Source organism: Pseudomonas sp. Irchel s3f7, assembly GCF_900187615.1.
GTDB lineage: Bacteria > Pseudomonadota > Gammaproteobacteria > Pseudomonadales > Pseudomonadaceae > Aquipseudomonas.
In genome coordinates, this window is the sequence record NZ_FYDO01000013.1 from 112,774 (window position 1) to 170,444 (window position 57,671).

Here is a 57,671-nt window from a genome sequence, read left to right on the forward strand (position 1 = left end):
CAGGTAACGGTCAACGTTGAAGGTGTCTGCCTTGAGGTTGGCGCGCAGTGATTGCTTGGCGAAGTCTTCGACGGCGATGCGGCCGCTGAAGCTGCTGTCATCGAGTTTCAGGTTGATGTTGTCGAATGCCACGCTGGTCGGCGTGCCCGTCAGGCGAGTGACCAGCTCGACTTTACTCAGGCTGCCTTCGGCCATGGCCGGGAGTTTCTGGCCGATGCTGTCGACGAATTTCGCCAGGTCGAATTGGGCAATCGAAAGGCCGCCGTTGATCTGCGGGGTCTTGTCGAGGTCGTTGACCTTCAGTTCACCCAGTGCCCGCAACTGGTTCGCGGAAATTTTGATACCGGTCCACTCGGCGACATTGGCAGCCTTGTCCAGCAGCAGCTGGCCCTGAGCGGCGAAGGTCATGGTTTTGCCTTGCAGCGGGTCGCCTGCGACTTCGCCGGACAGTTTCATGTCTTCGAATTTGTAGCGCTGCAAGGCGCGCTCGAAGCGCAGCTCGCCATTGAGCTCGGTGCGCACGCGCAAGACGGGTTGATTGGTGCCCAGGAATGCAGTGAGTTTGACCGGAATGTTGGTGGAATCATGTACTGCGCCGGTGCTCAGCTGGATGCTTTCGGCGTTGAATTGCTTGCCGGTTTTTTCGTCGTTGTACTCGACGCGGGCGTTGTTGACGGTGAGGCTGTCGATGTCCAGTCGCATCGGCTGCGACGGTTTTTCCGCTTGGACGGTCGTGTCCGGGGCAGACTCACCGGCGTTCGCCGCAGGCGCGGTGGTGGCGTCGGCAGTGGTCGGGACAGGCTTCTTGCCCACGTCTTCCCAGTTGCCGTGGCCGTCCTTGTCGCGGTTCAGGCGCAGGTTCAGGCCTTCGACGCGTACGTCGCTCATTTGCACTTCACGGCGCAGCAGCGGCAGTACGCGCACCGACAGACCGAGCATTTGCAGGTCGGCGAACGGTTCGGCCGGTTTGATCAGGGTCGCGACACTGGCGTCGTGCAATTCCAGGCCCAGCCACGGGAACAGGCTCCAGCCGATATCGCCATTGAGCGTCAGCTCGATGTGGGCCTTGTCGCGGGCAATCTGGCGAATCTCGTCTTTGTAGTCGTTGGGATCGAAGAGGTGGGTCAGGGCAAAGCCCAGTGCCACAATGATCAGCAACAGCCCGAGAAGTACCAGACCCAGGATTTTGCCGAACGCTTTCATGGGCGAGTCCTTGTAGTTAGTCGAATTCGAAATTTAGCCGGGGAGTATAGCGCCCCGGAACGGACGACCGGTCAGCGATCAATCGGTCAATACCTGCAGGGGCACATTCAGTTTGGTCGCCAGCGCCTGAGCCTCCAAATGCCCGGCAGGTGCCAACAGACACAATGTCGCGCCCGATTGCGCAGCCGTATTCCGGGCTTCAGCCACCAGGCGTTCGGCGACCCCGCGGCGACGGGTAATTTTTCGTACGCAAATTTGGGACAAGTACCAAACGTCTTGGTGCCGTTGCAAACGAGCGGCTCCGAGCAGGCGATCATTGAAGCGGCCGGCGATCAGCGAGCCGTCTCGCAAACAGTCTTCGATCAATTGCGCATCCCCGGAAAACGGGGCGAACAGCCATTCGGGAGCGTCGCGGTAAATTTTTTGCAGATCCTGCAGGTCCTGGTCAGTGGCCTGGTTTAGCGGCTCGACAATGATCGGCATGGGGACTCCTGTGCAGTTGGAGGGTGCCATTTTCTGTAGGCGCTGCCGAAGGCTGCGATCTTTGAAGATCAAAAGATCGCAGCCTTCGGCAGCGCCTACAGGGGAGGCGTTCACATAATGATGAGATCAGTCGACGTACGAATCGTGATGTCAGTTTGGTTTTTCTGTCAGCTGCAAATGGTAACCTTCGCCCGTTCGTCCGTCCTTCTGCGAGTTGTAGTCGCACAACAAATGTTTCACTCAAAAAAACGGTCATGCCTGCGTGCATAAAGGCCCGGGGTGAACAGTGGCTGGCGAACCATACTAATAATTGGGGATTCACAATGACCACGAGTATCACGGCGGACGGCTTCAATGCCGAGCAGCCTGCGTTCTTGTCCAAAGAGCGCATTATCGCCAGGCCCGGTTTCAACCGCTGGCTGGTGCCACCGGCCGCGCTGGCCATTCACCTTTGTATCGGCATGGCCTACGGTTTTTCGGTGTTCTGGTTGCCGCTGTCCAAGGCGCTGGGCGTCACCACACCGGTCGCCTGCGCGCCGGACATGAGCTTTATCGCACAAGTGTTTTCGTCTCAGTGTGACTGGCCGATCTCGATGCTCGGCTGGATCTACACCCTGTTCTTCATCTTCCTCGGCTGCTCGGCCGCGATCTGGGGCGGCTGGCTGGAACATGCCGGGCCACGCAAGGCTGGCGTTGTATCGGCCTTGTGCTGGTGCGGTGGCCTGCTGATTTCGGCGCTGGGGGTGTATACCCACCAGATCTGGCTGATGTGGATCGGCTCCGGGGTCATTGGCGGTATCGGCCTGGGCCTGGGTTACATCTCGCCGGTGTCGACCTTGATCAAGTGGTTCCCGGACAAGCGCGGCATGGCAACTGGCATGGCGATCATGGGCTTCGGCGGTGGCGCGATGGTCGGTGCGCCGTTGGCTGCAGCGCTGATGGGCCACTTCGCTTCGCCAACCAGCGTCGGTGTGTGGCAGAGCTTTTTGGTGATGGCCGCGATTTACTTCGTGTTCATGATCGGTGGCGCGTTGTCCTACCGCGTTCCGCCAACCGGCTGGAAGCCTGAAGGCTGGACCGCTCCGGCGAAAAAAGCCTCGAACGCCATGATCACTCACCGTCACGTACACGTGAACGTAGCGTGGAAAACGCCGCAATTTCGTCTGGTGTGGCTGGTGCTGTGCCTGAACGTATCGGCCGGTATCGGCATCCTGGGCATGGCGTCGCCGCTGTTGCAGGAAGTGTTCGCAGGCAAATTGCTGGGCAATGACCTGACCTTCGGTCAACTGGACGCCTCGCAACTGGCTTCGATTGCCGCCATCGCTGCCGGTTTCACTGGTTTGCTGAGCCTGTTCAACATCGGTGGGCGCTTCTTCTGGGCTTCGTTTTCGGACTACCTGGGCCGTAAAAACACTTACTTCGTGTTCTTCGCTCTGGGCTTTGCCTTGTACGGACTGATTCCGAACCTGGGTCACCTGGGCAGCATCGCGCTGTTCGTGGCGGCGTTTTGCATCATTCTGTCGATGTATGGCGGTGGTTTCGCGACGGTTCCAGCGTATCTGGCCGACCTGTTCGGTACGCAAATGGTCGGCGCGATTCACGGTCGTCTGCTGACGGCGTGGGCTGCTGCTGGCGTATTGGGTCCGGTGTTGGTGAACTATCTGCGTGAGTATCAGCTGAGTATCGGCGTCGAGCGCGCGGCAGCGTACGACATCACGCTGTACATCCTCGCCGGCCTGCTGGTGCTGGGTTTCCTGTGCAACCTGCTGGTGCGTCCGGTGGCGGACAAGTACTTCATGACCGACGCTGAACTGGCTGCCGAACAGGCGCTGGGCCACGACAAAGGCGCGGACAGCAGCACGTCGCTGGAGTGGAAAGCGGCGCCGGGCACCAAGCCGTTGGCGATTGCCGCGTGGTTGGTAGTGGGTATTCCGTTGGCGTGGGGTGTTTGGGTGACCTTGCAGAAGACGGCAGTGCTGTTCCACTAACGCCCAGATTCTGTAGGAGCCGGCTTGCTGGCGATCAATGCGGCGCGGTGTGTCAGGCACACCGCCATCGCTGGCAAGCCAGCTCCTACATGTCATGACAGGTATAGCTCCAGGGTTGATGAGTTCACTCCGTCAGCCATATCACCTCCCATGTTTCTGTTTCGCGCCCGCGCCCCTATAATGGCTGCCTTTTTCGCCCAATGATTTTGCGGAGCTGGTGATGGCCGAACGTAAGGCGTCTGTCGAGCGCGACACTCTGGAAACCCAGATCAAAGCCTCGATCAACCTCGATGGCACCGGAAAGGCCCGATTCGATATCGGTGTTCCTTTTCTTGAGCACATGCTGGACCAGATCGCCCGTCACGGGTTGATCGACCTGGATATTGTCAGCAAGGGCGACCTGCATATCGATGATCACCACACCGTGGAAGACGTCGGTATCACCCTCGGCCAGGCGTTTGCCAAAGCCATCGGCGACAAGAAAGGCATCCGTCGCTACGGCCACGCCTACGTGCCGCTCGATGAAGCGCTGTCGCGCGTGGTGATCGACTTCTCCGGTCGCCCAGGCCTGCAAATGCACGTGCCGTACACCCGCGCCACTGTGGGCGGCTTCGACGTTGACCTGTTCCAGGAATTCTTCCAGGGCTTCGTCAACCACGCGCTGGTCAGCTTGCACATCGACAACCTGCGTGGCACCAACACCCACCACCAGATTGAAACCGTGTTCAAGGCTTTCGGTCGCGCCCTGCGCATGGCCGTCGAGCTCGATGACCGCATGGCCGGGCAAATGCCGTCGACCAAAGGCGTTCTGTAATGCAGACAGTCGCGGTTATCGATTACGGCATGGGTAACCTGCACTCGGTGGCCAAGGCCCTCGAGCACGTCGGTGCCGGCAAGGTTCTGATCACCAGCGATGCCAACGTGATTCGCGAAGCCGACCGGGTGGTTTTCCCCGGCGTTGGCGCGATTCGCGATTGCATGGCGGAGATCCGTCGCCTCGGTTTCGATTCGCTGGTACGTGAAGTCAGCCAGGACCGGCCGTTCCTCGGCATCTGCGTCGGCATGCAAGCCTTGCTCGACACCAGCGAAGAGAATGATGGCGTTGACTGCATCGGCCTGTTCCCGGGCCAGGTGAAGTTCTTCGGCAAGGACCTGCATGAAGACGGCGAACACCTGAAAGTCCCGCACATGGGCTGGAACCAGGTGAAGCAGAAGGTCAGCCACCCGCTGTGGCACGACATTCCGGACATGGCGCGTTTCTACTTCGTGCACAGCTACTACATCGCCGCCACTAATGCGCGGCAGGTGGTCGGTGGCGGTCATTACGGTGTCGATTTTGCTGCGGCGCTGGCCGAAGGCTCGCGTTTCGCCGTGCAGTTCCACCCGGAGAAAAGCCATACCCATGGCCTGCAATTGCTGCAGAACTTCGCTGCGTGGGACGGTCGCTGGTAAATGGCAGTCAAGAAGAAGCCCCCGATCCTGACCCTCACTCCCGAACAGGAGAACGAGGCCAATCACAAGATCAAGCGTTTCATGGAGGACCGCTTCGAACTTGACCTCGGTTCGTTCGAGGCGGGGGAGATTCTTGAGCTGTTTACCCGCGAAATTGCTCCGCACTACTACAACAGGGCGATTTTCGATGTGCAGGCGCACCTCAAAGAGAGGTTCGAAAGCATCGAAAGCGACCTGTGGGCGCTCGAGAAAAACTGATTTCCGAGCCAAGCTGATCATTCAAATTTGAAGGTTTGCCAGATGCTGATTATTCCCGCTATCGATCTTAAAGACGGTGCCTGTGTTCGTCTGCGCCAGGGCCGTATGGAAGATTCCACAGTGTTCTCCGATGACCCGGTGAGCATGGCTGCCAAGTGGGTGGAGGGCGGTTGCCGTCGTCTGCATCTGGTCGACCTGAACGGCGCCTTCGAAGGCCAGCCAGTCAACGGCGAAGTTGTCACCGCGATTGCCAAGCGCTACCCGAACCTGCCGATCCAGATCGGCGGTGGTATCCGCTCCCTGGAAACCATCGAGCACTACGTGAAAGCGGGCGTGAGCTACGTCATCATCGGCACCAAAGCCGTGAAAGACCCGGCTTTCGTCGCCGAAGCCTGCCGCGCTTTCCCGGGCAAAATCATCGTGGGTCTGGATGCCAAGGACGGGTTCGTCGCCACTGACGGCTGGGCTGAAATCAGCACCGTTCAGGTGATCGATCTGGCCAAGCAGTTTGAAGCTGACGGCGTGTCTTCGATCGTTTACACCGACATCGCCAAAGACGGCATGATGCAGGGCTGCAACGTACCGTTCACCGCCGCGCTGGCGGCTGCCACGAAGATCCCGGTGATCGCTTCCGGTGGCATCCACAACCTCGGTGACATCAAGTCGCTGCTCGACGCCAAGGCGCCAGGCATCATCGGTGCGATCACAGGCCGCGCGATTTATGAGGGCACTCTGGATGTTGCTGAGGCTCAAGCTTTTTGTGATGGCTACGCGGCCAGCTCCAAGCTGTAAGCTGCAAGTTAAAAGCGCGACCGCGATCCGCTCTTACTTGCAGCTTATAGCTTGAAGCTTGCAACTCTTAATCGGAGATTAAGTATGGCTCTGGCCAAACGCATCATCCCTTGCCTGGACGTGGACAACGGCCGGGTGGTCAAGGGTGTGAAATTCGAAAACATCCGCGACGCCGGTGACCCGGTGGAAATCGCCCGTCGTTACGACGAGCAGGGTGCCGACGAGATTACCTTTCTCGATATCACCGCCAGCGTCGACGGTCGCGACACCACGCTGCATACCGTCGAGCGCATGGCCAGCCAGGTGTTCATCCCGCTGACCGTGGGCGGTGGCGTGCGTACCGTGCAAGACATCCGCAACCTGCTCAATGCCGGTGCGGACAAGGTCTCGATCAACACCGCAGCGGTGTTCAACCCTGAATTCGTCGGCGAAGCGGCGCAGCATTTCGGCTCGCAGTGCATTGTCGTCGCGATCGACGCGAAGAAGGTTTCCGGACCGGGCGAAACCCCGCGCTGGGAAATCTTCACCCACGGCGGTCGCAAGCCGACCGGCTTGGACGCTGTCGAATGGGCGAAGAAGATGGAAGGCCTGGGTGCCGGTGAAATCCTGCTGACCAGCATGGATCAGGACGGCATGAAGAACGGCTTTGACCTGGGGGTTACCCGCGCCATCAGCGATGCGCTGGGCATTCCGGTGATTGCTTCCGGCGGTGTCGGCAACCTGCAACACCTGGCCGATGGCATTATCGAAGGTCACGCCAGCGCGGTGTTGGCGGCGAGTATTTTCCACTTCGGCGAATACACCGTGCAGGAAGCCAAGGCCTACATGGCTCATCGCGCAATTGTGATGCGTTAAACAAACCGATGCAGGCCAGTGGACATCATGGCGTACCCAAGGCACTCTTGGGTACGCCAAGGATCTCGGTAGCCAGACATGCTTAAACGCTTTCTTTTAGTTCTCGCCAGCGCTTCCCTATTGTTGATCAACGGGGTACACGCCAAAGACAGCCCCGATACCGACCTGGTGTTGCTCACGGAAAACTTCCCTCCGTACAACATGGCGAAGAACGGCAAGAACTTCGCTCAGGACGAGAACATCAATGGCATCGCCGTGGACATTGTCCGCGAGATGTTCAAACGCGCCGATATTACCTACAGCCTGACGCTGCGTTTCCCTTGGGAGCGTGTCTACAAACTCGCCCTGGAAAACCCCGGTTACGGTGCATTCGTGATGGCGCGCCTGCCGGATCGCGAGAGGCTGTTCAAGTGGGTCGGGCCGATCGGCCCGGACGACTGGATCATGCTGGCCAAGGCGGACAGTAAAATCACCCTGGGCACCTTGGATGACGCCCGCAAATACAAGATCGGCGCCTACAAGGGCGACGCCATTGCCACGACGCTGGCCAAGCAAGGCTTGAACCCGGTGGTGGTTTTGCGCGATCAGGATAACGCGAAGAAACTGGTCAGCGGCCAGATCGATTTGTGGGCCACCGGAGATCCTGCCGGACGTTATCTGGCGCGGCAAGAAGGCGTGAGCGGCCTCAAGACAGTGCTGCGCTTCAACAGCGCAGAACTGTATCTGGCCCTGAATAAAGAGGTGTCCGACGAGGTCGTCGCCAAGCTTCAGGCCGCGCTGGATCAATTGCGCAAAGAAGGTGTGGTTGACGACATCATGGCACGGTATCTGTAGCGGTTGGCAGATCGGGTGATGCCTGTGCAATGACATTGGCGTCGCTGGTGTTTTCAACAGTGTCTGTGCTCGTCGTCAGTGGAGGGCACTCTTCTTTTTCTGGTGGATATTGCGTCAGGTGAACGCTGGAGTCGTCGGTATAGCCGATTTTTCCAGTCACTTGGGTGCCGTCCTCACGTGTTAACTCGTAGTGACTTTCCAACAGGTAAACCGCCACAGATTTGTGTTTTGCAGCCATGGCGATGATCACCAGAGGGGGCGATTCGCTCCATCCGTTCGAGCCTGATTCGGTGTGAGTGAAGTTCTTGGGCAGGCAGGCCGAGAACTTTGTTGTCCGGACATCGCTTGGTGCGGTGTTCGGCCAGGCCCTTTCGAAATCAACAGAAGTTTGTCTATTGAATGACTGCATTTGCCTTGGGCTTTGAACAGGGTCAATTGTCCATTTGATTGGCCGGGTCTTGTCCGTTGTGTTTCGCTCGTATCCGACCAACACGTAGTGGTCGGTTCTTTTCAGGTCGTAGTACGGGGATTTCAGGAGTTGTTCGCTGGGCTGCACGTAGTCCATGACCGCGAACCAGGGGAGTCGGGCTATTTGCGTAACGTTGGCTGCTTCGTCCACTGGAGGTTTGGCGTGTCCGGAGAGTGCCGGCGCTTGTGGTGGGGAAGTGACTTGCAGTGGGATCTGCATCCGCAATGCGTACGCGGTGACCGGTGTTTCAGGCTTGCTGTAGCTTTGGTTGCCTGTGAATGTGCCTGGGGTGAAGTAGAGATCGCCCGGCTCGGCGGTCGGCGGCTCAATGCTCCAGGCGCTGAAGCTCATCTTTGCACCGCTGCCTTTGTCGTTCCAGATCAGATCGCTGACATTTGCAGCGATAACCAGATCCGCCCTGACGCAGCGGACAGCATTGAGCGAAGGTTTGTTGTAGTCGTTGGCGCAGACCAGCCCCAACGCAACATAGCCGGCAGGCGGAATCGGGCGCCAGATCGAAGCGCGTGTGACTGCGCCCGACCCTGAGTCTTTCCAATAAAGTTCGAAGTCGGTGGGCCGGCTGAGTGCGTTTCCTTTCGTGTCGTCGCCAGGTGAACTTCCCTCGCGCACGACGACCGCGATCATTTCGCCGTTGATGTTGCCGTCGCGGTGAATGGCAATGTCACCCAGCGGGAAGTATCCCGGCAATGCATCCGGGGCGGGTGTGGGGCGCCAAAAGGCAACGGTTTTTGCCCGTGTTCCGTTGGTATCCCAGATCCGCTGAAATTCTGTCGTGAAGTTGATCAGCAGGTTGTCGAGCTTAATGGGTTCCATTTGCCGGGTTGGCAATGTGGCATCGTCTTGGGTAGTCATAGTCAATCCTGATAGTTGAAAGGCGACTCAAGAGGGTCGCGACCTTTGGGAGGTCTCACTATCCGGAATGACGCTGGGCATTTGGTGGTAACTATTTATAGGATGTAACGGGGTGTTTATCTGTAAACGCCGTCTTTGCCATGAGCGGCCGTGGCGCGATTGCCGCGCACGCTGATCATCTGCTTGATATCAATCCACTCGATACCCTGGGCTTTCAGCTTGGGCAGTTCTCGCTCCAGCACTGCCAGCGTTTGCGGATACGGATGCCCGATCATGACCGCCGAGCCCTGTTTGTGCGCAAGACTGATTGCCGTCTGTAGCTGTGTGAAGATCGCCGCTTCCGTTGCTTCATCATCCAGAAAAACATCCCGCGAAACGCTCGCCAACCCGATCTTCTGCGCTTCGGCCGCCGCGACGGTTTGCGCGCTGGTGCGGCTGTCGACAAAGAGTTTGTGCCGGCGCTGCAGGTCGGCCATCAACCAGGTCATGGCCGGTCGCTGGGCGGTCATGCGACTGCCCATGTGGTTGTTGATGCCGCTGGTGTACGGGACCATTTTGAACGCGGCGTTCAGGCGTTTTTCCAGTTCTTCGATGGGCAGCTCAGGGTGCCAGGCGAACGGCCCGGTGGCCGGGTCCATCGGCATGTGCAGGATGACGATCTTGCCGGCGCGATGGGCTTCGCGGGCGAATTCGGTGGCGTGGGGTGTGTCGGGCATGATTGCCGCAGTCACCGGGCCGGGCAGGGCCAGCGCGCGGCGATCTCGGGGCAGGTTCTGCCCCAGGTCATCGATGATCAGGCTTAAGTAGGCCTTGTGAGGCGTTGAGTAAGCGGGCGCTGCGTGAGCAACACCCGCCAGGCAAAACAACAGACCGATCAGTAATCGCAGAAACATCTCAGCGGCCGGACGTGATGCTCAGCCCTTTGAGCAGGCTCAGGGCCTGGGCCAATTGGTAATCGTCGTCCTGCGGCATCGGCTTGGCTTTGCCGCCGGAACCGGTCGGTTTGTCGGCGCCGCCGTTGCCATTGCCCAGGTGACCCTGCAGGTCGGCTTCCTTGAAGTAGTCGCTGTCCTGCTCGCTGGTGATCTTGGCCTTGCGCACTTCGATGTCCGGCACGATGCCCTGGGCCTGGATCGAGCGACCGTTCGGCGTGTAGTACAACGCGGTGGTGATCTTCAGCGCACGGTCGTTGTTCAGTGGCAGCACGGTTTGTACCGAACCTTTGCCAAAACTGGTGGTGCCCATGACGACTGCGCGTTTCTGGTCCTGCAGGGCACCGGCGACAATTTCCGACGCCGAGGCACTGCCGCCGTTGATCAATACGACCATCGGCACGGCTTCGCTTTCGTCCTTGCCGGTGGCGGAGAAGCGCAGTTCGGAGTTGGCGATGCGGCCCTTGGTATAGACGATCAGGCCCTTGGTGATGAAGTGGTCGACCACTTCCACCGCGGCTTGCAGTACACCGCCAGGGTTGTTGCGCAGGTCGAGGATGATGCCCTTGAGCTTCTTGCCATTGTCCTTGCGCAGCTTGGCCAGGGCCTTGGAGACCTCTTCGCCGGTCTTGACCTGGAACTGGGTGATGCGGATGTAGCCGTAGCCCGATTCCAGCAACTGGCTCTTCACGCTCTTCACTTGAATGACCGCGCGGGCCAGCGTTACGTCGAACGGCGTGCCGCCATCGCGTACCAGGGTCAGGGTGATTTTTTCGCCGATCTTGCCGCGCATCTTGTCCACGGCTTCGGTCATGCTCTGGCCGCGTGTTGGCTGGCCGTTGATCTTGACGATGAAGTCGCCAGCCTGAATGCCGGCCTTGGAGGCTGGCGTGTCATCGATGGGCGAGACCACCTTGATGAAGCCGTCTTCGGCACCGACTTCGATTCCCAGGCCGCCGAACTCGCCGCTGGTGCTTTCCTGCAACTCGGCGAAATCTTCAGGGCCCAGGTAAGCGGAGTGCGGATCGAGGTTGCTGAGCATGCCCTTGATGGCGTTTTCCAGCAGGGTCTTGTCGTCCACCGGCTCGACATAAGCGGCCTTGATCCGGTCCATTACCTCGGCAAACGTGCGCAACTCATCCAGCGGCAATGGCGCCTTGGTGGTCGCAGCAGTGCCCGCAGGCGCGACCGCCGGGGCTGGTTGAGCGGCAAACGCCAAAGGCGCGCCGATCACCAGGGCGATCGTCAGGGCCAGCGAGGTAAGGCGGGACAAATGCAGCATGTCGAACAAACTCCTGAATTAGGTAACGCGCTTATCCTTGCGCGCGGCACCATTGCGCCGGATCACTCGGGTGACCCTGCTGACGAATAGCAAAATACAGCGCTGGCGTGTCCTGCCCGCCACTGTTGCCGACAGTGGAGATGGACTCGCCGGCTTTAACCACATCACCCGCAGACTTGAGCAGTGTCTGGTTGTGACCATAAAGACTCAAAAAACCGTTGCCGTGGTCGAGGATCACCAGCAGCCCGGCGCCTCGTAGCCAGTCGGCAAACACTACGCGACCACCATGCACCGCATGTACGGTGCTGCCGGCAGACGCGCTGATCATCACGCCGTCCCACTTGGTCCGGGAGTCGTCGCCACGGCCTTCACCGAAACGTGCCAGCAGTCGACCGTCGACAGGCCATGGAAGTTTGCCGCGGGTTGACGCAAAAGGGCCACCAAAGGTCTCGCCGGAACTGGACACCAGTGCTCCGGGTGACGACTTAACGGGTTTGCGTGGGGCATCATCGCCGGCATCTGCCTGCGCCTGGGCCTCACGTAAACGCTTTTTTTCGGCTTCCTGCTGGGCGATCAGCGCTTTTTGCCGCGCTTCTTCTGCCTCACGAGCCTGGCGGGCCAGGGTTTCTTCAATGGTTTTCAGGACTTTAGACAGATCTGCCTGATCCTGCTCGCGGGCTGCCAGTTTCTGGTCGCGAGCCTTTACATCGGTATTGAGCTTGGCCAGGACTTGCTGGCGTTCCTGGCGGACTTTGTCGAGCTCGTCGCGCTGGGTGTCGAGGCTGCTTTTCTGCACCAGCAACTGCGCCTGCTGCATGGCGATGTCTTTTTCGACATTGGCCAACTGGCGCAGGGTTTCGTTGAAATTCTTCAGCTGCTCCAGGCGGGCCTGGCTCAGATAGTCGTAATAGGTGAGGGTGCGGGCGAATTTTTCCGGGTTCTGCTGGTTGAGCAGCAGCTTGAGGTACTCCTGACGACCATTCTGGTAAGCCGCACGGGCCTGAATGGCGATCAGGTGTTGCTGTTCAGTGCGCGCGCTCTGGAGTTTTTTTTTCTCTGCATCGAGTCGCTGCAGCTCGGTTTCGCTTTTCTTCAGCTCTTTTTGCAGGGCGTCGACCTGCTTCTCAAGCTTGCCCATTTCGGTTTCGGTGCCCTTGAGCTCCTTCTGCACACCGGATTTTTCTTCCTGGAGCTTGCCCAGCAGCTTTTTCAGCTCGGCAATGTCCTGACGCGTGGCGTCCAACTGTTGTTGGGTGTCCGCGCGCTCGTCAGCGAAAGCCGGTTGGAGCAGGCAGGTCAGGGCTAGGGCAGTCAGGATGCGGAGCATAGGGGCGGGCGGCACCAGGGAAAGGGACGGCCTAGTATGCCCGCCATGGACGGCAAAAAAAACGCCCATTTCTGACTGCGTGATAACTGGCCCAAACGTCAGGCTGAATTTCATTTCGAAAACACCACAAACCACTGTGGGAGCTGGCTTGCCAGCGATTGCGTCGGCACATTCAACATAGCAGTTGGTGCCAGATTGCTATCGCTGGCAAGCCAGCTCCTACAGGGTTTAGCGGTGTTTCGGGGAAGCCGATCAGACCAGAATCGAAGTTCCGGTCATTTCCTTCGGCTGCTCCAGACCCAGCAGCTTCAGCATGGTCGGCGCCACGTCCGCCAGTACGCCGCCTTCACGGACTTTCAGGTCGCGTTTGCCGACATAGATGAGCGGCACAGGTTCAGTGGTGTGCGCAGTGTGCGCCTGGCCGGTGGATTCGTCGGACATTTGCTCGACGTTGCCGTGGTCAGCCGTGATCAGCGCTTCGCCGCCGACTTTTTCCAGCGCCTCGACGATACGGCCGACGCAGACGTCCAGGCATTCAACGGCTTTGACAGCGGCTTCGAACACGCCGCTATGCCCGACCATGTCGCCGTTGGCGTAGTTGACCACGATCACGTCGTATCGCTGGTTTTCGATGGCGTCGACGATGCGGTCGGTCACTTCAGGCGCGCTCATTTCCGGCTGCAAGTCGTAGGTGGCGACTTGCGGCGACGGGATCAGGATGCGCTCTTCGCCCGGGAACGGTTCTTCGCGACCGCCGGAGAAGAAGAAGGTCACGTGGGCATACTTCTCGGTTTCGGCAATACGCAACTGAGTCTTCCCGTTTTTCGCGAGGTAATCGCCCAGCACGTTTTCCAGGCTGCCGGCAGCGAAAGCCGACGGTGCAGGGATGCTGGCGGCGTATTGGGTCAGCATGACGAAACCGGCCAGTTTCGGCTGGCGGGCACGCTCGAACTCACTGAAGTTGTCTTCGACGAACACGCGGGTCAGCTCGCGGGCACGGTCGGCGCGGAAGTTCATGAACACCACGGCGTCGCCGTCTTCGACTTTTACCGGCTCGCCGATGGAAGTGGCTTTGACGAATTCGTCGCTCTCGCCACGTTCATAAGCTGCTTGCAGGCCTTCCTGGGCGGTGGCGGCGTTGAATTGGCCGTGACCGTCTACGATCAGGTTGTAGGCCTGGGAAACGCGGTCCCACCGGTTGTCGCGGTCCATGGCGAAGTAGCGGCCAATGATGCTGGCGATCCGGCCTTTGCCCAAGGCCTGGAACGTGGCATCGAGCAGCTCGATGGACGATTGCGCGCTTTTCGGCGGGGTGTCGCGGCCGTCGAGGAAAGCGTGCAGGTAAATTTTTTCGGCGCCGCGCTTGAAGGCCAGTTCGGCCATGGCGACCAGGTGATCCTGGTGGCTATGCACGCCGCCATCGGACAGCAGGCCCATGAAATGCACGGCTTTACCGGCAGCGACGGCTTTGTCCACGGCGGCGCAGATGGTCGGGTTCTCGAAGAACTCGCCGTCGCGGATCGATTTGGTCACGCGAGTGAAGTCCTGATACACCACGCGGCCGGCGCCGAGGTTCATGTGGCCGACTTCGGAGTTGCCCATCTGGCCATCCGGGAGGCCGACGTCCATGCCGCTGCCCGAGATCAGGCCGTTCGGCACGGTGGCCCACAAACGGTCGAGCACAGGCTTCTTCGCGGCAAAGATTGCGTTGGATTCTGGGTTGTCGCTGTGACCGAAGCCGTCGAGAATCATCAGGACCAAAGGTTTAGGCGTGGTAGTCATGGAATCCGCTCTGGCTTAAGTAAAAAAGGGGCGATGGAAAAGGGAGTCGCAGTTTAAAGCTAAGTTCCGGCCACGTCACCGCCGGACGGGGTTTGGCCCACCATAGGGGCTGTGTATACTGGCCGACATTTTAACGCCCTGGAACCTCCTTCGATGGTTGCTCACCTGATTGAATTTGCCACTAACCACTACATTCTCGTCGGTATCTTCGTCGTACTGCTGGCGTTGCTGATTGCCTATCAAATGCAGGGCGGCGGCCGTAGCCTGAGCACCGGCGAACTGACCGGGCTGGTCAACAAGGACGCAGGCGTGGTGATCGACATTCGTCCGACCAAGGATTTCGCCGCCGGTCACATTGTCGGCGCGCTGAACATTCCTCAGGACAAACTGACCGCACGCGTCGGTGAACTGGAAAAGCACAAGGCCAAGACCATCATCCTGGTCGACGCCATGGGCCAGACCGCCGGCACCCACGCTCGCGAGCTGATGAAGTCCGGCTTCACCGCCGCCAAGCTGTCCGGTGGTATCTCCAGCTGGAAAGCCGACAATCTGCCGCTGGTGAAGTGATATGAGCAACGTCGTCGTCTACTCCAGCGATTACTGCCCTTACTGCTCGCGAGCCAAGTACCTGCTCGAGAACAAAGGCGTGGACTTCGAAGAGATCAAGGTCGATGGCAAGCCGCAGGTACGCGCCGCCATGGCCCAGAAAGCCGGACGCACGTCCGTGCCGCAGATCTGGATCGGCAGCACCCACGTCGGCGGTTGTGATGATTTGTTCGCTCTGGAGCGCGCCGGCAAGCTCGACGCGCTACTCAGGGCCTGAATTCCATACCCTATAAAAGCCCAAGATCAGAAAGGATCTGAGATGACTGACCAACAGAACACTGCAGCTAGCGAAGAAGAAACCGCACCGCAATTCTCCTTGCAGCGCATCTACGTACGTGACTTGTCCTTCGAAGCTCCGAAAAGCCCGGCGATCTTCCGCCAGCAGTGGGAGCCGAGTGTCGGTCTGGACCTGAACACCCGTCAAAAGGCACTGGAAGGAGACTTCCACGAAGTCGTGCTGACCCTGTCGGTGACCGTGAAAAACGGTGACGAAGTGGCGTTCATTGCTGAAGTGCAACAGGCCGGTATCTTCCTGATCAAGAATCTGGACGACGCTTCGATGAGCCACACCCTGGGTGCGTTCTGCCCGAACATCCTGTTCCCGTACGCTCGCGAAACCCTGGACAGCCTGGTCACCCGTGGTTCGTTCCCGGCACTGATGCTGGCTCCGGTGAACTTCGACGCGCTGTACGCGCAAGAACTGCAACGCATGCAGGCTGCCGGCGAGACTCCAACCGTTCAATAAACGGCGGATGGAAAAAAAAGCGCCGTAACAGGCGCTTTTTTATTGGGAAAACGAAGCCGTGTGATCCATGGAGACCTTTGTAGGAGCTGGCTTGCCAGCGAAGGGGCCGTAACATTCGACATCTCTGTTGGCAGTTACATCGCTTTCGCTGGCAAGCCAGCTCCTACAAGGACGGTGGTGTTATTTGAAGCCGTTCTGACGCCAGGCTTCGTAAACGGCGACGGCCACGGTATTGGACAGGTTCAGGCTGCGACAGCCTTCACGCATCGGCAAACGCAAGCGTTGCTCGGCGGGCAATGCGTCGAGCACTTCAGGCGGCAAACCACGGCTTTCCGGGCCAAAGATAAACGCATCGCCCGGGGCGAAGCTGGCATCGTGGAACGGCCGCGAGCCCTTGGTGGTGAACGCGAACAGCCGAGGATGACCGAGGCTTTCCAGGCAGCTGGCGAGGTCCGCGTGGCGTTGCAGGGTGGCATATTCGTGATAATCGAGGCCGGCCCGTCGCAGGCGCTTGTCGTCCATCTCGAAGCCTAGCGGTTCGATCAAATGCAGGTGGCAGCCACTGTTGGCGCACAGCCTGATGACGTTGCCGGTATTCGGCGGAATTTCTGGTTGGAAAAGGATGACGTGAAACATGCACGGCTCCGAAGGTAAAGATGAGCGGCATTCTACGCCGCAAGCCGACCTGCGTTCGAAACTATTCCTGAGGGTGATGGCGTCGCTGGCGATTGTCGGGGTGATGGTGGGGCTGATGATCGGTCGCCTGACCACGCCAGATCCCAGCGTGCTGCAGCAGATTGAAGTGACGAGCGATGGCCTGGTGGTGTGGTTCAACAACGAACCCAAGACTCACGGCGAGATCGTCGAGGGCAGCGTCGCGCTGTTGTTCGGCGCTGAAGGCAAGGCACAGAAAGGCCAGCTCAAGTTGGGCGACAAGGACGTGAACTGGCGGGTGCGATTGAGTGATGGCGGGTTGTTGCTGACACTGGTGGCGGCCCGGCCCTTACAGGGCGACTGGGCCGGTAGTGAGGTTGATGACCGCTGGCGACTGGTGATTCATCTGCGGGAGCAATAAAAGAGGGAATCCCCGGCCTGCCTGTACCAAGGTCCCCAAAACGGGAGGCTCGTCGCGAGTGCGGTGTGAGCCTGGTGTAAAGAAGGAACCCCTGACCTGCCTGTATCAGGAGCCCCAAAACTGTTTGGGCTCGTCGCAAATGCGGTGCGAGCCCGATGTAAAGAGGGGAATCCCCGGCCTGCCTGTACCAAGGTCCCCGAAACCGGGTAGTGAACTGAATCACTGAATGGACTATTGCAGGCGGCGTGCCAGTTTTCACAAAGAGAAACAAAAAACCGATTTAGAACGCTGAAAGCCCCGGAATCCGGGGCTTTCGTGTTTTTTCGGAAAGGATTCAATTGCGAAAGCGGGCAGGGTTTCGAAGTGGTTTTTGTGCGCGATTGCGGTTCACGGTGCATTGCGGCGGTGCACAAACAAAAAAAGATCGCAGCCTTCGGCAGCTCCTACGGGTGTTCGTATTAACCCTGTAGGAGCTGCCGAAGGCTGCGATCTTTCGCTGGTAACTAAGCTCGAAAGCCGGATTTAGCCCTCATCCCCCTCATCCTCATCCCCGCCATCCACCTTCATCCCCAGTTCCTTGATTTTGCGGGTCAGGGTGTTGCGGCCCCAGCCCAGCAGAACGGCGGCATCGCGACGGCGACCGGCGGTGTGCTTGAGGGCGGTTTCGATCATGATCCGCTCGAAGGCCGGCACGGCACTGTCGAGCAAGCTCGATTGACCGCGAGCCAGCGCCTGATCGGCCCACTGACGCAGCGCCTGTTCCCAGTTGGTCACGGGCGCCGAGTCCTGCGGCAGGCTCAGCAGCTCTGGCGGCAAATCGCCGATGTGCACTTCGCGACCCGAAGCCATCACCGTGATCCAGCGGCAGGTGTTCTCCAGCTGACGCACGTTGCCCGGCCACGGCAGGTTTTTCAGGTATTCCTCGGTCTCGCTTTTCAGCAGCTTCGGCTCGACAGCCAGCTCCTGGGCGGCACGGCTGAGGAAGTGCTTGGCCAGGGTCGGGATGTCTTCGCGACGGTCCGACAGGCGTGGAATGTGGATGCGGATAACGTTCAGACGGTGGAACAAGTCCTCACGGAATTTACCGGCATGCACCAGGGTTTCCAGATTCTGGTGGGTCGCGGCGATGATGCGCACATCGACCTTCACCGGCACATGACCGCCAACGCGGTAGAACTCGCCGTCGGCCAGTACGCGCAGCAAGCGGGTTTGAGTGTCGGCCGGCATGTCGCCGATTTCATCGAGGAACAGCGTGCCGCCGTCGGCTTGCTCGAAACGCCCGCGACGCAGATTGGCCGCGCCGGTGAACGCGCCTTTCTCGTGGCCGAACAGTTCGGACTCCATCAGGTCTTTGGGGATCGCCGCCATGTTCAGGGCAATGAACGGCGAAGCGGCGCGAGGGCTGTGTCGATGCAGAGCGTGAGCCACCAGTTCTTTACCGGTACCCGATTCGCCGTTGATCAGCACAGTGATGTTGGAATGGCTCAAGCGCCCGATGGCGCGAAACACTTCCTGCATCGCCGGCGCTTCGCCGATGATTTCCGGGGTGCGGGTCAGGGTAGGGACCACTTCCAGACCCTGTTGCTCCTGGGCGTGCTGGTTGGCGCGCTTGACCAGGGAAACCGCTTCGTCGACATCGAACGGCTTTGGCAGGTACTCGAATGCGCCGCCCTGATAGGACGCGACAGCGCTGTCCAGATCCGAGTGGGCCGTCATGATGATCACCGGCAGCCGTGGGTGCGATTCGCGAATCCGCGCCAGAAGGTCCAGGCCGCTGGCGCCGGGCATGCGGATGTCGGAGATGATCACATCCGGCTGCTGGCGCGCCAGGCGGCTCATCACGCCATCGGCGCTGTCGAAGCTTTGCGTGGTCATGCCTTCCTGTTGCAAGGCTTTTTCCAGGACCCAGCGGATAGAACGGTCGTCATCGACGATCCACACGGTTTCACTACGGCTCATGTCGATGTGGCTCCTTGTTCCAGTGGCAGAAAGATCGAGAAGGTGGTGTGGCCTGGATGGCTGTCACATTCGATCAGGCCCTGGTGCTGGCTGATGATGTTCTGGGTGATGGCCAGGCCGAGCCCGGTACCGTCCGGGCGTCCGCTGACCATGGGGAAGAAAATGGTTTCCTGGAGTTCAGCAGGAATGCCTGGGCCGTTGTCGATGATCTCGATCTTGGTCACCAGGCGATGGCGCACGTGGCCGATGGTGAACTGGCGCATGGCGCGGGTGCGCAGGCTGATGCGGCCCAGGCGCAACTCGTTCTGGCTGCTGATGGCCTGCATTGCGTTGCGCACGATGTTCAATACGGCCTGGATCATTTGTTCGCGGTCGATCAGGACGTCGGGAATGCTCGGATCGTAATCACGCACCAATGTGATGCGCCCCTGGCTTTCAGCCTCGACCAGATGACACACGCGCTCCAGCACTTCGTGAATGTTGCACATCGCCAACGAAGGCAGCTTGTTGGAGCCGAGCATGCGGTCGACCAGGTTACGCAGGCGGTCCGCTTCTTCAATGATGACGTTGGTGTAATCCTTCAGGCTTTCTTCCGGCAGTTCACGGGCCAGCAATTGCGCTGCGCCACGAATCCCGCCCAGTGGATTCTTGATTTCGTGAGCGAGGCCGCGCACCAGCATCTTGCTGGTTTCCTGTTTGGAGAGTTGTGCTTCTTCCTTGGTGATGCGCAGTAAGCGATCCCGGGGATGGACTTCGAGCAGCAACAAAGTGTCGCCATTGCTCAGAATCGGCGTGACCGCGTAATCGACGGTCAGGGTCTGGCCGGTGAGGGCCGTGAGCATGGCTTCGCGCTTGGTGAACGGATGCGCCTGCTCGACGGCCTGACGCAAGGAATTGAGCGCCTCGGTGGATTCGGTGAACAGTTCGCTGATGAACTGCCCATGACTTCGCTGGCCGCTGATGGCCAGTAGCATCTCCGCCGCCGGGTTCATGTACTCAAGGCGCAGTTCCGCGTCGAGCAGAATGGTGGCGGTCGTCAAGTTGTCGAGTAGCAGACGATGCAGTGCGTCACTGATGGTCATTCAGGACCTCTTTTGGAGCAGGGCGCGCGCATGAATAAAGCGCTGATACGGACAAAATGCAAAAACCAAACCAAGGCTCCGAAAAGAAGCGCTAAAGGCCTGAAACAGGCGTTTAACGCTCGGTTGCGTGGCGTTCTGCCGGCTTTTGCGGGTACTTTCGAACCAAAATGGGGTGGAGTTGGGCGGTAGTGCAACCATTCGCACCAATATAGTGCGCAAAGCTGAACGATGTCAGAAAAGTCTCAGGAACGAGGAAAAGCTTGGCGCAGGCCTTCAGCGTTTGTGCACTCGCTGAACGGTGAAGGTGATGGAAGGGCTTTGCTGGATGAGCGTCTCGCCGTCGATTACCTGTACCGCCAGGCTGTGTTCTCCGCGATCAATGTTGACCAGTTGCAGGCTCGGGACATTGCTTGGCTGACCGTAAGGTTGGTTGTCCAGCAGCAGACGCAACCGATGGGGAGCTTGCAGGCGTGGGTTGATCAAGACATTCACCGTGAACGTGCCATTGTTGGCGCGCAGGGCTTCGGTGGTGGGCAGTCCGGTGAGCTCCAGTGTCTCGTAGGCCTTGGGGGGTGGTTTGTTCGCTTGGGTTGGCGCCGGGGAGGTTGGCGTGACCTGGGGTTCAACGGTATTGAGCGGTGGCAGTTCGACCGTTTGAGTCTTCACGCCATCCGGGGGTTGATTGCTGTACGCGGTGTTGCCATTGGCATCCGTGTACTTGTAGATCTGCGCGGTGGCGGGCAATGCGATCAGCAGCAGAATGAAGAGAAGTCCACGACCCATGGAATCGACCGGAAACGAAAGCGTTGGGTTGCAGCATAGGTCAGACGGGGTGGTTATCCCAAGCCGAAAACATTTGGGCAAGATTTAACGAGATGCTCCAGACGCCCGAAAAAGCGCCCACAGGAAAATTTGGCAATAAAAAAGGCCTCCCGAAGGAGGCCTCTTTTTTGTCACGCCGCGTGCTGCGGCGCTACCGGATTAGCAGCTGTAGTACAGCTCGTATTCCAGTGGGTGTACGAAGGTGCGTACTTTGATTTCTTCTTCGCTTTTCAGAGCGATGTAAGCGTCGATGAAGTCGTCGGAGAACACGCCGCCTTTGGTCAGGAACGCACGACCTTTGTCCAGCTCTTCCAGGGCTTCTTTCAGGCTGCCGCAAACTTGTGGGATCTCTTTCGCCTCTTCAGGCGGCAGGTCGTACAGGTTTTTGTCAGCAGCGTCGCCAGGGTGGATCTTGTTCTGGATGCCGTCCAGGCCAGCCATCAACAGTGCGGCGAAGCACAAGTACGGGTTGGCAGCCGGATCCGGGAAGCGGGCTTCGATACGGCGGGCTTTCGGGCTCGACACGTAAGGAATGCGGATCGAAGCGGAGCGGTTGCGAGCCGAGTAGGCGAGCATCACTGGCGCTTCGAAGCCTGGAACCAGACGCTTGTAGGAGTTGGTGGCCGGGTTGGTGAAGCCGTTCAGCGCCTTACCGTGCTTGATGATGCCGCCGATGAAGTACAGGGCGGTGTCGGACAGGCCGGCATAACCTTCGCCAGCGAAGGTGTTCTTGCCATCTTTCCAGATGGACATGTGCACGTGCATGCCCGAGCCGTTGTCGCCGTACAGAGGCTTAGGCATGAAGGTCGCGGTGCGGCCGTAAGCGTCAGCAACGTTGTGGACAACGTACTTCAGGGTCTGGGTTTCGTCGGCTTTCTTCACCAGGGTGTTGAACTTGACGCCGATTTCGTTCTGGCCGGCAGTCGCCACTTCGTGGTGGTGAACTTCGACGGTCAGGCCCATTTCTTCCAGTGCGTTGCACATGGAGGTACGGATTTCGTGGTCGTGGTCGAACGGCGGAACCGGGAAGTAGCCGCCTTTGACGCCTGGACGGTGGCCCTTGTTGCCGCCTTCTACGTCCTGGTCGGACATCCACGAACCTTGTTCGGAGTAGATCTTGAACATGGAGCCGGAGATGTCGGACTTGAACTTCACTTGGTCGAAGATGAAGAACTCTGGCTCTGGACCAGCGAATACGGTGTCACCGATACCGGTGGCTTTCAGGTGTTCTTCGGCGCGACGGGCGATCGCACGTGGGTCGCGGTCGTAGCCTTGCATGCTCGAAGGTTCGATGATGTCGCAGACCAGGATCAGGGTCGGCTCTTCGGTGAACGGGTCGAGAACGGCAGTGCTGTCGTCCGGCATCAGGATCATGTCGGAAGCTTCGATGCCTTTCCAGCCAGCGATGGAGGAACCGTCGAACATTTTGCCTTCTTCGAAGAAAGCGTCATCCAGCGCGTCGCGAGCCGGCATGGTCACGTGGTGCTGAGTGCCTTTGGTGTCCGTGAAGCGCAGATCAATCCATTTGACGTCATGATCTTTGATGAGTTGAACCGACTTCGACATAGTGTCCTCCGGGGTGGCTTCGGGCTTAGTAATGGATAGCCCTTGGAATGTGGGTGATGCCGGCGCGAATACTCTGCCAAGGCAACCTGCCTCACAAGGGAGCAAATTGCATGCCAGTGCCCCACCATGGGTTTTTTGCCCCAAAAACACGCTTATAAGCCTTCTATACGCGTTAAAGCAGAAAATGGCGCCCTTTAATGTAGCGTCGAATTCAACGAATGACCTATTTTGGTGCGCGCGAAACCTTCTGCACATTAACTGGTTAAACCTTGAGCAATTTCCGCTATAATCCGCGCCCCCCTTTTTCGGCAGGCCATGCGCGCGCTGTTTCCATGAAATTAATCGTAAAAGTCTTCCCCGAGATCACCATCAAGAGCCGCCCGGTACGGATGCGTTTCATCCGTCAATTGGCCAAGAACATCCGTGCCGTGCTCCGCGATCTGGACCCGGCCGTGGTGGTGAACGGCGTGTGGGACAACCTCGAGCTGGAAACCCGCGTTACCGAGCCCAAGGCCTTGAAGGAGATGACCGAGCGCCTGACCTGCATGCCGGGCATCGCGCATTTCCTGCAGATCGATGAGTATCCGCTGGGCGATTTCGACGACATCGTTGAAAAGTGCAAGCAGCACTACGGTGATGCGCTGGCCGGGAAGATTTTCTCGGTGCGTTGCAAACGGGCCGGCAAGCACCCATTTAGCTCCATAGACATCGAAAAATATGTCGGCAGCCAGTTGCGCCGTCAGTGTGGTGCTGCCGGGATCGACCTGAAAAAGCCGGAAATCGAAGTCCGGATCGAAGTTCGCGACCAACGGTTGTTTGTGATCCACAGTCAGCACACCGGCATCGGCGGTTATCCGCTGGGAGCACTGGAGCAGACGCTCGTGCTGATGTCCGGTGGCTTCGACTCCACCGTGGCGGCCTACCAGATCATGCGCCGCGGCCTGATGGCCCACTTCTGCTTCTTTAACCTGGGCGGACGGGCCCACGAACTGGGCGTCATGGAAGTCGCGCATTTCATCTGGAAGAAGTACGGCAGCTCTCAACGCGTGCTATTTGTCAGTGTGCCGTTCGAGGAAGTGCTGGGCGAAATTCTCGGCAAAGTCGATAACAGTCATATGGGCGTAGTATTGAAGCGTATGATGTTGCGCGCTTCCTCCCAAATTGCCGATCGACTGCAAATCGAGGCGCTGGTGACGGGTGAGGCGATCTCCCAGGTGTCGAGCCAGACGTTGCCGAACCTGAACGTGATCGACTGCGTGACCGAGAAGCTGGTCTTGCGCCCGCTGATCGCCAGCCACAAGCAGGACATCATCGACCTGGCCAACGAAATCGGCACCGCCGATTTCGCCCGGCACATGCCGGAGTACTGCGGCGTCATTTCGGTCAATCCGAAGACCGCAGCCAAACGCCATCGCGTCGAGCATGAAGAGAAAGAGTTCGACATGGCAGTGCTCGAGCGTGCGCTTGAGAATGCCAAACTGGTGCCGATCGATCGCGTGATCGATGAATTGGGCCAGGATCTGCAAATTGAAGAAGTCAGCGAGGCGCTGGCCGGTCAGATCGTCATCGATATCCGTCACCCGGATGCCGCTGAAGACGACCCGCTGGATCTGGCTGGCATCGAGGTACAAACGATGCCGTTTTATGCACTGAACGCTCGTTTCAAGGAACTGGACCCTACTCGCCAGTACCTGCTTTATTGCGACAAAGGCGTGATGAGTCGCCTGCATGCCCACCATTTGCTCAGTGAGGGGCATGCCAATGTGCGCGTTTATCGACCGAGCTAAGAGCCCGGGGCTGTATGCCTGTGGCCTGCGTCACCGGCCCCCCGACTCTGCCGTCAAGCTGTAACGGCAAGGCCTGACTCTACTGTAAATCGCTGCCAAGACTTGTCAGCACACCGAATCCTCTGATCGAGATACACAAGTGATCGAAAATCTACGCAACATCGCCATCATTGCTCACGTTGACCATGGTAAGACCACCCTGGTAGACAAACTCTTGCGTCAATCCGGCACCCTGGAGCGCAACGAGCTCAACGACGAGCGCGTGATGGACTCCAACGACCAGGAAAAAGAGCGCGGTATTACCATTCTGGCGAAAAACACCGCCATCAACTGGAACGGCTACCACATCAACATCGTGGACACCCCGGGCCACGCCGACTTCGGCGGCGAAGTTGAACGCGTAATGTCGATGGTTGACTCCGTTCTGCTGCTGGTTGACGCTCAAGACGGCCCTATGCCGCAAACCCGTTTCGTGACCAAGAAGGCTTTCGAAGCCGGCCTGCGTCCAATCGTGGTAATCAACAAGGTTGACCGTCCAGGCGCGCGTCCGGACTGGGTTCTGGACCAGATCTTCGACCTGTTCGACAACCTGGGTGCCACCGAAGAACAGCTGGACTTCAAAGTCGTCTACGCCTCGGCCCTGAACGGTATTGCTGGTCTTGAACACACCAACATGGCTGAAGACATGACCCCGCTGTACCAGTCGATCATCGACGACGTACCTGCGCCGAAAGTCGACCGCGATGGCCCGTTCCAGATGCAAATCTCGGCACTGGACTACAACAGCTTCCTGGGTGTTATCGGCGTTGGCCGTATCGCTCGTGGTCGCGTCAAGCCGAACACCCAGGTTGTGGCGATCGACGCTGACGGTAAGCGCCGTAACGGTCGTATCCTGAAGCTGATGGGTCACCACGGTCTGCACCGCATCGACGTTGAAGAAGCAGCTGCCGGCGACATCGTCTGCATCAGCGGCTTCGACCAGCTGTTCATCTCCGACACTCTGTGCGACCCACTGAACGTCGAAGCGATGAAGCCGCTGACCGTTGACGAGCCAACCGTTTCGATGACCTTCCAGGTTAACGACTCGCCGTTCTGCGGCCGTGAAGGCAAGTTCGTGACCAGCCGTAACATCAAGGAACGTCTGGACAAAGAGCTGCTGTACAACGTTGCACTGCGCGTTGAAGAAGGCGACTCGGCTGACAAGTTCAAGGTTTCCGGCCGTGGTGAGCTGCACCTCTCGGTACTGATCGAAACCATGCGTCGCGAAGGCTTCGAAATGGGCGTTGGTCGTCCGGAAGTGATCATCCGCATGGTTGATGGCGTCAAGCACGAACCGTACGAAAACGTGACCATCGACCTGCCGGAAGAATCCCAGGGCGCGATCATGGAGCAAATGGGTCTGCGTAAAGGCGACCTGACCAACATGGTTCCGGATGGCAAGGGCCGTGTGCGCCTTGAGTACAACATCCCGGCCCGTGGCCTGATCGGTTTCCGTAACGAGTTCCTGACCCTGACCTCCGGCGGCGGCATCCTGACCTCGATCTTCGACCGTTACGACGCGATGAAGTCCGGCGACATGTCCGGCCGTCAGAACGGCGTGCTGGTATCGGTAGCTACCGGTAAGGCTCTGACCTACTCGCTGGAAACCCTGCAGGCACGTGGCAAACTGTTCGTTGAACACGGCCAGGACATCTACGAAGGTCAAATCGTTGGCTTGAACAGCCGCGACAACGACCTGGGTGTGAACCCAACCAAAGGCAAGAAGCTCGACAACATGCGTGCTTCGGGTAAAGACGAAACCATCGCTCTGGTTCCGCCTGTCAAGTTCACTCTGGAGCAAGCTCTGGAATTCGTACAGGAAGATGAGCTGTGTGAAGTGACTCCTAAGTCCATCCGTCTTCGCAAGAAGATCCTGGGCGAAAGCGAGCGTACCCGCGCTGCCAAGAAGTCCGGTAACTAAGTCATTTTGTTAGCTGGCAAAAAAACGCCCCCGGTCGAAAGGCCGGGGGCGTTTTTGTTTGTCTGGGATTTATGCGGTTGTTTGTTCCGGCCTCATCGCTGGCAAGCCAGCTCCTACACGGTTGCGTGTCGTACGCATTGTAGGAGCTGGCTTGCCAGCGATAGCGGTGGATCAACCGCCGCAAATTTCAAGAGCTATCAGAACCGCTCGATACTCCGCGAAGTTCGCTCGCGCTCCACTTCCTTCGGCTTGTACGCGCAATACCCCGGCCGCGGGCCGATTTTCGGGTGGTTGCGGCAGGTATCCGGGCGCTTTTCATAAATAGTGCACAGACGGCTCTTACGATCCAGATAGTAGCAATCGTTATTGCTCATGCGCTGGAGGGTGAAGATCCCCGACTTCTGGTTAAAACGCTCGACCAGGCCTTCTTTCTGCAGACGCTTGGCGATGTTCTTCGGCGGATCACCCAGCTCGAACTCGTCGACGATGCCGATACGGATCAGATCCTTGATCTTGACCTCGACGGGTAGGGTGCAGCAGCTGGACACGCACGAGCCGCACATCGGGGCGGAGTACTTGGCCCAGGTATCGAGTCGGTCGATCTCCGCGGCGGCGATCAGGTTGGGCTTCATCATCGGTTGTTACCAGCGTGTGCATCAGGGCGCGCGATCATACCGGGACTGGTGGATTTTTGAACAACCTTTCGCCAGATTTTTTCATGTGCGGCTCAACAAGATCAAAATTCGGCACGGCCCCTGCATTCATTCAGGTACACGATCCAGCTCACACTCATGGGAAAAACTGCCGAACCAGAGTCTCTACCGCCTGTCAGACCGTCTAGGCTCAGACAATTCCAAGCTCGCTCGAGGTCCTATCGATGACTCAAGAACCACTTGTTCGCGAAGCAGAGGTGGCCGCATTCCGCGACGCCGTCTTGACCAAACTCACCTACGCGGTGGGCAAAGACCCGGATCACGCCTTCGACCATGACTGGTTCGAAGCCATTGCCCTGGCGGCGCGTGATCACATGGTCGAGCACTGGATGGACCACACGCGACAGATCTACCGCAAAGGTCAGAAGCGCGTTTATTACCTCTCCCTGGAATTTCTCATCGGCCGGCTGCTCTACGACAGCTTGAGCAACCTCGGCCTGCTCGACGTGGCGCGCGAGGCCATGACCGAGCTCGGCGTCGACCTTGAACGCATCCGCCTGCTGGAGCCTGACGCGGCCCTGGGCAACGGTGGTCTCGGGCGATTGGCGGCGTGTTTCATGGAGAGCATGTCGACCCTCGGCATTGCGGGTCACGGTTACGGCATTCGTTACGAACACGGCTTGTTCCGGCAGGCCATCGTCGACGGCTGGCAGCAAGAACAAACCGAGCATTGGCTGGATTTCGGCAACCCATGGGAGTTCGAGCGCCCGGAGGTGGTTTACCCGATCGGCTTTGGCGGCAGTGTCGAGACCGTGACCGATGACAGCGGCAAGTCCAGGCAAGTCTGGCATCCGGCAGAAACCGTGCGGGCCATTGCCTACGACACGCCGGTGGTCGGTTGGCGCGGGGCGAGTGTCAATACGCTGCGGCTGTGGCGAGCCCGGGCCATGGAAGATTTGCACCTGGAGCGCTTCAACGCCGGCGACCACCTGGGCGCCGTGGCCGAAGTGGCCCGGGCCGAGAGTATCTCCCGGGTGCTTTACCCGGCGGACAGCACCGAAGCGGGGCAGGAATTGCGTCTGCGTCAGGAATATTTTTTCGTCGCCGCGTCGTTGCAGGATCTGCTGCGCCGTCACCGCAACATGCACACCTCGGTGCTGACCCTGGGCGACCACGCGGCGATCCAGCTCAACGACACCCACCCTTCGATTGCCGTGGCCGAACTGATGCGGCAACTGGTCGACGTGTACGACGTCGCGTGGGACGCGGCGTGGCAGGTCACTGTCGATACGCTGTCCTACACCAACCACACGTTGCTGCCGGAGGCGCTGGAAACCTGGCCGGTCGGGCTGATGGAACGCATGCTGCCGCGGCACATGCAGATCATCTACCTGATCAACGCCCATCACATCGACTCCCTGCGGGCCAAAGGCATCCACGATTTCGACGTGTTGCGCGCGGTGTCGCTGATCGAGGAAGACAACGGACGCAGAGTGCGCATGGGGAACCTGGCGTTTCTCGGTTCCCACAGCATCAACGGCGTGTCCGGGCTGCACACGCAACTGATGCGCCAGACGGTGTTCTCCGAACTGCACAAGCTCTATCCGCAGCGGATCAACAATAAAACCAACGGCATTACCTTCCGCCGCTGGCTGTATCAGGCCAATCCCGAGCTGACCTCGATGCTGGTGGATTCCCTTGGGGCGCAGCTGCTGGATAACCCCGAAGAGCGTTTGCTCGCCCTCGAACCGTTCGCCGAGAAAGCCGGGTTCCGCAAGGCCTTTGCCGAGCAGCGGCTGCACAGCAAGAAAGCCCTGGCGTACCTGATTCATGAGCGGCTGGGCGTGGCGGTCAATCCGGCGGCGATGTTCGACGTGCAGGTCAAGCGGATCCACGAGTACAAACGGCAATTGCTTAACCTGCTGCACACCGTGGCGTTGTACCAGGCGATCCGTGCCGAACCGGAAGTCGACTGGGTGCCGCGGGTGAAGATCTTTGCGGGTAAAGCGGCGGCCAGTTATCACCAGGCCAAGCTGATCATCAAACTGACCAACGACATCGCCCGGGTCGTGAACAACGATCCGACCGTGCGCGGTCTGCTCAAAGTGGTGTTCCTGCCCAACTACAACGTCAGCCTGGCGGAGAGCATCATTCCGGCGGCGGACCTGTCCGAGCAGATCTCCACCGCCGGGTTTGAAGCGTCCGGCACCAGTAACATGAAATTCGGCCTGAACGGGGCGCTGACCATCGGCACCCTGGACGGTGCCAACGTGGAGATGTGCGATCGCATCGGCGCCGAGCACATGTTCATCTTCGGCCTCAGCGCGCAGCAAGTGGAAGCGCGCAAGCAGAACCATGAGTTCAATGCCACGCAGGACATTACCGCATCGCACCGATTGGGCGATGTGCTGCAAGCGATTCGCAGCGGGGTGTTTTCGCCGGATGATCCGTCCCGTTACACCGGGCTGATCGATTCGCTGGTAGATTACGACCGCTTTCTGGTCTGCGCCGATTTCGATTCGTACTGGAACGCCCAGATGCGCGTCGAAGCCCATTGGCACGATTCGAAGGAGTGGTGGCGTTCGGCAGTGTTGAACACATCGCGGATGGGCTGGTTCTCGTCCGACCGGACCATTCGCGAGTACGCGACGGAAATCTGGAAGGCGTTGGAGTAACTTTCCACTCTGCTCGACAGGTTGGTGGGCTGGAAAAGATCGCAGCCTTCGGCAGCTTCTACACAGCGCGGTATTGCGCTATCCCGTAGGAGCTGCCGAAGGCTGCGATCTTTTTGTATCCGGCTGGGCTAATCTTTCCAGGTTGGCCAATACGATTAGGGATATCGACCATGCAATGGATGTTGATGCTGATTGGGCTGGTGCTCGGCTGGATACTCGACGAAGAGTTCAGCGAAGCGCTGCTGGGCGCGTTGCTCGGGTTGGGAATCGGCCAGGCCATTCGCATCGGGCGTCTGGACTCGCAAGCGGCCGGACAGCATCGTCTGCTGGAGCAGACGAAAGTTGCGCTGCACGCGGTCGAGCAGCGGCTGGCGGTGTTGGAGGTGCCGGGTGCCAAGACGTTCGAAAGCGCCGAGCCTGTTGTCTCCGCTGAAGCCGTAAAGGATGAAAACCCGATCACCACCGAGCTGATCTGGGAACTCCCCCCCGAACTCGAACCGACTCCCGCGATGGCCAGCGAACCCGTTCGTGCGCTGCCGGTCGATGCCTGGAAGCCCGATCCGGTTGCCCGTGAGCCACAACAACCTGCCGAGCCGCGCGGCCCGAATGTGATGATTGATCGAGCTATTGCCCACGCCCGCGCCTGGCTGTTCGGCGGCAACACCGTGTTGCGCGTCGGTGTGGTGCTGTTGTTTCTCGGCCTGGCTTTCTTGCTGCGATACGCCACCGAAGGCGTGGTGGTGCCGGTCGAGCTGCGTTACGCCGGTGTTGCGGCGGCGGCCTTGGGTTTACTCGGCTTGGGTTGGTGGCTGAGAACCCGCAATCCCGGTTACGCATTGATCCTGCAAGGCACCGGCATCGCCGTGCTGTACCTGACGGTGTTCGCCGCGATGCGCCTGCATCCGTTGCTTGACCCATCGGCGGCGTTTGGCCTGCTAGTGGCGGTGACGGTGTTCTCGGCGATTCTCGCCATTACCCAGGATTCCCTCGGCCTGGCCGCCGCCGCAGCGTTGGGCGGCTTTGCTGCGCCGCTGTTGGTGTCCACGGGAACTGGCAGTCATGTCGCACTCTTCAGTTACTTTGTCCTGCTCAACAGCGGCATCCTTGCCATCGCCTGGTTCAAGGCCTGGCGGGTGCTCAATGTCATTGGCTTCGTCGGCACTTTCGGCATCGGTTTCGCCTGGGGCATTCGCTCCTACCATCCCGAGATGCTGTGGAGCACCGAGCCGTTCCTGATGGTGTTCTTCCTGATGTACCTGGCCATCGGTCTGTTGTACGCCCGCCGCACGTTGCTGCAGATGAGCGACGCGCCCGAGGAGAGCGATCGCGAGGCGCTGCTGCGCTGGTCGGCGCGCAAGGGTGATTACGTCGATGGTTCGCTGCTCTTCGGTCCGCCGCTGGTGGGTTTCGGTTTGCAATTCGCGTTGGTCCAGCATCTGGAATTCGCAGCCGCGTTCAGTGCCCTGGTGCTGGGCATGATCTACATGGGCCTGGCCCGTTTGTTGATGGGCGGCCGCGCGACGTTGCTGGGGGAGACCTGCCTGGCGCTGGGCGTCATTTTCACCAGCCTGGCGATTCCGCTGGGGCTGGATGCGCGCTGGACGACAGCGGCGTGGGCAGTGGAGGGCGCGGGGATTTTCTGGCTCGGCCTGCGCCAGCAACGCACGCTGGCCCGGGCATTCGCCCTGTTGCTGCAACTGGGGGCGGCGCTGGCGTTTCTCAGCGAGTTGCACAGCAGCGAGAGCAGCCTGCTCGATGGCTCGACCTTGGGCGCATTGATGCTGGGTACTGCGCTGTTGTTCAGCTTCTATCGACTACGCAAAGCGCTGCCCGAACAAACTTCGTCGTGGGAACGCAAAAGTTTGCCGGTGCTGGCGGGACTTGGCCTGGCGTTTCTTTATCTGCTGGCGCCGCTGTTTTTCTTCGGGCACGGCACGGCGATCAGTTGGGCCTTGGCCGGATTGCTCACGCTGTTTGTCGGTTTGAACCTGCAATCACGCACCTTCCTGTTTGCCGGGCTTGCCGTGCAGACGCTGGGCGGCGCGCTGTACCTGGTGACGGGGTCGGTGCAGGGTGAAGAGGTGCGGCCCTTGGCCCATGGCGAGTTCTGGGCGCCGTTGGTGCTGGGGCTGGTGGCGTTTGTCGGCGCCTGGCGTTTGCAACGCGATACGCCTGCCACGGCGTTTGAAGGGCTGAGCGTGCAGCGCTTGTCCCAGGCGTTGCTGGTGTGGGGCGCGGGTTGGTGGGCGCTGGCATGGATCAGCGAAGTGCTGCGGTTTGCGCCGTTACCCTTGCAAGCGACGCTGTTGCTGGCCATAGCGGCGGTGAGCGCTGCGTTGTGGGCGGTGTTGGCGCTGCGCCTGAAATGGCCCTCGTTGGGGTTGCTGTGCACCTTGCTGATTCCAGCTGCCGCGTGGGTGTTGTTGGCCGCTTGGCATTCGCGGTACCACCCGGCGGCGAATTGGGGTTGGCTGATGTGGGCGGCAGTGTTTGTCGTGCATTTCGTTTCGCTGCGACGTCTGGCTTCGATGCTGCCGGCGCAAGCCTTGAGCGCCGCCCATGTGCTGGGTTGCTGGTTGCTGATCGGGGTGCTGGCGCTGGAGTTGCGCTATGTCTTGCTGCTGATGTCCGAGCAGTACAACGCCTGGCGCTGGCTGGGTTGGGCGATTCTGCCGAGCCTGTATCTGGTGCTGATGGCCGCACCCCGTGCCTGGCCATGGCCGGTATCGGCTTACCCTCGTGAATATCGCCTTTACGCCGCTGCGCCGCTGGCACTGTTGATGCTCGGCTGGTTCTGGCTGGCGAACGCTTTCAGTGACGGCACCGCCGAGCCGTTGCCCTACGTGCCGCTGATCAACCCGCTGGAATTGGGCCTGATGTTTGCGCTGTTCGGCATCTACGTCTGGTCCCGCAGCGCGGCGACGCAACTGACACTGCGCCAAAGCTCCACCGCGAACGCGACACAAGTGATCGCCGGCGTGTCGCTGTTCATGTTCTTTACTGCAATGGTCATGCGCGCGGCACATCACTGGAGTGGCGTGCCGTTTGAACTGGATCTGTCGCTGGCGTCGATGCGGGTGCAGGCCGGGCTGTCTATCGTCTGGACCTTGATAGCATTGAGTCTGATGATCGGCGGGCACCTGCGCCAGCGTCGCGAAGTCTGGTTGATTGGCGCGGCGTTGATCGGCGTGGTCGTGGCCAAGCTGTTCTTTGTCGAACTGAGCAATCGCGGCGGACTGGCGCGGATCGTGTCGTTTATCGGCGTTGGCGTCCTGTTGCTGGTGGTGGGCTATTTCGCACCGCTGCCGCCCAAACGTGTCGAGTCTGTGCCGGATGCTGAAAAACCGGGCGCGGACACCGAAGGAGTGTCGTCATGAGCCAGAAGCTGAGCCTGGGCTGGTTAGGCGCTGTTGCCGTGGCGGTGACCCTGTCGGCCGGCGCTCAGGAAAAACCGGCGGACTTCACCACTCAAGTGCCCTTGTCGGTGACGGGGGACGGCCCGTGGTATCGCCTCGAATTGCCGTTGGCGGTGCAACTGAGTGCGCGGCAGACCGACTTGAGCGATGTGCGCGTGTTCAACGCCGCCGGGGATGTTCAGGCGTATGCCCTGGCCCGGGAGGCGGCGAAGACCGACGACAATCGCACCCTCACTGACGTGAAGTGGTTCCCGCTGTACGACGCGGCGGGCGCCACCGGGCAAGCGCCGAGCGTGCGCGTGCAATCGAACACCAATGGCACGTTGGTTGAAGTGCAGCCTTCCAGTCAGTTGGAGGCCGGCGAGGAAGAACTGCGCGGCTGGTTGCTCGACGCGTCCGCCATCAAGGCACCGTTGCGGCAGTTGATCCTCGACTGGACCAGCGAACGCGACGGCTTCCAGCGTTTCACCATCGAAGCCAGCGACGATTTGCAACACTGGCAGTCCTGGGGTGAAGGGCAGGTGGCGCGCCTGACGTTTTCCGATGAACGGGTCGAGCAGCATGAAATTGGTTTGCCGGGCCAATCGGCGCGTTACTTGCGACTGCTATGGAGCACGCCGCAATCGGCGCCGACATTGACCTCGGCGCAACTGGTCAGCGTCAGCCCCCGTAGTCTGCCGCTGCCGTTGGTCTGGTCACAACCGTTGGCCGGCAGCACCGGGAAGGCCGGTGAATACACCTGGCAGTTGCCGATGGACCTGAGCGTAGAGCGGGTGCAGGTTGAGTTGAGTCAGCCCAACAGCCTGGCGCCGGTGACCCTGTGGGGTCGTCGCGATAACAGCCTGCCATGGCAAACGCTGAGCAGCGGTTTGCTCTATCGCCTGACCCAGAACGGTCAGGATGTGGTGCAAAACGAATTGCAGCTGCCGGGGCAAACGGTTCAGCAATTGAAACTGACCGTGGACGAGCGCGGCGGTGGCTTGGGCGCAGAGGCGCCCACTGTGAAGTTCGCCGTACGTGCAACGCACCTGGTGTTTCTGGCCCGCGGCCCAGGGCCCTATACGCTGGCGCTGGGCAATTCGACGATGAAGGCAGCCAACTTGCCGTTGTCGACACTGATACCGGACTACAGCGCGGCGAAACTGGCGACGCTGGGCAGGGCGATGGTGGACGGTGGGGCGGTGGTTACCCCGGCAGTTTCGACAGCGCCGGCAGCATCGGGTATCCACTGGAAGAAATTCGGCCTGTGGGCGGTGTTGTTGCTCAGCGTTTTGTTTTTGGCGGCAATGGCGTTCAGCTTGTTGCGCAAGCCTTCGGCCAAAACTTGAATCTGTGACGAGGGCGCTTGCTCCCGTTCGGTTGCGAAGCAGCCGTGAGAGGTACGGAACAGGGCCGCTTCGCGCCCCGACGGGAGCAAGCGCCCTCGCCACAATTGGGTGGATTTGCAACTACGCTCAACCCCGCGCCTGAACTCTCTTTGGCCGATCACGTCTGATAGGAGGAAATGCGCCCCGACTCGCGTTAAACTGCGCGGGTTTTTAGCCCCCCATTCCTCCGGAGCCTTCCATGTCCCGCGTTACCTTGAGTCGCTATTTGATTGAGCAGACCCGCAGCAACAACACTCCTGCCGATCTGCGCTTCCTGATCGAAGTGGTGGCGCGTGCCTGCAAGGAGATCAACCACGCCGTGTCCAAAGGCGCCCTCGGCGGCGTTCTGGGCAGCATGGGCACTGAAAACGTCCAGGGCGAAGTGCAGAAGAAGCTCGACGTGATCTCCAACGAGATCCTGCTCGAAGCCAACGAATGGGGCGGTCACCTGGCCGGCATGGCGTCCGAAGAAATGGACAATGCCTACCAGATTCCGGGCAAATACCCGAAAGGCGCCTACCTGCTGGTATTCGACCCGCTGGACGGTTCGTCGAACATCGACATCAACGCCCCGGTCGGCACGATCTTCTCGGTACTGCGTTGCCCGAACGAATACCTGAGCCAGAACGAGCCTTTGAATGAAAAGGCCTTCCTGCAGCCAGGTACTCAGCAAGTGGCCGCCGGTTACGCGATCTACGGTCCACAGACCATGCTGATCCTGACCCTGGGCGACGGCGTGAAAGGTTTCACCCTGGACCGTGAAATGGGCAGCTTCGTACTGACCCACGAAAACATCACCATTCCTGAAAGCACCCAGGAATTCGCCATCAACATGTCCAACCAGCGTCACTGGGAAGCTCCGGTCCAACGTTACGTCGGCGAGTTGCTGGCTGGCGAAGAAGGTCCGCTGAAGAAGAACTACAACATGCGTTGGGTCGCAGCGATGGTTGCCGACGTACACCGCATCCTGACCCGTGGCGGTCTGTTCATGTACCCACGCGACAACCGCGAGCCGTCCAAGCCGGGCAAACTGCGTCTGATGTACGAAGCCAACCCGATGTCGTTCCTCGTGGAACAAGCGGGTGGCGCTTCGACCAACGGCCACCAGCGCATCCTCGACATCCAGCCGGAAGGCCTGCACCAGCGTGTAGCGGTGTTCCTGGGTTCGAAGGAAGAAGTTGCACGCGCCACGGCTTACCACAAGGAATAAACCATGAACGCGCCCTGGCAGCCGCTGCTCGATTGGTGGTTCGGAAGTTCCGGATCAGCGAGCGAAGTAGCGGCGCAGAAGGGCAAGTTGTGGTTCGGCAAGCGCGACAGCCAGGACCTCGAAGCGCGCACGCGCTTCGAGGACCAGGTCGAGCAGGCACTGGCCGGCGGATTGACCGAGTGGATGCAACGTCCCGAAGGTTGGCTGGCACTGGTGCTGTTACTCGATCAACTCCCGCGAATGATCTTTCGCGACACACCCAAAGCGTTTTCCGGCGATTCCCGGGCACAGAAACTCGTGGCCCAAGGCATTGCGGCGGATTTCGATCGGCAGTTGCGGCCGATTCAACGGGTGTTCATCTATCTGGTGTTCGAGCACAGCGAAAACCTCGCGGTGCAGAACGAAGGCGTCTCGCGTTACATCGAATTGGTGGCGCAGCAGCCTGAAGGTGACCGGGCACTGTTTGCCGATTACCTGGATTACGCCGAGAGGCACCAGAAAATCATTGCGCAGTTCGGACGGTTTCCCCATCGCAATGCGGTGTTGGGAAGGGAGAGTACTGCACAGGAACTCGCGTTTCTGTCGAAGCCGGGCTCTCGGTTCTGATTTTTCGCTGTTGCTGATGCCGCCATCGCTGGCAAGCCAGCTCCTACAGTAGATCTCCAGTACGACAAAGATCCCTGTAGGAGCTGGCTTGCCAGCGATGGGGCCCACGAGAGCGCCTCAGATCCTGAAACTACCCACCAACTGCTTCAACCGCGCCGCCTGCTGCTCAAGATCGGCACACGCACGCAAGGTCGACTGCAGGTTCTCCACACCTTCCTGGTTCAGCGTGTTGATTTCGGTAATGTCGACGTTGATCGACTCCACCACAGCCGTTTGCTCTTCGGTGGCGGTCGCGACCGACTGGTTCATGCCATCAATCTCGCCGATACGCTGGGTCACGCTCTCCAGTCGCTCACCCGCCTGATTGGCGATGCCGACACTGCTTTCGCTCTGGCGCTGGCTGTCGGTCATGATGCCCACCGCTGCGCGGGCGCCGACTTGCAGCTCTTCAATCATGGTTTGCACTTGCTGCGCAGAATCCTGCGTGCGGTGGGCGAGGTTGCGTACTTCGTCGGCAACTACCGCGAAACCGCGTCCGGCTTCACCCGCTCGCGCTGCTTCAATAGCGGCGTTGAGCGCCAGCAGGTTGGTCTGCTGGGAGATGCTGGTGATCACTTCCAGAATCTGCCCGATGTTGACCGTGTTGCTGTTGAGCGTCTCGATGTTGCCGCACGAATCGCTGATCTTTGCCGAGAGCTGTTGCATGGCGGCGATGGTTTTATCCACAACTTGTTGACCGTCTTCAGCCAAGGCACGGGCGTCGCTCGAATGTTGCGAGGCAAGGGCGGCGTTCTGGGCGATTTCCTGGGCTGCGGCGCCGAGCTGGTTGATCGCGGCGGCCACGCTGCTGGTGCGCGAGGCTTGCTGGTCGGAGTTGAACATCGACGAATTGGATGCCGCCACAACGCGCAGGGCGACTTCGTTGACCTGGCCGGTGGCCGAGGACACTTCGCTGATCGAGGCGTGAATACGCTCGACGAAACGGTTGAACGACAACCCCAGCGCGCCGAACTCGTCGTGACCGTGGATGGTCAGGCGTTTGGTCAGGTCACCGTCGCCTTCGGCGATGTCATGCATGGCGCGACCCATGGTCAGCAGCGGTTGCATCAACAGGCTGATCAGCATGCCCAGCAACGCGATGATGATCACCACCGCAATCACCATGGCAATGATCGCCGAAGTGCGGAATTCGCTGAGCATCGAAAACGCGGTGTCCTGGTCGAGCACCAGCGCGACGTACCAGTCTGCCGACGGCACGCCGTTGACGTGGGTGAAAGAGATGAACTGACGCTTGCCGTCGATCTCGACTTCTTTCATGCCCGGGCTGACTTTTGGCGCGCCGTTGGGGTAAGCCTCGGTCAGGTTCTTGAGCACCAGTTTGTTGTTCGGGTGGATCAGGATCTTGCCGTCGGCACTGACGATGAAGGCATGGCCGTGACCGCCGAAGTTCAGCGAGTTGATGATCGCACTGACGCTGGACAGGTCAATGTCAGCGCCTGCTACGCCGATCATCTGGCCCTGATGCTGCACCGGGGTTGCCACGGTGATCACCAGTTTTCCGGACGATGCGGCGATGTACGGTTCGGTGACGATGGTCTGCTGCGCGCTGTTGGCTGCCTTGTACCAGCCACGGGCGCGCGGATCGTAGTCCGCCGCGCGATTGCCCGCCGGGACCGAGAACATCACGCCGTCGGTACCGCCAAAGTAGCTCAGCTGGAAATTGCCGGTGTAGGCGGGCAGGTCAATGATGCGCTTCAGGCTGGCCGGGGCATTGCCATCGGCTGTGACCTGTTGAGCCATCGACTGCAATAACTGCATGCGGCTTTCCAGCCAGGTCTGGATGTTGCTGGTGGTCAGGCTGCCGAGTTCCTGCATCGACGCTTCGGTGCTGCTGCGCAGGGTCTGGCGCTGGCGATAGTCGTTGAACAGGATGAAACAAGCGAATGCGACGGCCACCACGAGGGCGGCAGCCAGCAAGATCTTGTGGCTGAACTTCATGTTTCTGGTCATTTGGATGAGCTACCGCAGAGGGTCGGGTCAACAAAGGGGAGGCAAACGCCACAGGCGTGGCTTTTGCGTTGCACCTATGTCGACTGTGCGGCGCCAAAGATTAGGCGGATTTGATGAAAATCGACGAAAAACCGGATAGACAAAAAAAGTGATTGGTTTTTCGGCCGATGGATGACGAGCGGGCCAACAAATAGCCATGGGGTCAGGGAACCAGAGAGGGGTTTTCTCTTCTAAGCTTCAGCTTGGCAGCCATGCCATTCCCCTACACCCCGGAGTTACACCATGTCGCTGCGTTCCATCGCCCTGCTTTCCTTCTGCGTGTTGCTCGCTGCGTGCGGCAAGGTCAATCAGGAAAACTATTCGAAGCTCTCGTCAGGAATGACCAAGGCCGAGGTCGAAACCCTGTTGGGCAAGCCCGCCGATTGTTCAGGCGCGCTCGGCATGTCCAGCTGCACCTGGGGTGACAAGAACAGCTTTATCAGCGTGCAGTATGCCGGTGAAAAAGTGCTGATGTTTTCTGGCCAAGGCCTGAAGTAAACCGGGGCGGACTGCCCACGGGAGAAGAACAATGAAGCGGTTATTTATCATCCTTTTTGCCGGCCTGGTGTTGGCTGGCTGTGCCACGTCTGGCCAGGATACGTTGGCGCCAAAAACCGTCAACAGCGTCAACCTCAAGCGTTACCAGGGCAAGTGGTACGAATTGGCCCGTTTGCCGATGTACTTCCAGCGCGACTGTGCGCAATCCGAAGCTCATTACACGCTCAAACCCGACGGCAACGTCGGGGTGTTGAATCGCTGCCTGACGGCGCAGTGGCAATGGGAGGAGGTCAAGGGCACCGCTTATCCACAGGTGCCGGGCAAGACCGACAAATTGTGGGTCGAGTTCGATACCTGGTTTTCGCGGCTGATTCCGGGTACGGCGAAGGGCGAATATTGGGTGTTGTACGTCAGCGATGACTACAAGAGCGCCATCGTCGGTGATCCGAGCCGCAAATATTTGTGGTTGTTGTCACGCACCCCGACCGTGAACGGTGTGGTGCGTGAAGAACTGCTAAGCAAGGCGCGTCAGCAGGGTTACGACACCACGCGGCTGATCTGGCGGGCGTCGGATACGCAGATGGCGAAGACGTCTAACTAATCACGCAACCCCTGTAGGAACTGGCTTGCCAGCGATGGCGGCCTGTCAGGCAACAATGATGTTGAATCTGACGGCCTCATCGCTGGCAAGCCAGCTCCTGCAAGGGTTTTGGGTTAGCCCAGAAGATCGCGCAGGACCTGGGTGAAGGCGCGGCTGCTGTCCTCTTCATCCGCATGCCGCCCGTCACGCACCACCCACTGGCCATTCACCAATACATCCCGCACCTGACGATCTCCACCGGCAAACAACCAGCGATTCAGAATCCCGTCACCATTGGCTGTCGCCAGGTACGGATCGTTGCCGTCCAGCACCAGCCAGTCGGCGCGCTTGCCGACTTCCAGCGCACCAATCGGTTGCCCCAGCGCCTGAGCGCCGCCGTCCAGCGCCGCATCAAACAAGGTGCGTCCGACCATTGGTTGATCTGCGCCATACAAGCGGTTGCGTCGCTGATCTCGCAGACGCTGGCCGTATTCCAGCCAACGAAGTTCTTCCACCACACTCAGCGACACATGGCTGTCGGACCCGATACCCATGCGTCCGCCCTGGGCGAGGAAATCCACTGCCGGGAAAATTCCGTCGCCGAGGTTGGCTTCGGTCGTCAGGCACAGGCCGGCAATGGCGCGACTCTTGGCCATCAGCGTGACTTCTTCCGGGTTGGCGTGGGTGGCGTGGACGAGGCACCAGCGCTGATCGACTTCGGTATTTTCGTACAGCCATTGCAGCGGACGACGACCGCTCCAGGTCAGGCAGTCGTCGACTTCTTTCTGCTGTTCAGCGATGTGGATGTGCACCGGGCATTGCTTGTCGCTGGCTGCCAGCACTTCGCTGATCTGCTGCGGCGTGACCGCACGCAACGAGTGGAAACACAGGCCCAGCGATTGCGCCGGTTGCTGCGCCAGTAACGGTTGCAGCCTCGATTGCAGCGTGAGGTAGTTTTCAGTGCTGTTGATAAAGCGGCGCTGACCCTCGTTTGGCGCTTGGCCGCCGAAACCGGAATGGCTGTACAGCACCGGCAGCAGGGTCAGGCCGATCCCGGCGGAGCTGGCGGCCTGACTGATGCGCAGCGCCAGTTCGGCCGGATCAGCGTAAGGCTGACCGTTGTTGTCGTGGTGCACGTAATGAAACTCCGCCACCGAGGTGTAACCGGCCTTGAGCATTTCGATGTACAGCTGACGGGCGATGACGCCGAGTTGCTCCGGGCTGATTTTTCCGACGAGGCGGTACATCAAGTCGCGCCAGGTCCAGAAACTGTCGTTCGGATTGCCCGCCACTTCCGCCAGCCCGGCCATGGCCCGCTGGAAGGCGTGGGAGTGCAGATTCGGCATGCCCGGCAGTAGCGGACCGCTCAACCGTTCGGCGCCATCTGCATGGGAATCGGCCTGGATATGGGTCAATACGCCCTCGGCGCTGACCTCAAGACGTACATTGTTGGCCCATCCACTAGGCAGCAGCGCGCGTTCGGCAAAGAAGGCGGACATGGTTCAGCACCCCATCTGTGTTATTTGTATATACATATACAGACGTTTGCCTGCTCGGTAAACTCCGGCAAGCTAGCGACATTCACTAAACGACCAAGGATTAACCGTGCCGACTCCGCCTCCAGTTTCTCCGTTGGCCGCGAACATGGGCGACAGTCCGGCGCCCTTGTACGCCCGCGTCAAACAGATGATCACCCAGCAAATCGACAGTGGTAACTGGCCGCCGCACTATCGCGTTCCGTCGGAAAGCGAACTGGTCAGCCAGTTGGGCTTTAGCCGCATGACCATTAACCGCGCCTTGCGCGAGATGACCGCCGACGGTCTGTTGGTGCGCATGCAAGGGGTCGGCACGTTCGTCGCCGAGCCGAAAAGCCAGTCCGCTCTGTTCGAAGTGCACAACATCGCCGACGAAATCGCCTCTCGCGGTCATCGCCACACGTGCAAGGTCATCACCCTCGAAGAAGAGGCTGCCGGCTCCGAGCGCGCTTTGGCGCTGGACATGCGCGAAGGTCAGAAAGTGTTCCACTCGCTGATCGTGCATTTCGAAAACGATATTCCGGTGCAAATCGAAGACCGTTTCGTCAACGCGCTGGTGGCGCCGGACTACCTCAAGCAGGACTTCACTCTGCAAACGCCTTACGCCTATCTCAATCAGGTCGCGCCACTGACCGAAGGCGAACATGTGGTCGAGGCGATCCTGGCCGAGGCGTCTGAATGCAAATTGCTGCAGATTGAAAAAGGCGAGCCGTGCCTGCTGATCCGTCGCCGCACCTGGTCCGGCCGTCAGCCAGTGACCGCTGCTCGCTTGATCCACCCGGGTTCCCGTCATCGTCTGGAAGGTCGGTTTCACAAATGAGCAGTCTGAAAGTTCTACGCGCCAAAGATTACCCGCGCATGCCGTGGAAAAACGGCGGCGGCAGTACTGAAGAAATTACCCGTGATGCCGGCACTGGCCTGGATGGCTTTGGCTGGCGCCTGTCGATTGCCGACATTGGCGAGTCGGGCGGGTTTTCCACCTTCGCCGGTTACGAGCGGGTGATCACCGTGTTGCAGGGCGATGGCATGACCCTGACGGTGGATGGTCAGGACACTCGGTCGCTGTTACCGCTGGACCCGTTTGCCTTTAGTGGTGAGAGCAAGGTTTCCTGCACATTGCTCGCCGGCCCGATTCGCGATTTCAACCTCATCTATGCACCGCAGCGTTATGCCGCGCGGTTGCAGTGGTTGAGTGGGGAGCAACGGTTCTTCAGTTCGGCGGGCACCGTGTTGGTGTTCAGCATCAGCGAAACGTTGGAAGTGAAAGTCGGTAACAGTGCTTCGCAGCTGGGTCGCCATGATTGCCTTCAGCTTGTTGGTAACATAGGTCTTCTCGAGGTTTCCATTCGCGACGCCTGTTGCGTGATCGAATTGACAGAGCGCTGAACCCCTCCCTGTAGGAGCCGGCTTGCTGGCGATAGCTATCTTAAGGACGCTATCGCCAGCAAGCCGGCCCCTACGAAAAGCTGTTCCCCATCGCGCACCACTTTGTTACCGAACGCCCCAGCGTGGCTCAAAACCCCGCTTCAGTAACAATCGTCGCGACCTCCAAAAAATCCCCGCAGAAAATTTCATCTTCTCTACAACCCTTGTTCCATGAGCTCTCCAGCCCTTTCAGAATTTTTCTTGAACACCCATCCAACAAGTTGGCCGCTTGATTGCATATGCTTGTATGTACAAGTAAAGACGTATGCGTATGAGTCACGAAGACTCAACCGTCGTCCACTGATTCGCCGGTGTGCACTGATGCCCATCGGCTTGCTCGCCCACTGCCCGGGCTGGTTTTGGATTGATTGCTGAGGAGTTCTTTTCGTGACTAAATTTCGTGACGTTGAAATCCGCGCTGCCCGCGGTAACAAGCTGACCGCCAAGAGCTGGCTGACCGAAGCACCGCTGCGCATGCTGATGAACAACCTCGACCCGGAAGTCGCCGAGAACCCTAAAGAACTGGTGGTTTACGGTGGTATCGGTCGTGCGGCACGTAACTGGGAATGCTACGACAAGATCGTCGAAAGCCTGACCAACCTGAACGACGATGAGACCCTGCTGGTGCAATCCGGCAAGCCGGTCGGCGTGTTCAAGACCCACACCAATGCACCACGCGTACTGATCGCCAACTCCAACCTGGTGCCGCACTGGGCGAGCTGGGAACACTTCAACGAACTGGACGCCAAAGGCCTGGCCATGTACGGCCAGATGACCGCCGGCAGCTGGATCTACATCGGCAGCCAGGGCATCGTCCAGGGCACCTACGAAACCTTCGTCGAAGCCGGTCGCCAACACTACAACGATGACCTCAAAGGCAAGTGGGTCCTGACCGCTGGCCTGGGCGGCATGGGTGGCGCCCAGCCGCTGGCTGCAACCCTGGCCGGCGCTTGCTCGCTGAACATCGAATGTCAGCAGGTCAGCATCGATTTCCGTCTGAAAAGCCGCTACGTCGACGAGCAAGCAAAAGACCTCGACGACGCACTGGCCCGCATCGCCAAATACACCAAGGAAGGCAAGGCAATTTCCATCGCGCTGCTGGGTAACGCAGCAGAAATCCTGCCGGAAATGGTTCGTCGTGGTGTGCGCCCGGACATGGTGACCGATCAGACCAGCGCCCACGACCCGCTCAACGGTTACCTGCCAGCCGGCTGGACCTGGGAAGAGTACCGCGCTCGTGCCAAGACCGAGCCGGCTGCCGTGGTCAAGGCCGCCAAGCAGTCGATGGTTGTGCACGTTAAAGCGATGCTGGCTTTCCAGAAAATGGGCATCCCAACCTTCGACTATGGCAACAACATCCGTCAGATGGCTCAGGAAGAAGGCGTGGAAAACGCATTCGACTTCCCGGGCTTTGTACCGGCCTACATCCGTCCGCTGTTCTGCCGTGGCATCGGTCCTTTCCGTTGGGCCGCACTGTCGGGCAACGCTGAAGACATCTACAAGACCGACGCCAAGGTCAAAGAGCTGATCCCGGACGACGCCCACCTGCACAACTGGCTGGACATGGCCCGCGAGCGCATCAGCTTCCAGGGTCTGCCGGCACGTATCTGCTGGGTTGGCCTGGGTCTGCGCGCCAAGCTGGGTCTGGCGTTCAACGAAATGGTGCGCAGCGGTGAGTTGTCCGCGCCAATCGTCATCGGTCGCGACCACCTGGACTCCGGTTCGGTCGCCAGCCCGAACCGCGAAACCGAATCGATGCAGGACGGTTCCGATGCCGTGTCCGACTGGCCACTGCTCAACGCTCTGCTCAACACCGCGAGCGGTGCGACCTGGGTTTCCCTGCACCACGGCGGCGGCGTCGGCATGGGCTTCTCCCAGCACTCGGGCATGGTGATTGTCTGCGACGGTACTGATGAAGCGGCCGAGCGTATCGCTCGCGTGCTGCACAACGACCCGGCCACTGGTGTTATGCGTCACGCCGATGCGGGTTACCAGATCGCGATCGACTGCGCCAAGGAACAAGGGCTGAACCTGCCGATGATCACCGGCAAGTAATGCTTGCCCTGTAGGAGCCGGCTTGCTGGCGATAGCATCAATGCGGTGCACCAGATACACCGCGCCGCATGGATCGCCAGCAAGCCGGCTCCTACAGGGGTTACACAACCCAGAATAACAATCCACAGAGGTTGAATCATGGCTGTCAGCAACGAACGTGCAGGCAACAAACCTTTGATCGAGAAACGCTCGATCGACTACATCCCTGAAGCGGAAAGACACGGTCGTCTGTTGAGTCAGTTCACTCTGTGGATGGGGGCCAACCTGCAAATCACTGCGATTGTCACCGGGGCCCTGGCCGTGGTGCTGGGCGGCGATGTGTTCTGGTCGTTGATCGGTCTGTTGATCGGCCAACTGCTTGGCGGTGGCGTGATGGCGCTGCATGCCGCGCAAGGGCCCAAGCTTGGCCTGCCGCAGATGATTTCCAGCCGGGTGCAGTTCGGCGTTTACGGCGCGGCCATCCCGATCGTGCTGGTGTGCCTGATGTACCTGGGCTTCACTGCAACGGGCACGGTGCTTTCCGGCCAGGCGCTGGGCCAGTTGTTTGGCGTGAGCGACACCGTCGGTATTCTCATTTTCGCCAGTGTCATCGTGCTGGTTACAGTGCTCGGTTATCGGGTGATCCATTGGATCGGCCGTGTTGCCAGTGTCATTGGCGTGATTGCCTTTGTTTATCTGTTCAGCCGCCTGATGAGCCAGGTTGACGTTGGCGCCTTGTTGGAAATCCGCCACTTCAGCTGGAGCAGTTTCCTGCTCGCGGTGTCGCTCGCGGCGTCCTGGCAGATCGCCTTCGGCCCTTATGTGGCTGACTATTCCCGCTACCTGCCGAGCAAGACTTCCTCGGTGAAAACCTTTTTCGCCGCAGGCGCAGGTTCGGTCATTGGTGCACAGGTGGCGATGGTCCTCGGCGTGTTCGCGGCCGCTTCGGCCAACGGGCAATTCGCCGGTCACGAAGTGGCCTACATCGTGGGTCTGGGGGGGGCCGGTGCCACCGCTGCGCTGCTGTATTTCAGCATTGCGTTCGGCAAAGTCACCATCTCCACGCTGAACTCCTACGGCAGCTTCATGTGCATCGCGACCATCATCAGCGGTTTCCGGGGTGAGCTGAAGGTCACGCGCTTGCAGCGTCTGGTGTTCGTGCTGGTCATCGTCGGTGCGGCGACCCTGATGGCGTTGCTCGGCCAGCACTCGTTCCTCGGTGCATTCAAGTCCTTCATCCTGTTCTTGCTGGCGTTCTTCACGCCCTGGAGCGCGATCAACCTGGTGGATTACTACTGCATCACCCGCGAACGCTATGACGTACCGGCGCTGGCCGACCCGAATGGTCGCTACGGTCGCTGGAACATTCTCGGGATCAGCGTCTATGTTTTCGGTGTGTTGGTGCAGCTGCCGTTCATCTCCTCCAAGTTCTATACCGGTCCGTTGGTGGATGCCCTGGGGGGTGTGGATATTTCCTGGATCATCGGCCTGGTGCTGCCCGCCGCCCTGTATTACGTGTGCGCAAAAAAATGGCACGGCACAGTGCCTGATCATTTGATCCTGCCGGTCGAGCAGGGCGCGATCACCGAACAAAAGCTGAATGTGGGTCGCGCTGCGGCGCAGGCCTGACTGGACGTGGACAGGGCTGGATGCCTCTTGACTGCCGTAAGCCCATTCATGATTAGGAGCGTCAATACAATGAAATCGAACAAGACCCTGCTGACCACATTGCTTTCCATGGGCCTGCTGGCCAGCGCCGGCGCCACTCAGGCGGCGGGTTGGTGCGAGTCGGGCAAACCGGTGAAATTCGCCGGTTTGAACTGGGAAAGCGCCATGCTGCTGACCGACGTGATGCAAGTCGTGTTGGAGAAAGGCTACGACTGCAAGACTGACAGCCTGCCGGGCAACTCCATCACCATGGAAAACGCGTTGGGCAGCAACGATATTCAAGTGTTCGCCGAAGAGTGGGTCGGCCGCAGCGAGGTCTGGAACAAGGCCGAGAAAGCCGGCAAGGTCGTTGGCGTCGGCGCGCCGGTTGTTGGTGCGATCGAAGGCTGGTACGTGCCGCGCTACGTCATCGAAGGCGATGCCAAGCGCAAGCTGGAAGCCAAGGCCCCTGACCTGAAAAACATTGCCGACCTGGCCAAATACGCCGCGGTGTTCAAGGACGCCGAAGAGCCAGGCAAGGGCCGTTTCTACAACTGCCCGGCCGGCTGGACCTGTGAGCTCGACAACAGCGAAATGCTCAAAAGCTACGGTCTGGAAAGCAGCTACACCAACTTCCGCCCAGGCACCGGCCCGGCGCTGGATGCCGCGGTGCTGTCGAGCTACAAGCGTGGCGAACCGATCCTGTTCTACTACTGGTCGCCAACCCCGCTGATGGGCCAGATCGACGTGGTGAAACTCGAAGAAAAACCAGGCGTGAACAAGACCGTGGATATCAAGGTCGGCCTGTCCAAGACGTTCCACGACGAAGCCCCGGAGCTGGTGGCCGTGCTGGAAAAGGTCAACGTGCCAATCGACCTGCTGAACCAGAACCTGGCGCGCATGAGCAAAGAGCGAATCGAGTCGCCAAAACTGGCCAAGATCTTCCTTAAGGAACATCCTGAAGTCTGGCACCAGTGGGTGAGTGAAGACGCAGCCAAAAAGATCGACGCGGCCTTGTAGGTCGAGCTTCTCCGGCTGTCGGCAACGGCAGTCGGATGCTTGATCGCAACCCCTTGATTGAGAGTCTCTTATGTTTCCCGAAAGTTTTACCTTTTCCATCGCCGACTGGGTCAACGGTTGGGTCGACTCGCTGGTGACCAACTACGGCGACGTGTTCCGCAGCATTTCCGACACCCTGCTGTGGGCCATCGTCAATCTCGAAAGCCTGCTGCGTGCGGCGCCCTGGTGGCTGATGCTGGCCATCGTGGCCGGTGTGGCCTGGCACGCGACCCGTAAAATCGTGACCACCTCCGTGATCGTCGGTCTGCTGTTTTTGGTGGGTGCGGTCGGCCTCTGGGACAAGCTGATGCAGACCCTGGCGCTGATGATGGTCGCGACCGTCATCTCGGTGCTGATCGGCATTCCGCTGGGCATTCTCTCGGCGCGCAGCAACCGCCTGCGTTCTGTGCTGATGCCACTGCTGGACATCATGCAGACCATGCCGAGTTTCGTGTACCTGATCCCGGTGCTGATGCTGTTCGGCCTGGGCAAGGTCCCGGCGATTTTCGCCACGGTGATCTACGCCGCACCGCCGCTGATCCGTCTGACCGATCTGGGCATCCGCCAGGTCGACGGCGAAGTGATGGAAGCGATCAACGCCTTCGGCGCCAACCGCTGGCAGCAACTGTTCGGCGTGCAACTGCCGCTGGCCTTGCCCAGCATCATGGCGGGTATCAACCAGACCACCATGATGGCCCTGTCGATGGTGGTGATTGCCTCGATGATCGGTGCCCGTGGTTTGGGTGAAGACGTACTGGTGGGGATTCAGACCCTCAACGTCGGACGCGGCCTGGAGGCGGGTTTGGCGATTGTGATTCTGGCAGTGGTCATCGACCGCATTACACAGGCGTACGGTCGGCCACGGCATGAGGTGAGCAAATGAACAACGCATCCGTAAGCAAGATCGAAGTCAAAAACGTCTTCAAGATTTTCGGTAACCGCTCCAAGGATGCGCTGGGCATGATCGGCCAGGGCAAAACCAAAGAGCAGGTGCTGTCCGAGACGGGTTGCGTGGTCGGTGTGAATGACCTGTCGCTGAGCATCGGCAGCGGTGAGATCTTCGTGATCATGGGCCTGTCGGGTTCCGGCAAGTCGACCCTGGTGCGCCACTTCAATCGCCTGATCGACCCCACCAGCGGCGCGATCCTGGTGGACGGCGTGGACATCCTGCAATACGACATGGAAGCCCTGCGCGAATTTCGTCGGCGCAAGATCAGCATGGTGTTCCAGAGCTTCGGCCTGTTGCCGCACAAGACGGTGCTGGACAACGTGGCCTATGGCTTGAAAGTCCGTGGCGAAAGCAACGCCCTGTGCAGTGAACGTGCGCTGCACTGGATTAACACCGTGGGCCTCAAGGGCTACGAAAACAAATACCCGCATCAGCTCTCCGGCGGCATGCGTCAGCGTGTGGGCCTGGCCCGCGCCTTGGCGGCGGACACCGACATCATTCTGATGGACGAAGCCTTCAGCGCCCTTGATCCGCTGATCCGTGCCGAGATGCAGGACCAGTTGCTGGAACTGCAAAAGACCCTGCACAAGACCATCGTCTTCATCACCCACGACCTCGACGAGGCCGTGCGCATCGGCAACCGCATCGCGATCCTCAAGGACGGCCGCCTGATTCAGGTCGGCACGCCGAAAGAGATCCTGCATTCGCCGGCGGATGAATATGTCGACCGCTTTGTGCAGCGTCGGGCGGCGGTGGTTTAAGAAATTTGTGGTGGTTGTGCTGGCCCCCATCGCCAGCAAGCCGGCTCCTACAAGGTGTACACAATCCCTGTAGGAGCTGGCTTGCCAGCGATGGGGCCGGTGAAGCTGCATCAATAATCAGGTACGAGGTTAAAGATGTCCCAGGCTGAAAAAATCGTTATCACCCAAGCGCAGGTCACTTGGCAGGATGTGGTCGCCGTGGCCCGCCATGGCGCACAGCTTGAGCTGTCGGCGCCGGTCTGGGCACGCATCGACAACGCGCAAGCCATCGTCCAGCGCATCGTTACCAGCGGCGAACGCGCCTATGGCATCAACACCGGGCTGGGCGCGCTGTGCAACGTCTCGCTGCAGGACGAGCAACTCAGCCAATTGTCGCGCAACACGCTGCTCAGCCACGCCTGCGGCGTCGGTACACCGCTGACCAACGAACAGACCCGTTCGATCATGTGCGCCGCCGTCATCAACTACAGCCATGGCAAATCCGGCCTGCACCGCCAGGTCGTCGAAGCCCTGCTGGCGCTGCTCAACCGTGGCATCACCCCGCAAGTGCCGTCCCAGGGTTCCGTGGGCTACCTGACCCACATGGCTCACATCGGCATCGCGCTGCTGGGCGTCGGAAACGTCAGCTATCGCGGCCAGGTCGTTTCCGCGCAGCAAGCGCTGGCTGAAGAAGGCCTGCAACCGGTCAAGCTGGGTGCCAAGGATGGTTTGTGCCTGGTCAACGGCACGCCGTGCATGACCGGCCTGAGCTGCCTGGCGATTGGCGATGCCACGCGCCTGCTGGAATGGGCCGACGTGGTCGGCGCCATGAGCTTTGAAGCTCAGCGCGGACAAATCGATGCATTTGACGCCGAGATCATCGCGCTCAAGCCGCACCCGGGCATGCAACAGGTCGGGATCAATCTGCGGGCACTGCTCGACGGCAGTGAAGTGATCGCCCAGAGCAAGGGCATTCGCACGCAAGACGCCCTGAGCATTCGCTCGATCCCGCAGGTGCACGGCGCCGCGCGCGATCAACTGGCGCACGCGACCAAGCAGATCGAAACCGAGCTCAACAGCGCCACCGATAACCCATTGGTGCTGGGCACCGCGGACAACTACCGCGTCGTTTCCCAGGCCAACCCCCACGGTCAGTCCGTGGCAATGGCAGCGGATTTGCTGGCCATCGCGATGGCAGAAATCGGCTCCATCGCCGAACGTCGCCTGGACCGCTTGATCAACCCGCATGTCAGCGGTCTGCCGGCGTTTCTGGTGGCCAACCCGGGTGTGAATTCCGGGATGATGATCGTGCAATACGTCGCCGCCTCGCTGTGCGCGGAAAACCGCCAGTTGGCGCAACCGGCAGTGTTGGATAACTACGTGACGTCGGGTCTGCAAGAAGACCACCTGAGCCTGGGCACCAACGCCGCACTGAAACTGCACCGCGCCTTGGAAAACTGCACGCAGATCCTCGCCATCGAGTATCTGCTGGCGGCCCAGGCGTTTGAATTCCTGAAAGAGCAGCGCTTCGGCGCGGGTACCGATGCGGCCTGGCGTCTGCTGCGTGAGCGCGTTCCGGCTTACGATCAGGATCGTTGGCTGGCGCCGGACATTGCCGCTGCGGCCAGTGTTCTGAAAGACCCTGCTTTGTTGCAAAAAGCTTTACCGAACTTGAACTGATTTCCATACAAAACCAGCGTGCCAAGGCGCCAGCCCCCTCAAAAAGGCGGAAGCGACGGACAACGGACATCTCCGGAGCGTCTGGTAGTTGATAAAAAACTCTCAAAAGGAGCACAAAAATGACTGCGCTAAACCTGATTCCCGGCCAACTGACCCTCGCTCAACTGCGTGACGTGTATCAGCAACCGGTGAAACTGACCCTCGACAACAGCGCCTCGGCCCAGATCGAAGCCAGCGTGGCCTGCGTGGAACAAATCCTCGCCGAGAACCGCACCGCTTACGGCATCAACACCGGTTTCGGCCTGCTGGCGTCGACCCGCATCGCCAGCGAAGACCTGGAAAACCTGCAGCGCTCGTTGGTGCTGTCCCATGCGGCCGGTGTCGGCCAGCCGATCAGCGACGAGCTGGTACGACTGATCATGGTGCTCAAGGTCAACAGCCTGTGCCGTGGTTTCTCCGGCATTCGCCGCGTGGTGATCGATGCGCTGATCGCCCTGATCAACGCTGAGGTTTATCCGCACATTCCCCTGAAAGGTTCGGTGGGTGCCTCCGGTGACTTGGCTCCATTGGCCCACATGTCGCTGGTGCTGCTGGGCGAAGGCAAGGCGCGCTACAGGGGCGAGTGGATGGAAGCGGTCGAAGCGCTGAAAGTCGCCGGCCTGACTCCGCTGACCCTGGCCGCCAAAGAAGGCCTGGCGCTGCTCAACGGCACGCAGGTGTCGACCGCGTTTGCCCTGCGTGGCCTGTTCGAAGGCGAAGACCTGTTTGCCGGTGCTCTGGCCCTCGGCGGTCTGACCGTTGAAGCGGTACTCGGCTCGCGCTCGCCGTTCGACGCACGCATCCACGCGGCCCGTGGCCAGAAAGGCCAGATCGACGCCGCCGCTGCTTACCGCGATCTGCTGGGCGAGCGCAGTGAAGTGTCCGATTCCCACGAGAACTGCGAGAAGGTTCAGGACCCGTATTCCCTGCGCTGCCAGCCACAAGTCATGGGCGCCTGCCTGACCCAGTTCCGTCAGGCTGCCGAAGTGCTGGCCGTCGAAGCCAACGCTGTATCGGACAACCCGTTGGTATTCGCTGCTGAAGGCGACGTGATTTCCGGTGGTAACTTCCACGCCGAACCCGTGGCCATGGCGGCTGACAACATGGCGCTGGCCATCGCGGAAATCGGTTCTCTGAGCGAGCGTCGCATCTCGCTGATGATGGACAAGCACATGTCGCAACTGCCGCCGTTCCTGGTGGCCAATGGCGGCGTGAACTCCGGTTTCATGATTGCCCAGGTGACGGCGGCGGCACTGGCCAGCGAGAACAAGGCGCTGGCCCATCCGCATTCGGTGGACAGCCTGCCGACGTCCGCCAACCAGGAAGACCACGTGTCGATGGCCCCTGCTGCCGGTAAGCGTCTGTGGGAAATGGCCGAGAACACCCGTGGAATTCTGGCTGTTGAATGGCTGGCAGCGGCGCAGGGCCTGGACCTGCGCAATGGCCTGAAGACCTCGACCAAACTGGAAAAGGCTCGCGCCATTTTGCGTAAAGAAGTGCCGTTTTATGAGAAGGACCGCTTCTTTGCGCCGGACATCAATGCGGCGATTGAACTGCTGGCTTCGCGGTGCCTGACTGAGCTGGTTCCAACCAAGCTTTTGCCTAGCCTGTGATGCCCCCATCGCTGGCAAGCCGGCTCCTACAGGACCCTGTAGGAGCCGGCTTGCTGGCGATTCGATTTTGAATACTGTGGAGACTAAGGGATGAAAACCCTCTGGCAACACTGCCACGTCGCAACCATGGCCCAAGGCGTCTACTCGATCATCGAGGACGCGGCCATCGTGACGTCCGGTGCGCTCATCGAGTGGATCGGCCCTCGCGCTGAACTGCCGGCGGGCGAGTACCCGGCGGTCAACGATTTGAACGGGGCCTGGGTCACACCGGGTCTGATCGACTGCCACACCCACACGGTGTTCGGCGGTAACCGCAGCGGTGAATTCGAGCAGCGCCTGCAAGGCGTCAGCTACGCGGAAATCGCCGCCAGCGGCGGCGGCATCGCCAGCACCGTGCGCGCCACCCGTGCCGCCAGCGAAGACGAATTGTTCGCCAGCGCCAGCAAGCGTCTGAAAAGCCTGATGCGCGACGGCGTCACCAGCATCGAGATCAAATCCGGCTACGGCCTGGACCTGGCCAACGAACGCAAAATGCTACGCGTGGCCCGTCGTCTCGGCGCCGAACTGCCGGTCAGTGTGCGCAGCACCTGCCTGGCGGCTCATGCTTTGCCGCCGGAATATGCCGATCGCGCCGACGATTACATCGATCACATCTGCGCTGAAATGCTCCCGGCCCTGGCCGCCGAAGGGTTGGTGGACGCCGTGGACGCATTCTGCGAATACCTGGCGTTTTCCCCGGCTCAGGTTGAGCGCGTATTTATAACTGCTCAGGAACTTGGCTTGCCGGTGAAGCTGCACGCCGAACAGTTGTCCTCGCTGCACGGCTCTAGTCTGGCGGCGCGTTACCACGCGTTGTCCGCCGATCACCTGGAATTCATGACCGAAGACGACGCCATCGCCATGGCCGAGTCCGGCACCGTCGCCGTGCTATTGCCCGGTGCTTTTTACTTCCTTCGCGAAACCCAATTGCCGCCGATGGAAGCCCTGCGCAAGCACAGTGTGAAAATCGCCATCGCCAGTGATCTCAACCCCGGCACCTCGCCGGCGCTGTCGTTGCGCCTGATGCTGAACATGGCTTGCACCTGCTTTCGCATGACTCCGGAAGAAGTCCTGGCTGGCGCGACGATTCATGCCGCCACTGCATTGGGCATGGCCGACACCCACGGTTCGCTGGAGGCCGGCAAGGTCGCGGATTTCGTCGCCTGGCAAATCGATCGTCCGGCCGACCTGTGTTACTGGCTCGGCGGCGACCTGGAAAAACGCGTCGTGCGCCACGGCGTCGAATCAAGTTTGTAGGAGATCTGTTGTGGATAAGGTTCTGAACTTCAAACAAGGCCGTGTGCCACTGCTGATCAGCATGCCCCACGCCGGTGTGCGTCTGACCCCGGCCGTCGAAGCCGGATTGATCCCCCAGGCGAAAAGCCTGCCGGACACCGACTGGCACATCCCGCAGCTGTACGATTTCGCCGCTGAACTGGGTGCCAGCACCCTGGCTGCCGAGTATTCGCGGTTCGTCATCGACCTGAACCGTCCATCCGACGACAAGCCTTTGTATGTCGGCGCAACCACCGGCCTGTACCCGGCCACGTTGTTCGATGGCGTGCCTTTGTTCCGCGAAGGGCTGGAGCCTTCCAAAGAAGAACGCGCGACGTACCTTGAGCAGATCTGGACGCCGTACCACAGCACCTTGCAAAACGAGCTGGCGCGTCTGAAGGCTGAGTTTGGCTACGCGCTGCTGTTCGATGCGCATTCGATCCGCTCGCTGATCCCGCACCTGTTTGACGGCAAGCTGCCGGATTTCAACCTCGGCACCTTCAACGGCGCCAGTTGCGATCCGCAGTTGGCGACGCAACTGGAAGCCATCTGTGCGCGTCACGACAATTACACCCACGTGCTGAACGGACGCTTCAAGGGCGGCCACATCACCCGCCATTACGGCAACCCGGCCGAGAACATTCACGCCGTGCAACTGGAGCTGGGGCAGTGCACGTATATGGAAGAGTTCGAGCCGTTCCGCTACCGCCCGGACCTGGCGGAGCCGACGCGAGTGGTGTTGAAGGAATTGCTTCAAGGGTTGTTGGCGTGGGGCGAAAAGCACTACAGCGCTTAAACACGAAACGCTGGCAAGTGGGCTTTTGTGGCGAGGGAGCTTGCTCCCGTCCGGCGGCGAAGCCGTCGTAAACCCGGACAGTCAGGTGTATCTGACAAAACTCGGTTGAAGGGTTTTGGGGCTGCTACGCAGCCCAGCGGGAGCACGCTCCCTCGCCACAGGTTTGATTGCGAACTCTTGCCAGGCTGGGCATGCTCATTGACGTAAATCGGGTTTATGATGCCCCACGGCAGAATAATAGAAGTCCCCCCAGGGATGACCTCGACCCCTTACGGAGTGCGCAATGCAGACTTTGTACCCGCAGATCAAACCCTACGCCCGGCACGATCTGGCTGTCGATGCGACCCACACCCTGTACGTTGACGAAAGCGGTTCACCGCAAGGTTTGCCGGTGGTATTCATCCACGGCGGCCCTGGCGCGGGGTGTGATGCCCAGAGTCGTTGCTTCTTCGATCCCAACCTGTACCGCATTGTCACCTTCGACCAGCGCGGTTGTGGTCGCTCCACTCCCCACGCCAGCCTGGAAAACAACACCACCTGGGATCTGGTCGCCGACCTTGAGCGGATTCGCCAGCACCTGGGCATCGAAAAATGGGTGCTGTTCGGTGGCTCATGGGGTTCGACCCTGGCGCTGGCCTATGCACAAACCCACCCGGAACGTGTACATGGCTTGATCCTGCGCGGGATCTTTCTTTGCCGTCCGCAGGAAATCGAGTGGTTCTACCAGGCAGGCGCCAGTCGCCTGTTCCCCGATTACTGGCAGGACTACATCGCGCCCATTCCGCTGGACGAGCGCGACGACCTGCTCACCGCTTTCCACAAGCGCCTGGTCGGCAACGATCAGATCGCCCAGATGCATGCGGCCAAGGCCTGGTCGACCTGGGAGGGTCGCACCGCAACCCTGCGTCCAAACCCGCTGGTGGTCGATCGGTTCTCCGAGCCGCAGCGTGCGTTATCCATTGCGCGCATCGAATGTCACTACTTCACGAACAATGCCTTCCTCGAACCGAACCAGCTGATTCGCGACATGGGCAAGATTGCCCATCTGCCGGGCGTGATCGTGCATGGTCGCTATGACGTGATCTGCCCGCTGGATAATGCCTGGGAATTGCACCAGGCCTGGCCAAACAGTGAACTGCAAGTAATTCGCGATGCCGGCCACGCCGCTTCCGAACCGGGCATTACTGACGCACTGGTACGGGCCGCCAAGCAGATGGCCCACCGTTTGCTGGACCTGGCGCCCGAAGAAGCATGAAAGGCTTGCTGCAACGCGTGCGTGGCGCGCGAGTCGAGGTAGCGGGCGAGGTGGTCGGTGCGGTTGACCAGGGTTTGTTGGTGTTGGTGGCTGTAGAGCCCGAGGACACCCGGGCCAGCGCCGACAAACTTCTCAATAAACTGCTTAACTATCGGGTGTTCAGCGATACCGAGGGCAAGATGAACCTGTCCCTGGCGGATGTGGGTGGCGGGTTGCTGCTGGTCTCGCAGTTCACCCTGGCTGCCGATACCAAGAGCGGGTTGCGCCCGAGTTTCTCGACCGCGGCCCCTCCGGCGCTGGGAGAGGAGCTTTTCGACTATCTATTAGCCAAAGCGAAACAAGTGCATGGCACTGTGGCATCGGGTAGATTCGGCGCGGATATGCAGGTGCACCTGGTCAATGATGGCCCGGTAACCTTCCTGTTACAGACCTGAAAGCACTTGAAACAAGTTTTTAAGCTCATTTCGGCTGCAAACAGGGGTTTTTCGCGATAAATACTTTGTTACCCCTGATGCGTTGTAACGCGGCCTACTAGATAATCGCGCGCTACGGGGATCGGCGTTCGTTGGTCCATTTTGACTTAGGTAGAGACTTGTCTGGATCCGATTGGGGAATCATTTTGCCCCAGCGGAGTCGGAACAATGCTCGCCAACTTGGCAAGAGTGGTTTGTAGGGTCGGTTTTTTCACACCGCATTCCTCACAAACCCTTCAACTGGCCGTTGGTTTTTTGATCTGTTTTCGGCGAGGGTTGCTCGTGATTGTTAGTCCCTGTAATGCACCAAAATTGTCTGCCAAACGGTTACGTAACGCACTGGTAGCGGGCTCTGCACTGCTCTGCCTGTTCAGCGCCGGCCAGCTTTGGGCATTCAATCTGGATGATGTATCGGTCAAGGCAAAAGAGCTGGCCGGGCAGAAGTACGAAGCGCCGCGCAGTAACCTGCCGAACGAATTCCGTGAAATGAAATTCGCGGACTATCAGAAAATCCGGTTTCTGACCGAAAAAGCCGAGTGGGCTGATCAGAAGACGCCGTTCAAGCTGTCCTTCTATCATCAGGGCATGCATTTCGATACGCCGGTGAAAATCAACGAAATCACCGCGAACACCGTCGAAGAGATCAAGTACGACCCAAGTCGTTTCGACTTCGGCGACCTGAACTTCGACCCGAAGGCCACTGAGCAATTGGGTTATGCCGGTTTCCGTGTGCTGTACCCGATCAACAAGGCCGACAAGCAAGACGAAATCATGACCATGCTCGGCGCGAGCTACTTCCGCGTCGTCGGCAAGGGTCACGTCTATGGTCTGTCCGCCCGCGGCATGGCGCTCGATACCGCATTGCCATCCGGCGAAGAATTTCCGCGTTTTCGCGAGTTCTGGATTCAACAGCCAAAACCGGGCGACAAGCACCTGGTGATCTTTGCGCTGCTGGATTCGCCACGTGCCACCGGTGCCTATCGCCTGACCTTGCGTCCGGGCAGCGACACCATTGTCGACGTCAAGGCGCAGATGTTCCTGCGTGACAAGGTCGGCAAACTGGGTATCGCGCCGTTGACCAGCATGTACCTGTTCGGCGCCAACCAGCCGTCGAAAGTGCTGAACTACCGTCGTGAACTGCATGACTCCAGCGGCCTGGCGATCCATGCCGGCAATGGCGAGTGGATCTGGCGTCCGCTGAACAACCCGAAACACCTGGCTGTCAGCAACTTCTCGGTCGAGAACCCGCGTGGTTTCGGTCTGCTGCAACGTGGTCGCGACTTCAGCCATTACGAAGATCTCGACGACCGCTACGACAAGCGCCCAAGCGCCTGGATCGAGCCGAAGGGCGACTGGGGCAAGGGCACCGTCGATCTGGTCGAAATTCCGACCGCCGATGAAACCAACGACAATATCGTAGCCTTCTGGAACCCGGAAAAGTTGCCGGAACCTGGCCAGCCACTCGATGTTGCTTATCGTATGCACTGGACCATGGACGAAGCGTCGATCCACGCCCCGGACAGCGCCTGGGTCAAACAAACCCTGCGTTCCACCGGTGACGTTAAACAGTCCAACCTGATTCGTCAGCCGGACGGCAGCGTGGCTTACCTTGTGGATTTCGAAGGTCCGTCCCTGGCCGCTTTGCCTGCCGATGCGGACGTTCGCAGCCAGGTCAGCGTTGGTGACAACGCCGAACTGGTCGAGAACAGCGTGCGCTACAACCCTGAAACCAAGGGCTGGCGCCTGACGCTGCGCATGAAGGTCAAGGATCCGAGCAAGGCCACCGAAATGCGTGCCGCGCTGGTACAGAACATCGTGCCTGCGGACTTGGCCAAGACCTCGATTCCGGCGTCGAACTCGTCGGTTGCCAAGGCCGACAAGGTTGCTGCCAAGCAACAAGAGAAAGCAGACAAGGACGCCAAGGCA

Annotated in this window: 49 protein-coding genes and 1 pseudogene (2 of these 50 only partly in view); 34 read left to right on the forward strand and 16 right to left on the reverse strand. The window is 59.7% G+C overall.

Features of this window, described 5'->3' with window-relative positions; translation table 11 throughout:
- Together CKW19_RS13480 and CKW19_RS13485 are read right to left on the reverse strand one after the other, a co-directional pair.
- A protein-coding gene (locus CKW19_RS13480) for an AsmA family protein (protein WP_095058281.1) crosses the window boundary here: on the reverse strand, positions 1 to 1,203 show its 5' portion. 1,032 nt of this gene lie to the left of the window's left edge; the window shows 1,203 of its 2,235 coding nt (coding positions 1–1,203); its start codon is at positions 1,201 to 1,203; its stop codon lies off the left edge, out of view.
- A gap of 78 nt (positions 1,204 to 1,281) precedes the next feature.
- The gene (locus CKW19_RS13485; RefSeq protein WP_095058282.1) at positions 1,282 to 1,686 is read right to left on the reverse strand and encodes an acetyl-CoA sensor PanZ family protein; all 405 of its coding nucleotides are present in this window, start codon (positions 1,684 to 1,686) and stop codon (positions 1,282 to 1,284) included.
- A gap of 323 nt (positions 1,687 to 2,009) precedes the next feature.
- Here CKW19_RS13485 and CKW19_RS13490 point away from each other — a divergent pair, with 323 nt between their 5' ends.
- The 7 genes from CKW19_RS13490 (at position 2,010) to CKW19_RS13520 (ending at position 7,865) form a co-directional block, all read left to right on the forward strand.
- Entirely contained in the window at positions 2,010 to 3,674 is a 1,665-nt protein-coding gene (locus tag CKW19_RS13490; RefSeq protein ID WP_095058283.1) for an OFA family MFS transporter, read from the forward strand.
- Between the two features lie 220 nt (positions 3,675 to 3,894).
- A complete protein-coding gene (gene hisB / locus CKW19_RS13495; RefSeq protein WP_003218037.1) occupies positions 3,895 to 4,488 on the forward strand; it encodes an imidazoleglycerol-phosphate dehydratase HisB in 594 nt (197 codons plus the stop codon).
- Positions 4,488 to 5,126: an imidazole glycerol phosphate synthase subunit HisH gene (hisH, locus tag CKW19_RS13500; RefSeq protein ID WP_095058284.1), complete on the forward strand. Its 639-nt coding sequence runs from the start codon at positions 4,488 to 4,490 to the stop codon at positions 5,124 to 5,126. Before hisB ends, hisH begins: the two co-directional genes overlap by 1 nt.
- Positions 5,127 to 5,384 carry a DUF2164 domain-containing protein gene (locus CKW19_RS13505; RefSeq protein WP_095058285.1) on the forward strand — a complete coding sequence of 86 codons (258 nt, stop codon included), beginning with the start codon at positions 5,127 to 5,129 and terminating at the stop codon, positions 5,382 to 5,384. It begins immediately after the preceding gene.
- Positions 5,385 to 5,426: 42 nt separating this feature from the next.
- Entirely contained in the window at positions 5,427 to 6,176 is a 750-nt protein-coding gene (hisA, locus tag CKW19_RS13510; protein ID WP_095058286.1) for a 1-(5-phosphoribosyl)-5-[(5-phosphoribosylamino)methylideneamino]imidazole-4-carboxamide isomerase, read from the forward strand.
- An 84-nt stretch (positions 6,177 to 6,260) separates the two neighbouring features.
- Positions 6,261 to 7,031 (forward strand): imidazole glycerol phosphate synthase subunit HisF, encoded by a 771-nt coding sequence (hisF, locus tag CKW19_RS13515; protein ID WP_095058287.1) that lies wholly within the window; start codon positions 6,261 to 6,263, stop codon positions 7,029 to 7,031.
- 78 nt (positions 7,032 to 7,109) lie between these two features.
- The gene (locus tag CKW19_RS13520; RefSeq protein WP_095058288.1) at positions 7,110 to 7,865 is read left to right on the forward strand and encodes an ABC transporter substrate-binding protein; all 756 of its coding nucleotides are present in this window, start codon (positions 7,110 to 7,112) and stop codon (positions 7,863 to 7,865) included.
- On the opposite strand, the gene CKW19_RS13525 is transcribed toward CKW19_RS13520, so the two are convergent.
- From CKW19_RS13525 to gpmI, 5 genes are all read right to left on the reverse strand, one after another.
- Positions 7,846 to 9,207 carry a Vps62-related protein gene (locus tag CKW19_RS13525; protein ID WP_095058289.1) on the reverse strand — a complete coding sequence of 454 codons (1,362 nt, stop codon included), beginning with the start codon at positions 9,205 to 9,207 and terminating at the stop codon, positions 7,846 to 7,848. The genes CKW19_RS13520 and CKW19_RS13525 overlap by 20 nt on opposite strands.
- A gap of 116 nt (positions 9,208 to 9,323) precedes the next feature.
- A complete protein-coding gene (locus CKW19_RS13530; RefSeq protein ID WP_095058290.1) occupies positions 9,324 to 10,100 on the reverse strand; it encodes a divergent polysaccharide deacetylase family protein in 777 nt (258 codons plus the stop codon).
- 1 nt (position 10,101) lies between these two features.
- The gene (locus CKW19_RS13535) at positions 10,102 to 11,421 is read right to left on the reverse strand and encodes a S41 family peptidase (RefSeq protein WP_095058291.1); all 1,320 of its coding nucleotides are present in this window, start codon (positions 11,419 to 11,421) and stop codon (positions 10,102 to 10,104) included.
- Between the two features lie 31 nt (positions 11,422 to 11,452).
- The gene (locus tag CKW19_RS13540; RefSeq protein ID WP_095058292.1) at positions 11,453 to 12,748 is read right to left on the reverse strand and encodes a murein hydrolase activator EnvC; all 1,296 of its coding nucleotides are present in this window, start codon (positions 12,746 to 12,748) and stop codon (positions 11,453 to 11,455) included.
- 252 nt (positions 12,749 to 13,000) lie between these two features.
- On the reverse strand, positions 13,001 to 14,530 hold the full coding sequence (gene gpmI, locus CKW19_RS13545) for a 2,3-bisphosphoglycerate-independent phosphoglycerate mutase (protein WP_095058293.1): 1,530 nt from the start codon (positions 14,528 to 14,530) through the stop codon (positions 13,001 to 13,003).
- 153 nt (positions 14,531 to 14,683) lie between these two features.
- On the opposite strand from gpmI, the gene CKW19_RS13550 reads away from it, so the two are divergent.
- From CKW19_RS13550 to secB, 3 genes are read left to right on the forward strand one after another with little or no spacing between them, the layout of a single operon-like run.
- Positions 14,684 to 15,097 (forward strand): rhodanese-like domain-containing protein, encoded by a 414-nt coding sequence (locus CKW19_RS13550; protein WP_053153177.1) that lies wholly within the window; start codon positions 14,684 to 14,686, stop codon positions 15,095 to 15,097.
- A gap of 1 nt (position 15,098) precedes the next feature.
- Positions 15,099 to 15,353: a glutaredoxin 3 gene (gene grxC, locus CKW19_RS13555; RefSeq protein WP_095058294.1), complete on the forward strand. Its 255-nt coding sequence runs from the start codon at positions 15,099 to 15,101 to the stop codon at positions 15,351 to 15,353.
- 42 nt (positions 15,354 to 15,395) lie between these two features.
- On the forward strand, positions 15,396 to 15,881 hold the full coding sequence (gene secB, locus CKW19_RS13560) for a protein-export chaperone SecB (RefSeq protein ID WP_007949026.1): 486 nt from the start codon (positions 15,396 to 15,398) through the stop codon (positions 15,879 to 15,881).
- Between the two features lie 180 nt (positions 15,882 to 16,061).
- Here secB and trmL read toward each other — a convergent pair whose 3' ends face one another.
- On the reverse strand, positions 16,062 to 16,517 hold the full coding sequence (gene trmL / locus CKW19_RS13565; protein ID WP_095058295.1) for a tRNA (uridine(34)/cytosine(34)/5-carboxymethylaminomethyluridine(34)-2'-O)-methyltransferase TrmL: 456 nt from the start codon (positions 16,515 to 16,517) through the stop codon (positions 16,062 to 16,064).
- Here trmL and CKW19_RS13570 point away from each other — a divergent pair.
- Positions 16,516 to 16,956, forward strand: a complete 441-nt coding sequence (locus tag CKW19_RS13570; protein WP_095058296.1) for a hypothetical protein — start codon at positions 16,516 to 16,518, stop codon at positions 16,954 to 16,956. The two genes, trmL and CKW19_RS13570, sit on opposite strands and share 2 nt — an antisense overlap.
- Before the next feature lie 522 nt (positions 16,957 to 17,478).
- Here CKW19_RS13570 and ntrC read toward each other — a convergent pair.
- The 4 genes from ntrC to glnA all read right to left on the reverse strand — a co-directional run bounded on the left by ntrC (position 17,479) and on the right by glnA (position 22,385).
- Entirely contained in the window at positions 17,479 to 18,915 is a 1,437-nt protein-coding gene (gene ntrC, locus CKW19_RS13575; protein ID WP_095058297.1) for a nitrogen regulation protein NR(I), read from the reverse strand.
- On the reverse strand, positions 18,912 to 19,997 hold the full coding sequence (glnL, locus tag CKW19_RS13580; RefSeq protein WP_095058298.1) for a nitrogen regulation protein NR(II): 1,086 nt from the start codon (positions 19,995 to 19,997) through the stop codon (positions 18,912 to 18,914). The genes ntrC and glnL overlap by 4 nt, the downstream gene beginning before the upstream one ends.
- 273 nt (positions 19,998 to 20,270) lie before the next feature.
- Positions 20,271 to 20,780 carry a DUF4124 domain-containing protein gene (locus CKW19_RS13585; RefSeq protein WP_095058299.1) on the reverse strand — a complete coding sequence of 170 codons (510 nt, stop codon included), beginning with the start codon at positions 20,778 to 20,780 and terminating at the stop codon, positions 20,271 to 20,273.
- Between the two features lie 198 nt (positions 20,781 to 20,978).
- Positions 20,979 to 22,385: a glutamate--ammonia ligase gene (glnA, locus tag CKW19_RS13590; protein WP_095058300.1), complete on the reverse strand. Its 1,407-nt coding sequence runs from the start codon at positions 22,383 to 22,385 to the stop codon at positions 20,979 to 20,981.
- Positions 22,386 to 22,717: 332 nt separating this feature from the next.
- On the opposite strand from glnA, the gene thiI reads away from it, so the two are divergent.
- Both thiI and typA read left to right on the forward strand, forming a co-directional pair.
- Positions 22,718 to 24,172, forward strand: coding sequence for a tRNA uracil 4-sulfurtransferase ThiI (gene thiI / locus CKW19_RS13600; protein ID WP_095058302.1), 1,455 nt, complete (start codon positions 22,718 to 22,720; stop codon positions 24,170 to 24,172).
- A 139-nt stretch (positions 24,173 to 24,311) separates the two neighbouring features.
- Positions 24,312 to 26,132, forward strand: a complete 1,821-nt coding sequence (typA, locus tag CKW19_RS13605) for a translational GTPase TypA (RefSeq protein ID WP_095058303.1) — start codon at positions 24,312 to 24,314, stop codon at positions 26,130 to 26,132.
- Positions 26,133 to 26,329: 197 nt separating this feature from the next.
- On the opposite strand, the gene CKW19_RS13610 is transcribed toward typA, so the two are convergent.
- A complete protein-coding gene (locus CKW19_RS13610) occupies positions 26,330 to 26,767 on the reverse strand; it encodes a YkgJ family cysteine cluster protein (protein WP_095058304.1) in 438 nt (145 codons plus the stop codon).
- A gap of 242 nt (positions 26,768 to 27,009) precedes the next feature.
- Here CKW19_RS13610 and CKW19_RS13615 point away from each other — a divergent pair, with 242 nt between their 5' ends.
- From CKW19_RS13615 to CKW19_RS13635, 5 genes are all read left to right on the forward strand, one after another.
- The gene (locus CKW19_RS13615; RefSeq protein ID WP_095058305.1) at positions 27,010 to 29,460 is read left to right on the forward strand and encodes a glycogen/starch/alpha-glucan phosphorylase; all 2,451 of its coding nucleotides are present in this window, start codon (positions 27,010 to 27,012) and stop codon (positions 29,458 to 29,460) included.
- A 170-nt stretch (positions 29,461 to 29,630) separates the two neighbouring features.
- Complete coding sequence (locus CKW19_RS13620; protein ID WP_095058306.1) at positions 29,631 to 32,837, forward strand: DUF2339 domain-containing protein; 3,207 nt, start codon at positions 29,631 to 29,633, stop codon at positions 32,835 to 32,837.
- Complete coding sequence (locus CKW19_RS13625) at positions 32,834 to 34,204, forward strand: DUF3999 domain-containing protein (protein WP_095058307.1); 1,371 nt, start codon at positions 32,834 to 32,836, stop codon at positions 34,202 to 34,204. The genes CKW19_RS13620 and CKW19_RS13625 overlap by 4 nt, the downstream gene beginning before the upstream one ends.
- Positions 34,205 to 34,442: 238 nt before the next feature.
- Positions 34,443 to 35,453, forward strand: a complete 1,011-nt coding sequence (locus tag CKW19_RS13630; protein WP_095058308.1) for a class 1 fructose-bisphosphatase — start codon at positions 34,443 to 34,445, stop codon at positions 35,451 to 35,453.
- A gap of 3 nt (positions 35,454 to 35,456) precedes the next feature.
- The gene (locus CKW19_RS13635) at positions 35,457 to 36,059 is read left to right on the forward strand and encodes a DUF924 family protein (protein ID WP_095058309.1); all 603 of its coding nucleotides are present in this window, start codon (positions 35,457 to 35,459) and stop codon (positions 36,057 to 36,059) included.
- Between the two features lie 117 nt (positions 36,060 to 36,176).
- Here the strand turns inward: CKW19_RS13635 and CKW19_RS29525 are convergent, their stop codons facing one another.
- Positions 36,177 to 36,941 carry a methyl-accepting chemotaxis protein gene (locus CKW19_RS29525; RefSeq protein WP_371856348.1) on the reverse strand — a complete coding sequence of 255 codons (765 nt, stop codon included), beginning with the start codon at positions 36,939 to 36,941 and terminating at the stop codon, positions 36,177 to 36,179.
- A 90-nt stretch (positions 36,942 to 37,031) separates the two neighbouring features.
- Positions 37,032 to 38,069 (reverse strand): annotated as a pseudogene (locus CKW19_RS29530) (cache domain-containing protein); the annotation flags it as partial.
- A 282-nt stretch (positions 38,070 to 38,351) separates the two neighbouring features.
- Between CKW19_RS29530 and CKW19_RS13645 the strand changes: the two are divergent.
- Positions 38,352 to 38,606 (forward strand): outer membrane protein assembly factor BamE, encoded by a 255-nt coding sequence (locus tag CKW19_RS13645; protein ID WP_095058311.1) that lies wholly within the window; start codon positions 38,352 to 38,354, stop codon positions 38,604 to 38,606.
- 31 nt (positions 38,607 to 38,637) lie between these two features.
- Positions 38,638 to 39,207, forward strand: a complete 570-nt coding sequence (locus CKW19_RS13650) for a lipocalin family protein (protein ID WP_095058312.1) — start codon at positions 38,638 to 38,640, stop codon at positions 39,205 to 39,207.
- Positions 39,208 to 39,320: 113 nt separating this feature from the next.
- Here the strand turns inward: CKW19_RS13650 and CKW19_RS13655 are convergent, their stop codons facing one another.
- Complete coding sequence (locus CKW19_RS13655) at positions 39,321 to 40,685, reverse strand: formimidoylglutamate deiminase (protein WP_095058313.1); 1,365 nt, start codon at positions 40,683 to 40,685, stop codon at positions 39,321 to 39,323.
- A gap of 145 nt (positions 40,686 to 40,830) precedes the next feature.
- Between CKW19_RS13655 and hutC the strand changes: the two genes are divergently transcribed.
- The 14 genes from hutC to CKW19_RS13725 all read left to right on the forward strand — a co-directional run.
- Complete coding sequence (gene hutC, locus CKW19_RS13660; RefSeq protein ID WP_172435301.1) at positions 40,831 to 41,541, forward strand: histidine utilization repressor; 711 nt, start codon at positions 40,831 to 40,833, stop codon at positions 41,539 to 41,541.
- The gene (locus tag CKW19_RS13665) at positions 41,538 to 42,107 is read left to right on the forward strand and encodes a HutD family protein (RefSeq protein ID WP_095058314.1); all 570 of its coding nucleotides are present in this window, start codon (positions 41,538 to 41,540) and stop codon (positions 42,105 to 42,107) included. Before hutC ends, CKW19_RS13665 begins: the two co-directional genes overlap by 4 nt.
- 426 nt (positions 42,108 to 42,533) lie before the next feature.
- A complete protein-coding gene (gene hutU, locus CKW19_RS13670) occupies positions 42,534 to 44,201 on the forward strand; it encodes a urocanate hydratase (RefSeq protein WP_095058315.1) in 1,668 nt (555 codons plus the stop codon).
- A 138-nt stretch (positions 44,202 to 44,339) separates the two neighbouring features.
- Positions 44,340 to 45,809, forward strand: a complete 1,470-nt coding sequence (locus CKW19_RS13675; RefSeq protein WP_095058316.1) for a cytosine permease — start codon at positions 44,340 to 44,342, stop codon at positions 45,807 to 45,809.
- 69 nt (positions 45,810 to 45,878) lie between these two features.
- Positions 45,879 to 46,847 carry an ABC transporter substrate-binding protein gene (locus CKW19_RS13680; protein ID WP_095058317.1) on the forward strand — a complete coding sequence of 323 codons (969 nt, stop codon included), beginning with the start codon at positions 45,879 to 45,881 and terminating at the stop codon, positions 46,845 to 46,847.
- 70 nt (positions 46,848 to 46,917) lie between these two features.
- Positions 46,918 to 47,769, forward strand: coding sequence for a proline/glycine betaine ABC transporter permease (locus CKW19_RS13685; RefSeq protein ID WP_095058318.1), 852 nt, complete (start codon positions 46,918 to 46,920; stop codon positions 47,767 to 47,769).
- Positions 47,766 to 48,596: a glycine betaine/L-proline ABC transporter ATP-binding protein gene (locus CKW19_RS13690; RefSeq protein WP_095058319.1), complete on the forward strand. Its 831-nt coding sequence runs from the start codon at positions 47,766 to 47,768 to the stop codon at positions 48,594 to 48,596. Before CKW19_RS13685 ends, CKW19_RS13690 begins: the two co-directional genes overlap by 4 nt.
- A gap of 135 nt (positions 48,597 to 48,731) precedes the next feature.
- Positions 48,732 to 50,255: a histidine ammonia-lyase gene (gene hutH, locus CKW19_RS13695; RefSeq protein ID WP_095058320.1), complete on the forward strand. Its 1,524-nt coding sequence runs from the start codon at positions 48,732 to 48,734 to the stop codon at positions 50,253 to 50,255.
- 119 nt (positions 50,256 to 50,374) lie between these two features.
- Positions 50,375 to 51,907 carry a histidine ammonia-lyase gene (hutH, locus tag CKW19_RS13700; protein WP_095058321.1) on the forward strand — a complete coding sequence of 511 codons (1,533 nt, stop codon included), beginning with the start codon at positions 50,375 to 50,377 and terminating at the stop codon, positions 51,905 to 51,907.
- Positions 51,908 to 51,997: 90 nt separating this feature from the next.
- Positions 51,998 to 53,203 carry an imidazolonepropionase gene (gene hutI, locus CKW19_RS13705; RefSeq protein WP_095058322.1) on the forward strand — a complete coding sequence of 402 codons (1,206 nt, stop codon included), beginning with the start codon at positions 51,998 to 52,000 and terminating at the stop codon, positions 53,201 to 53,203.
- Positions 53,204 to 53,213: 10 nt separating this feature from the next.
- A complete protein-coding gene (hutG, locus tag CKW19_RS13710; protein WP_095058323.1) occupies positions 53,214 to 54,017 on the forward strand; it encodes an N-formylglutamate deformylase in 804 nt (267 codons plus the stop codon).
- A gap of 283 nt (positions 54,018 to 54,300) precedes the next feature.
- On the forward strand, positions 54,301 to 55,272 hold the full coding sequence (pip, locus tag CKW19_RS13715) for a prolyl aminopeptidase (protein ID WP_095058324.1): 972 nt from the start codon (positions 54,301 to 54,303) through the stop codon (positions 55,270 to 55,272).
- Positions 55,269 to 55,706, forward strand: a complete 438-nt coding sequence (dtd, locus tag CKW19_RS13720; protein WP_095058325.1) for a D-aminoacyl-tRNA deacylase — start codon at positions 55,269 to 55,271, stop codon at positions 55,704 to 55,706. Before pip ends, dtd begins: the two co-directional genes overlap by 4 nt.
- 321 nt (positions 55,707 to 56,027) lie before the next feature.
- Positions 56,028 to 57,671 carry the 5' portion of a glucan biosynthesis protein G gene (locus CKW19_RS13725; protein ID WP_095058326.1) on the forward strand. The gene runs 174 nt beyond the window's last position, so only the first 1,644 of its 1,818 coding nucleotides appear in the window; its start codon is at positions 56,028 to 56,030; its stop codon lies off the right edge, out of view.

Bases quoted from the DNA above. Each gene is read 5' to 3' on its own strand.
- CKW19_RS13485 (WP_095058282.1), bottom strand. From the start codon at position 1,686: ATGCCGATCATTGTCGAGCCGCTAAACCAGGCCACTGACCAGGACCTG.
- CKW19_RS13490 (WP_095058283.1), top strand. From the start codon at position 2,010: ATGACCACGAGTATCACGGCGGACGGCTTCAATGCCGAGCAGCCTGCG.
- hisB (WP_003218037.1), top strand. From the start codon at position 3,895: ATGGCCGAACGTAAGGCGTCTGTCGAGCGCGACACTCTGGAAACCCAG.
- hisH (WP_095058284.1), top strand. From the start codon at position 4,488: ATGCAGACAGTCGCGGTTATCGATTACGGCATGGGTAACCTGCACTCG.
- CKW19_RS13505 (WP_095058285.1), top strand. From the start codon at position 5,127: ATGGCAGTCAAGAAGAAGCCCCCGATCCTGACCCTCACTCCCGAACAG.
- hisA (WP_095058286.1), top strand. From the start codon at position 5,427: ATGCTGATTATTCCCGCTATCGATCTTAAAGACGGTGCCTGTGTTCGT.
- hisF (WP_095058287.1), top strand. From the start codon at position 6,261: ATGGCTCTGGCCAAACGCATCATCCCTTGCCTGGACGTGGACAACGGC.
- CKW19_RS13520 (WP_095058288.1), top strand. From the start codon at position 7,110: ATGCTTAAACGCTTTCTTTTAGTTCTCGCCAGCGCTTCCCTATTGTTG.
- CKW19_RS13525 (WP_095058289.1), bottom strand. From the start codon at position 9,207: ATGACTACCCAAGACGATGCCACATTGCCAACCCGGCAAATGGAACCC.
- CKW19_RS13530 (WP_095058290.1), bottom strand. From the start codon at position 10,100: ATGTTTCTGCGATTACTGATCGGTCTGTTGTTTTGCCTGGCGGGTGTT.
- CKW19_RS13535 (WP_095058291.1), bottom strand. From the start codon at position 11,421: ATGCTGCATTTGTCCCGCCTTACCTCGCTGGCCCTGACGATCGCCCTG.
- CKW19_RS13540 (WP_095058292.1), bottom strand. From the start codon at position 12,748: ATGCTCCGCATCCTGACTGCCCTAGCCCTGACCTGCCTGCTCCAACCG.
- gpmI (WP_095058293.1), bottom strand. From the start codon at position 14,530: ATGACTACCACGCCTAAACCTTTGGTCCTGATGATTCTCGACGGCTTC.
- CKW19_RS13550 (WP_053153177.1), top strand. From the start codon at position 14,684: ATGGTTGCTCACCTGATTGAATTTGCCACTAACCACTACATTCTCGTC.
- grxC (WP_095058294.1), top strand. From the start codon at position 15,099: ATGAGCAACGTCGTCGTCTACTCCAGCGATTACTGCCCTTACTGCTCG.
- secB (WP_007949026.1), top strand. From the start codon at position 15,396: ATGACTGACCAACAGAACACTGCAGCTAGCGAAGAAGAAACCGCACCG.
- CKW19_RS13570 (WP_095058296.1), top strand. From the start codon at position 16,516: ATGCACGGCTCCGAAGGTAAAGATGAGCGGCATTCTACGCCGCAAGCC.
- trmL (WP_095058295.1), bottom strand. From the start codon at position 16,517: ATGTTTCACGTCATCCTTTTCCAACCAGAAATTCCGCCGAATACCGGC.
- ntrC (WP_095058297.1), bottom strand. From the start codon at position 18,915: ATGAGCCGTAGTGAAACCGTGTGGATCGTCGATGACGACCGTTCTATC.
- glnL (WP_095058298.1), bottom strand. From the start codon at position 19,997: ATGACCATCAGTGACGCACTGCATCGTCTGCTACTCGACAACTTGACG.
- CKW19_RS13585 (WP_095058299.1), bottom strand. From the start codon at position 20,780: ATGGGTCGTGGACTTCTCTTCATTCTGCTGCTGATCGCATTGCCCGCC.
- glnA (WP_095058300.1), bottom strand. From the start codon at position 22,385: ATGTCGAAGTCGGTTCAACTCATCAAAGATCATGACGTCAAATGGATT.
- thiI (WP_095058302.1), top strand. From the start codon at position 22,718: ATGAAATTAATCGTAAAAGTCTTCCCCGAGATCACCATCAAGAGCCGC.
- CKW19_RS13610 (WP_095058304.1), bottom strand. From the start codon at position 26,767: ATGATGAAGCCCAACCTGATCGCCGCCGCGGAGATCGACCGACTCGAT.
- CKW19_RS13615 (WP_095058305.1), top strand. From the start codon at position 27,010: ATGACTCAAGAACCACTTGTTCGCGAAGCAGAGGTGGCCGCATTCCGC.
- CKW19_RS13620 (WP_095058306.1), top strand. From the start codon at position 29,631: ATGCAATGGATGTTGATGCTGATTGGGCTGGTGCTCGGCTGGATACTC.
- CKW19_RS13625 (WP_095058307.1), top strand. From the start codon at position 32,834: ATGAGCCAGAAGCTGAGCCTGGGCTGGTTAGGCGCTGTTGCCGTGGCG.
- CKW19_RS13630 (WP_095058308.1), top strand. From the start codon at position 34,443: ATGTCCCGCGTTACCTTGAGTCGCTATTTGATTGAGCAGACCCGCAGC.
- CKW19_RS13635 (WP_095058309.1), top strand. From the start codon at position 35,457: ATGAACGCGCCCTGGCAGCCGCTGCTCGATTGGTGGTTCGGAAGTTCC.
- CKW19_RS29525 (WP_371856348.1), bottom strand. From the start codon at position 36,941: ATGTTCAACTCCGACCAGCAAGCCTCGCGCACCAGCAGCGTGGCCGCC.
- CKW19_RS13645 (WP_095058311.1), top strand. From the start codon at position 38,352: ATGTCGCTGCGTTCCATCGCCCTGCTTTCCTTCTGCGTGTTGCTCGCT.
- CKW19_RS13650 (WP_095058312.1), top strand. From the start codon at position 38,638: ATGAAGCGGTTATTTATCATCCTTTTTGCCGGCCTGGTGTTGGCTGGC.
- CKW19_RS13655 (WP_095058313.1), bottom strand. From the start codon at position 40,685: ATGTCCGCCTTCTTTGCCGAACGCGCGCTGCTGCCTAGTGGATGGGCC.
- hutC (WP_172435301.1), top strand. From the start codon at position 40,831: ATGGGCGACAGTCCGGCGCCCTTGTACGCCCGCGTCAAACAGATGATC.
- CKW19_RS13665 (WP_095058314.1), top strand. From the start codon at position 41,538: ATGAGCAGTCTGAAAGTTCTACGCGCCAAAGATTACCCGCGCATGCCG.
- CKW19_RS13675 (WP_095058316.1), top strand. From the start codon at position 44,340: ATGGCTGTCAGCAACGAACGTGCAGGCAACAAACCTTTGATCGAGAAA.
- CKW19_RS13680 (WP_095058317.1), top strand. From the start codon at position 45,879: ATGAAATCGAACAAGACCCTGCTGACCACATTGCTTTCCATGGGCCTG.
- CKW19_RS13685 (WP_095058318.1), top strand. From the start codon at position 46,918: ATGTTTCCCGAAAGTTTTACCTTTTCCATCGCCGACTGGGTCAACGGT.
- CKW19_RS13690 (WP_095058319.1), top strand. From the start codon at position 47,766: ATGAACAACGCATCCGTAAGCAAGATCGAAGTCAAAAACGTCTTCAAG.
- hutH (WP_095058320.1), top strand. From the start codon at position 48,732: ATGTCCCAGGCTGAAAAAATCGTTATCACCCAAGCGCAGGTCACTTGG.
- hutH (WP_095058321.1), top strand. From the start codon at position 50,375: ATGACTGCGCTAAACCTGATTCCCGGCCAACTGACCCTCGCTCAACTG.
- hutI (WP_095058322.1), top strand. From the start codon at position 51,998: ATGAAAACCCTCTGGCAACACTGCCACGTCGCAACCATGGCCCAAGGC.
- pip (WP_095058324.1), top strand. From the start codon at position 54,301: ATGCAGACTTTGTACCCGCAGATCAAACCCTACGCCCGGCACGATCTG.
- dtd (WP_095058325.1), top strand. From the start codon at position 55,269: ATGAAAGGCTTGCTGCAACGCGTGCGTGGCGCGCGAGTCGAGGTAGCG.